At 44.7% G+C, this 57,671-nt stretch carries 48 protein-coding genes and 1 tRNA gene (1 of these 49 running past the window's edge); 22 read left to right on the top strand and 27 right to left on the bottom strand.

The genetic code is table 11. The features are described from left to right. The 6 genes from WC496_05130 to WC496_05105 all read right to left on the bottom strand — a co-directional run. Nucleotides 1-472 carry the 5' end (the start) of a hypothetical protein gene (locus WC496_05130; GenBank protein ID MFA5292402.1) on the bottom strand. Its footprint begins 1,013 nt before the window's first position, so 472 of the gene's 1,485 nt are visible here — the first part of the coding sequence; the start codon lies at nt 470-472; its stop codon lies off the left edge, out of view. A 25-nt stretch (nt 473-497) separates the two neighbouring features. Further along, complete coding sequence (locus WC496_05125; protein ID MFA5292401.1) at nt 498-1,199, bottom strand: 2-oxo acid dehydrogenase subunit E2; 702 nt, start codon at nt 1,197-1,199, stop codon at nt 498-500. Between the two features lie 10 nt (nt 1,200-1,209). Then, nucleotides 1,210-1,815, bottom strand: a complete 606-nt coding sequence (locus WC496_05120; protein ID MFA5292400.1) for a TlpA disulfide reductase family protein — start codon at nt 1,813-1,815, stop codon at nt 1,210-1,212. Nucleotides 1,816-1,828: 13 nt separating this feature from the next. Beyond that, nucleotides 1,829-3,256 carry a glycosyltransferase family 39 protein gene (locus WC496_05115; protein MFA5292399.1) on the bottom strand — a complete coding sequence of 476 codons (1,428 nt, stop codon included), beginning with the start codon at nt 3,254-3,256 and terminating at the stop codon, nt 1,829-1,831. Nucleotides 3,257-3,294: 38 nt separating this feature from the next. After that, entirely contained in the window at nt 3,295-4,641 is a 1,347-nt protein-coding gene (thrC, locus tag WC496_05110; protein ID MFA5292398.1) for a threonine synthase, read from the bottom strand. 355 nt (nt 4,642-4,996) lie between these two features. Further along, nucleotides 4,997-6,877: an ATP-binding protein gene (locus WC496_05105; protein MFA5292397.1), complete on the bottom strand. Its 1,881-nt coding sequence runs from the start codon at nt 6,875-6,877 to the stop codon at nt 4,997-4,999. A gap of 496 nt (nt 6,878-7,373) precedes the next feature. Here WC496_05105 and WC496_05100 point away from each other — a divergent pair, with 496 nt between their 5' ends. The 3 genes from WC496_05100 to WC496_05090 all read left to right on the top strand — a co-directional run bounded on the left by WC496_05100 (nt 7,374) and on the right by WC496_05090 (nt 10,262). Further along, complete coding sequence (locus WC496_05100) at nt 7,374-7,916, top strand: hypothetical protein (protein MFA5292396.1); 543 nt, start codon at nt 7,374-7,376, stop codon at nt 7,914-7,916. Between the two features lie 690 nt (nt 7,917-8,606). Continuing rightward, nucleotides 8,607-9,275, top strand: coding sequence for a site-2 protease family protein (locus tag WC496_05095; protein ID MFA5292395.1), 669 nt, complete (start codon nt 8,607-8,609; stop codon nt 9,273-9,275). Nucleotides 9,276-9,608: 333 nt separating this feature from the next. Next, nucleotides 9,609-10,262 carry a hypothetical protein gene (locus WC496_05090; GenBank protein ID MFA5292394.1) on the top strand — a complete coding sequence of 218 codons (654 nt, stop codon included), beginning with the start codon at nt 9,609-9,611 and terminating at the stop codon, nt 10,260-10,262. 221 nt (nt 10,263-10,483) lie between these two features. Here WC496_05090 and WC496_05085 read toward each other — a convergent pair whose 3' ends face one another. Next, nucleotides 10,484-10,666, bottom strand: a complete 183-nt coding sequence (locus WC496_05085) for a hypothetical protein (protein ID MFA5292393.1) — start codon at nt 10,664-10,666, stop codon at nt 10,484-10,486. A 97-nt stretch (nt 10,667-10,763) separates the two neighbouring features. Between WC496_05085 and WC496_05080 the strand changes: the two genes are divergently transcribed. Then, nucleotides 10,764-12,086: an IS4 family transposase gene (locus WC496_05080; GenBank protein MFA5292392.1), complete on the top strand. Its 1,323-nt coding sequence runs from the start codon at nt 10,764-10,766 to the stop codon at nt 12,084-12,086. A gap of 238 nt (nt 12,087-12,324) precedes the next feature. On the opposite strand, the gene WC496_05075 is transcribed toward WC496_05080, so the two are convergent. The 6 genes from WC496_05075 to WC496_05050 form a co-directional block, all read right to left on the bottom strand. Continuing rightward, a complete protein-coding gene (locus tag WC496_05075) occupies nt 12,325-13,077 on the bottom strand; it encodes an HAD family hydrolase (GenBank protein MFA5292391.1) in 753 nt (250 codons plus the stop codon). A gap of 72 nt (nt 13,078-13,149) precedes the next feature. Then, nucleotides 13,150-13,234, bottom strand: a tRNA-Leu gene (locus WC496_05070). A 230-nt stretch (nt 13,235-13,464) separates the two neighbouring features. Then, complete coding sequence (locus WC496_05065) at nt 13,465-15,465, bottom strand: response regulator (protein MFA5292390.1); 2,001 nt, start codon at nt 15,463-15,465, stop codon at nt 13,465-13,467. A gap of 422 nt (nt 15,466-15,887) precedes the next feature. Next, on the bottom strand, nt 15,888-16,484 hold the full coding sequence (locus WC496_05060) for a hypothetical protein (protein MFA5292389.1): 597 nt from the start codon (nt 16,482-16,484) through the stop codon (nt 15,888-15,890). Nucleotides 16,485-16,656: 172 nt separating this feature from the next. Next, nucleotides 16,657-17,214, bottom strand: a complete 558-nt coding sequence (locus tag WC496_05055; protein MFA5292388.1) for a BsuBI/PstI family type II restriction endonuclease — start codon at nt 17,212-17,214, stop codon at nt 16,657-16,659. A 228-nt stretch (nt 17,215-17,442) separates the two neighbouring features. Beyond that, nucleotides 17,443-17,604 (bottom strand): hypothetical protein, encoded by a 162-nt coding sequence (locus WC496_05050; GenBank protein MFA5292387.1) that lies wholly within the window; start codon nt 17,602-17,604, stop codon nt 17,443-17,445. Nucleotides 17,605-18,018: 414 nt separating this feature from the next. Between WC496_05050 and tkt the strand changes: the two genes are divergently transcribed. The 6 genes from tkt to mnmG all read left to right on the top strand — a co-directional run bounded on the left by tkt (nt 18,019) and on the right by mnmG (nt 28,556). Continuing rightward, nucleotides 18,019-20,019: a transketolase gene (gene tkt / locus WC496_05045; protein MFA5292386.1), complete on the top strand. Its 2,001-nt coding sequence runs from the start codon at nt 18,019-18,021 to the stop codon at nt 20,017-20,019. A 221-nt stretch (nt 20,020-20,240) separates the two neighbouring features. Then, nucleotides 20,241-21,338 carry an ATP-dependent 6-phosphofructokinase gene (locus WC496_05040; protein ID MFA5292385.1) on the top strand — a complete coding sequence of 366 codons (1,098 nt, stop codon included), beginning with the start codon at nt 20,241-20,243 and terminating at the stop codon, nt 21,336-21,338. Between the two features lie 197 nt (nt 21,339-21,535). Continuing rightward, the gene (gene mfd, locus WC496_05035) at nt 21,536-24,952 is read left to right on the top strand and encodes a transcription-repair coupling factor (protein MFA5292384.1); all 3,417 of its coding nucleotides are present in this window, start codon (nt 21,536-21,538) and stop codon (nt 24,950-24,952) included. Nucleotides 24,953-25,013: 61 nt separating this feature from the next. Continuing rightward, nucleotides 25,014-26,156 (top strand): peptidylprolyl isomerase, encoded by a 1,143-nt coding sequence (locus tag WC496_05030; GenBank protein MFA5292383.1) that lies wholly within the window; start codon nt 25,014-25,016, stop codon nt 26,154-26,156. Between the two features lie 56 nt (nt 26,157-26,212). Beyond that, on the top strand, nt 26,213-26,596 hold the full coding sequence (gene acpS / locus WC496_05025) for a holo-ACP synthase (GenBank protein ID MFA5292382.1): 384 nt from the start codon (nt 26,213-26,215) through the stop codon (nt 26,594-26,596). Nucleotides 26,597-26,729: 133 nt separating this feature from the next. Next, nucleotides 26,730-28,556 (top strand): tRNA uridine-5-carboxymethylaminomethyl(34) synthesis enzyme MnmG, encoded by a 1,827-nt coding sequence (gene mnmG / locus WC496_05020; GenBank protein MFA5292381.1) that lies wholly within the window; start codon nt 26,730-26,732, stop codon nt 28,554-28,556. 130 nt (nt 28,557-28,686) lie between these two features. Here mnmG and WC496_05015 read toward each other — a convergent pair whose 3' ends face one another. From WC496_05015 to WC496_04995, 5 genes are all read right to left on the bottom strand, one after another. Then, nucleotides 28,687-29,286, bottom strand: a complete 600-nt coding sequence (locus tag WC496_05015) for a C2H2-type zinc finger protein (protein MFA5292380.1) — start codon at nt 29,284-29,286, stop codon at nt 28,687-28,689. 113 nt (nt 29,287-29,399) lie between these two features. Beyond that, nucleotides 29,400-29,750 carry a tetratricopeptide repeat protein gene (locus WC496_05010; protein ID MFA5292379.1) on the bottom strand — a complete coding sequence of 117 codons (351 nt, stop codon included), beginning with the start codon at nt 29,748-29,750 and terminating at the stop codon, nt 29,400-29,402. Continuing rightward, nucleotides 29,751-30,389, bottom strand: coding sequence for a DUF2959 domain-containing protein (locus WC496_05005; GenBank protein ID MFA5292378.1), 639 nt, complete (start codon nt 30,387-30,389; stop codon nt 29,751-29,753). A gap of 101 nt (nt 30,390-30,490) precedes the next feature. Continuing rightward, the gene (locus WC496_05000; GenBank protein MFA5292377.1) at nt 30,491-31,123 is read right to left on the bottom strand and encodes a PilZ domain-containing protein; all 633 of its coding nucleotides are present in this window, start codon (nt 31,121-31,123) and stop codon (nt 30,491-30,493) included. A gap of 53 nt (nt 31,124-31,176) precedes the next feature. After that, nucleotides 31,177-32,367 (bottom strand): acetate kinase, encoded by a 1,191-nt coding sequence (locus WC496_04995; protein MFA5292376.1) that lies wholly within the window; start codon nt 32,365-32,367, stop codon nt 31,177-31,179. A 141-nt stretch (nt 32,368-32,508) separates the two neighbouring features. On the opposite strand from WC496_04995, the gene thiE reads away from it, so the two are divergent. From thiE to WC496_04980, 3 genes are all read left to right on the top strand, one after another. After that, nucleotides 32,509-33,561, top strand: coding sequence for a thiamine phosphate synthase (gene thiE, locus WC496_04990; protein ID MFA5292375.1), 1,053 nt, complete (start codon nt 32,509-32,511; stop codon nt 33,559-33,561). A gap of 529 nt (nt 33,562-34,090) precedes the next feature. After that, nucleotides 34,091-36,541, top strand: a complete 2,451-nt coding sequence (locus WC496_04985; GenBank protein ID MFA5292374.1) for a methylenetetrahydrofolate reductase C-terminal domain-containing protein — start codon at nt 34,091-34,093, stop codon at nt 36,539-36,541. Nucleotides 36,542-36,627: 86 nt separating this feature from the next. After that, nucleotides 36,628-38,052: a UTP--glucose-1-phosphate uridylyltransferase gene (locus WC496_04980; protein MFA5292373.1), complete on the top strand. Its 1,425-nt coding sequence runs from the start codon at nt 36,628-36,630 to the stop codon at nt 38,050-38,052. 7 nt (nt 38,053-38,059) lie between these two features. Here the strand turns inward: WC496_04980 and WC496_04975 are convergent, their stop codons facing one another. Genes WC496_04975 through WC496_04965 form a run of 3 tightly spaced genes read right to left on the bottom strand, consistent with a single transcriptional unit; the run spans nt 38,060 to nt 40,355 of the window. Further along, a complete protein-coding gene (locus WC496_04975) occupies nt 38,060-38,530 on the bottom strand; it encodes a hypothetical protein (protein MFA5292372.1) in 471 nt (156 codons plus the stop codon). A gap of 27 nt (nt 38,531-38,557) precedes the next feature. Further along, nucleotides 38,558-39,616: a phosphoribosylglycinamide formyltransferase gene (gene purN / locus WC496_04970; protein MFA5292371.1), complete on the bottom strand. Its 1,059-nt coding sequence runs from the start codon at nt 39,614-39,616 to the stop codon at nt 38,558-38,560. Between the two features lie 4 nt (nt 39,617-39,620). Continuing rightward, nucleotides 39,621-40,355: a C4-type zinc ribbon domain-containing protein gene (locus WC496_04965; protein MFA5292370.1), complete on the bottom strand. Its 735-nt coding sequence runs from the start codon at nt 40,353-40,355 to the stop codon at nt 39,621-39,623. 149 nt (nt 40,356-40,504) lie between these two features. Here WC496_04965 and WC496_04960 point away from each other — a divergent pair, with 149 nt between their 5' ends. The 4 genes from WC496_04960 to WC496_04945 all read left to right on the top strand — a co-directional run bounded on the left by WC496_04960 (nt 40,505) and on the right by WC496_04945 (nt 43,473). After that, the gene (locus WC496_04960) at nt 40,505-41,719 is read left to right on the top strand and encodes a U32 family peptidase (GenBank protein MFA5292369.1); all 1,215 of its coding nucleotides are present in this window, start codon (nt 40,505-40,507) and stop codon (nt 41,717-41,719) included. Nucleotides 41,720-41,732: 13 nt separating this feature from the next. Continuing rightward, nucleotides 41,733-42,437: a hypothetical protein gene (locus WC496_04955; protein MFA5292368.1), complete on the top strand. Its 705-nt coding sequence runs from the start codon at nt 41,733-41,735 to the stop codon at nt 42,435-42,437. 151 nt (nt 42,438-42,588) lie between these two features. Then, nucleotides 42,589-43,170 carry a hypothetical protein gene (locus tag WC496_04950; GenBank protein MFA5292367.1) on the top strand — a complete coding sequence of 194 codons (582 nt, stop codon included), beginning with the start codon at nt 42,589-42,591 and terminating at the stop codon, nt 43,168-43,170. 3 nt (nt 43,171-43,173) lie between these two features. Continuing rightward, complete coding sequence (locus tag WC496_04945; protein MFA5292366.1) at nt 43,174-43,473, top strand: transcriptional regulator; 300 nt, start codon at nt 43,174-43,176, stop codon at nt 43,471-43,473. Between the two features lie 86 nt (nt 43,474-43,559). Here WC496_04945 and WC496_04940 read toward each other — a convergent pair whose 3' ends face one another. From WC496_04940 to WC496_04925, 4 genes are read right to left on the bottom strand one after another with little or no spacing between them, the layout of a single operon-like run. Further along, nucleotides 43,560-45,458 (bottom strand): ATP-binding protein, encoded by a 1,899-nt coding sequence (locus tag WC496_04940; protein ID MFA5292365.1) that lies wholly within the window; start codon nt 45,456-45,458, stop codon nt 43,560-43,562. 15 nt (nt 45,459-45,473) lie between these two features. Further along, nucleotides 45,474-46,469, bottom strand: coding sequence for an ABC transporter substrate-binding protein (locus tag WC496_04935; protein ID MFA5292364.1), 996 nt, complete (start codon nt 46,467-46,469; stop codon nt 45,474-45,476). Nucleotides 46,470-46,483: 14 nt separating this feature from the next. After that, nucleotides 46,484-47,491, bottom strand: coding sequence for an ABC transporter substrate-binding protein (locus WC496_04930; protein ID MFA5292363.1), 1,008 nt, complete (start codon nt 47,489-47,491; stop codon nt 46,484-46,486). A 17-nt stretch (nt 47,492-47,508) separates the two neighbouring features. Further along, on the bottom strand, nt 47,509-48,522 hold the full coding sequence (locus WC496_04925) for an ABC transporter substrate-binding protein (protein ID MFA5292362.1): 1,014 nt from the start codon (nt 48,520-48,522) through the stop codon (nt 47,509-47,511). A gap of 336 nt (nt 48,523-48,858) precedes the next feature. Between WC496_04925 and hisA the strand changes: the two genes are divergently transcribed. The 4 genes from hisA (at nt 48,859) to WC496_04905 (ending at nt 53,601) form a co-directional block, all read left to right on the top strand. Continuing rightward, on the top strand, nt 48,859-49,587 hold the full coding sequence (gene hisA / locus WC496_04920; GenBank protein MFA5292361.1) for a 1-(5-phosphoribosyl)-5-[(5-phosphoribosylamino)methylideneamino]imidazole-4-carboxamide isomerase: 729 nt from the start codon (nt 48,859-48,861) through the stop codon (nt 49,585-49,587). 200 nt (nt 49,588-49,787) lie between these two features. Next, a complete protein-coding gene (gene guaB / locus WC496_04915; protein MFA5292360.1) occupies nt 49,788-51,257 on the top strand; it encodes an IMP dehydrogenase in 1,470 nt (489 codons plus the stop codon). Between the two features lie 11 nt (nt 51,258-51,268). Continuing rightward, nucleotides 51,269-52,810, top strand: coding sequence for a glutamine-hydrolyzing GMP synthase (gene guaA, locus WC496_04910; GenBank protein ID MFA5292359.1), 1,542 nt, complete (start codon nt 51,269-51,271; stop codon nt 52,808-52,810). A gap of 2 nt (nt 52,811-52,812) precedes the next feature. Beyond that, nucleotides 52,813-53,601 carry a phosphatase PAP2 family protein gene (locus WC496_04905; protein ID MFA5292358.1) on the top strand — a complete coding sequence of 263 codons (789 nt, stop codon included), beginning with the start codon at nt 52,813-52,815 and terminating at the stop codon, nt 53,599-53,601. Between the two features lie 33 nt (nt 53,602-53,634). Here the strand turns inward: WC496_04905 and WC496_04900 are convergent, their stop codons facing one another. Continuing rightward, nucleotides 53,635-54,192 carry an SAM-dependent methyltransferase gene (locus WC496_04900; GenBank protein ID MFA5292357.1) on the bottom strand — a complete coding sequence of 186 codons (558 nt, stop codon included), beginning with the start codon at nt 54,190-54,192 and terminating at the stop codon, nt 53,635-53,637. A 24-nt stretch (nt 54,193-54,216) separates the two neighbouring features. Continuing rightward, nucleotides 54,217-55,647 carry a radical SAM protein gene (locus WC496_04895; GenBank protein MFA5292356.1) on the bottom strand — a complete coding sequence of 477 codons (1,431 nt, stop codon included), beginning with the start codon at nt 55,645-55,647 and terminating at the stop codon, nt 54,217-54,219. A gap of 301 nt (nt 55,648-55,948) precedes the next feature. Here WC496_04895 and WC496_04890 point away from each other — a divergent pair, with 301 nt between their 5' ends. Then, nucleotides 55,949-57,433, top strand: a complete 1,485-nt coding sequence (locus WC496_04890) for a glycosyltransferase (protein ID MFA5292355.1) — start codon at nt 55,949-55,951, stop codon at nt 57,431-57,433. Nucleotides 57,434-57,671 lie beyond the last annotated feature (238 nt).

The following is a 57,671-nucleotide window of genomic DNA, read 5'->3' as shown; positions in this document are numbered from 1 at the left end:
GTCCGGCTTTATCGTCGATAGTAACAAACCACTTATCGTCTTTTTTTACGCCGCAGGCGACTTGTTTACTGTCTGGACTGAAAACAAGCGTCCCCTTGCCGATTCCGTTAACATCTGACCACGGCTGGCCGTCAACAACCACGAATTTTTTATCGTCCTTCTGTGCGCCGTAAGCTGTGCGCCTGCCGTCGGGACTGAAAACAACTGAACCAGGGAAAATTTTATCGAATTCAGGTCCCTCTTTACCGTCGACGATAAGAACCATATTTTTTTCTTTTGTTGTTATTATGGCCAGATGACAGCCGTCGCTGCTTGCTATTGTTTCGAGAACCTGGGATGGTACTGTTCCCAAAAGTTCCTGAACAACTGTCTGGTCGTCCAATTTGGGCATATTCGGCTCTGCTGCCGTGCAGTTAATCGCCGCAAACACAATTACCAATGCCGATACAACTATACTCATACGTCTGTTCATAATATTTCTCCTTTGTTTAGATGTTTTATTTTCTTTCGATATATCGCGGATTATCCGGATTTGCAACAAGATTTATTATTTCTATCAGGAATTGCGCGGCGTAATCTTCGCTGACGATTCTGTTGTCCGCCGCAAGTCCGAACTCCATAATCTTTTTTATTTCTATATTATTTTCGCATACAACGGGCCGTTCTGTTATTTTTCCGATGGAAAGAATGCTGCACTGCCCCGGCGACGGTATCGCCAGGAATGAATCTATTCCGAACATCCCCAGTGCCGTTAATGTTATGCATGCGCCCGAAAGGTCATCAAGATTTAATTTGTTGTTTTTTGCCTTTTCAATAAGTTCGCCGCTTGCCGCCGCGATATCCGTCAGGCTCTTCGCTTCTGCGTTTTTTATTACAGGCACAACCAGTCCTTTCGGAGCGGCTACCGCAAGACCTATATTTGCCGTCCCGGTCATTTCGATATGGTCGTCCCTGAAAATACCAGTCATCATCGGATATTTTTCTATCGCCATCGCCATTGCGCGGATGATAAAATCATTCATTGAAATTCTTATGCCGAGCCGTTTGCTCATCGGCCTGCGCATCTCAGTGATTTTGCCGACATCTGCCGTTGCCGTCATATAGAAACACGGCTGTGTTCGTTTGGATTCGAGCATACGCTGGCCGATGAGTTTTTGTATCCTCGTCAGCGGTATGCGTTTTGTGTCCGTCTCGGACATTAATGTTTCTCTATTCGGCAGTAATTATTGATTTCATTTCGCCAAGATACGAAAGGCCTTCGGTAACAAGTTTCAGCGTACCGTCCCGGTTTATATAAAACGTCGTGGGAATGCCTTTAATATTACCGAAAGGCTCGGGCAGATTTCCCTGATATGAAATGACTGTATAATTCATATCTTTGCTCTTGGCCATTGCCTTGACAGTTTCTACCGGTTCGCTGGAAATTGCCAGTATCGCAAGACTGTTACTATCCATTATATCACGCATCGCTTTAATATGCGGAACCTCCTGCAGACAGGGCTGGCACCAAGTTGCCCACATAACAATCATAACGTTTTTGCCTTTATAATCAGCAAGGTTGTGTACTTTGCCGGCTATATCGGTTACCTTGAAGTCAGGCATTTGTTTGCCGTAATAATTTTCCAATATCGGATTCCAGCTTGTTCTCCTGGCGATAATTTCACCGAGAGATTTCGACACAGCGGAAGTTTTGGTTTCAGCCGCCTTTTTCGGCTCCTCTGTCTCCTGCGGAGTGCTTTTTTTACAGCCGCTTATAACAATAAAACTTATCAAAATTGTCAGCAATGCTTTTTTAACTAATAATTTTTTTATCATAACTTTCTCCGTTTTATTTATTTACAAACAATCCTCGGCCGTCATCTATGCCCGTAATATCGAGCCGAAACCGACCGTCTTTTTTCAACCGCTCGAATTTTTCTCCTGTAGCGATAATTCCATCGCCGCCGCAGTAGCGGTCATAAATTTCGTTTATATCGCCGACAACAGGTACATTGCGGCTGAAATAGTATATAAATGATGGATTGACTTTGCAATAAGCAATTACCCCCTTGCCGGCGGTTTCTACACCGGCACGCATCGCAAAATCCCGAATTACATAATTTCCATCATCTTCATTGTCCTGATTTATTCCCGGTTTGGCTGGCAGCCATACGCCGATTCCGATAGCTACAAGGACCAGATATACCGCCAGAAAAATTTTAGCGAATTTTTTGTTATAGGATTTATGTACGAATAGCATATCGTCGAGAATAATTCCCGTCATCGCCGCCATTGCAGGCATCATCGGCAGAATATAATGCTGCCGTTTTCCGCCGCAAAAGCTCATCACCGCAACGCCCGCGAAGAACCAGAGCCACAGGTAAATAATCGCATCGCGTCTTTCTTCCCATATTTTGTAAAACGGCGCGGTAATCGCAAACGGTATGAACGCCGAAAACGGCAGAAAAAACAAAAACATCACCCCGAAATAATAATAAAACGGTTTCGAACCCGCCGCGTATTCGCCTGCCGCTCTGCCAAGAAATTCATTTTTCCAGATTTCCAGCGACGCAGGCTCTTTCATCAAAACCGCCGCAGGCCAGGGCATTACTATCAGCAGAAACAAAATCACGCCCGCGATGGGCAGTAATTTCGGGATGAGTTTCCATCGTTTGAAAATCAGAAAATATATGAATATCGCCGGAATTATCAATGGCAGCGGGGCGGGACCCTTCGCCAGCATCGCAAACGCGAAACTTATCCAGAAAATTAATATGAAGTAAATTTGCTTTCTGCGTTCCTGCGTTTTTATCGCCGAATAAAAACTAAGCATTGCGATTGTGACAAAAACCGCCAGTGCCATCTCCGGCCTGCCCGTATGACTGTATCTCATATAGCAAAGCGATGTAGACCATACAAGAGCCGAAAGTATTCCCGTGCGAAACCCCAGCCAATCTGAAACAAAATAAAAAATCGCAATCGCACAAACAACCGCCAGTACCGCGCTCGGCAGACGAACTATGAAATCATTTACCCGGCCCGCTGTTTTTCCCGCCGTCGCGACAAGCCAGTATGACAGCGGTGTTTTATTCAATCTCGCCTCGCCGTTAAACATCGGCACAATCCAGTTGCCGCTGGAAATCATATTCCTTGCCGTAACCCCGACGTATGCCTCATGATTGCCGATAGCTCTGCCGCCCAGTCCCCAGAAAGCTGTTAATGCGGAAACAGCAATAACAGCGAAAAGAACAATCCCTTTTATTTTTTTATTATCCATTATCTTAATTCTATACCCTGTCCCCTGTCCCCTATACCCTAACTCATCAGTTTTATTATCTGCTGCAAATCGTTTGGACATTCCACGGGTGGGTTGCTGTATTTGCCGCCTTTTTCTTTATGATAATTTACGGTTATATTAGGGTCTTTAAGACAATGTCCCGTCAGCACGCACGCGACCGTTTCGTCCGGCTTGATTGTCTTTTCGGCAAGCAGAACCTGCAAACCCGCTATCGTTGCCGCAGATGCCGGCTCGCAGCCGAGTCCGTATTTCCCTATCAGCGCCTTTGCGTCCGTTATCGCCTCGTCGCTTACCGCCAGCACGATTCCATTGCAGACGTCAATCGCCCGCAGGCATTTTTTCAGATTAACAGGCCGTGAAATCTCTATCGCCGATGCGCACGTATGAGGCGAAAACTTTTTCGCCGTAAGCTCCGCGTAAAAATCGCTGATAATTTTATTATCGATTTTGCCGCCGTTCCATTTCAGTTTTCTTTTATTCACAAGCTCGGTCAGCGTATCCGCTCCCGTCGCGTTGATAATCGCCAGTCTCGGCACTTTGTTTATAAGGCCGAGTTGTTTAAGTTCGCTGAACGCTTTTCCGAATGCGCTTGAGTTTCCCAGGTTTCCTCCCGGCACGACAATCCAGTCCGGCACATTCCACCCCAGTCCTTCGAGGATGCGGTACATTATCGTTTTCTGTCCTTCGAGCCGGAACGGATTAAGAGAATTGAGAAGATATAATTTCAATTCGATACAGACCGCCTGCACCTGTTTCATACAATCGTCGAAATCGCCGACTATCTGAATCGTCTTTGCGTCGTAATCCATCGCCTGGCTCAGTTTCCCGAATGCGATTCGGCCCGACCCGATGAACACGGTGCATTTCATTCCGCAGTGATGCGCGTAAAGCGCCACCGCCGCGCTTGTGTTTCCCGTCGAAGCGCACGCGCACGATTTCGCGTCAACCATTTTCGCGTGACTGAACGCCGCCGTCATACCGTTATCTTTGAACGAACCGGACGGATTAAGTCCTTCGTATTGAAGATGAAGACTTCCTTTCTTCATCCCGATAAATTCTGCCAGCATATCGTTCTGCTGTAATAGCGTTTGTCCTTCGCCGATGCTTACCCTGAATTTATCGTCGCAGAAATCCAGCAGTTCCCTGAACCGCCATACTCCGGAAAAATCGAGTCTTTCGTTTCGACTCGACCATCGCCTTGCGAAATCAGACAGCTTCGCCGGCACCTTGATTTTGTTCCAGTCGTACTGAATATCGAGCAAATCCCCGCACTGCGGGCATTTAAAGAATGATTCCCTGCACGAAAATTCCGCTCCGCAGGCCGGGTTTATACATTTCTGAATTGCTTTTTTATTTTCCGCCATTTCAAACTCCACATTTTTTAATTCATTGTCATTGTGAGGCCTGCCTTGCAGGCCGTGGCAATCTTTTACACACTACCCCAAATCCACCCAAAAATCAAACATTTCATTTATTGGTTCGTAGTTAGCCCTTGTCGGAGCCGAAGCACAAACCCCCGCATCTGAATTTTGCACCTCGAAGCAAAATTGCGGTGTGCAGACCCACGTAGGGGGCATATGGCAGGGTTCGTTGTCATTGTCGAAGACCCTTTTGGGGCGAGCGCACCGCGGCAATCTCAAACTTTCGAAATATCAGTTTTTCAGAGGTCTCAAAAGGAATTTATTATCTTGCTGTGTTTGAGTTTTGAAATTGAAAATATCAGGTCAAACAGGAAATAGACGCCGGGCAATTACAGTTTGCCATTGGCACCGTGAACCAAAATGTTGAACCTTTGTCTGGCCCGGATTCAACTCCTATCTGCCCGCCATGTCGTTCAGCTATCTTCTTGCAAACCGCAAGACCGATACCAGTGCCTTCGTATTCGCTTCTCGTATGCAGACGCTTAAACATCACAAATATGGCGCTCTGGTATTCAGGTTTAATGCCGATGCCGTTATCAGTCACCTCTATCCTTACCATGCCGTTAGCGGCGGGTTTTGATGTTATTGTAATATGAGGCCTGTTATCTTTCTTCTGATACTTTATGCCGTTTGCGATAAGGTTCTGTATCAGTTGTCGCATTTGAGCGGGGTCGGCTTCTACAAACGGAAGAGACTGCGGTATTTCTAAAATTACCTGACTTTCCCGCAATACTTCCGAAAGTTCTATTTGCTGCAGTTGTTTCATAATCTCATTAAGATCGATAAGTTGCGGAGGTTGTGTTTTCGAACTTACTCTCGAATAAACAAGCAGTCCCTCAATCATTTTGTTCAGACGCTGGGCGCCATCGACCATAAATTTAAGGTTTTCAGAATCATCGCCGGAAAGATTATTTTTAAGTGATTTTTCGAGCATTGCTCCGAAAGAAGTGATTTTTCGCAAAGGTTCGCGCAAATCATGCGACGCTATATATACGAAGTTCTTCATCTCCTGATTCGCCTCCTGGAGATTTTGATTTAGCTTTATCATTTCTTCCTCTGCTTTTTTGCGTTCGTCGATTTCCCTGTTGAGATTGTCAATTGAAGTGGTAGTTTTTTGAATGTCTTCGGCCATCTTGTTAAAAGAGTCGGCCAGACTTGAAAATTCATCACGGGTTTTTAACTCGATTTTAGTGTCGAATTCACCGTCCCCGAATTTTGAAATGCCTTTTATCAAACAGTTTATAGGCGTAAGAATCGTACATTTGTATATAGCGGTTACTGAAACAATCGCGATAGCGATAAAGAGCAGGGTAATTGCGACATTATTAATACACAGGTCCTTTACAGGAGCGAATATTTCTCTTGTCTCCGCCCCGGCCGCAAGCAGCCATCCTGAATTTTTAAGTTCTTCGAAAAATACAATTTTTTCAATTTCCTGCCGGCTGTACGCCAGGGAACCGGATCGTGTCTGCATTATTTTTTTGCCGAAGTCATAAGATTTAATATTTTCACCCGCAGCGCACTCCTTGTTCGAATATACGATTACAAAACCATCCGAATCAATTAAATATGCGTATCCTGTTTTGCATACGTTTATTGGCATAATAAATAAATTATTGAATACGTCCATATCTATAATGCCGTAGATTACGCCCGTTACGGCATTATCCTGCTCAATCGGAGCCGAGATTACAAAAACATCTCTTTGCGTTTCCGGACTTTTCATTATAGATGAAATATATATGCTTTTCTGAAGCGACTCATTGAAAAACAATTGATTGCGAACGTCGATTTTCCCGATAACCTTTTCACTCGAAGAGCATACGATTTGACCATTGATATTTGCCAGGTTAAGACTCTCGTAATATGGACAATTTCGTTTCATTTCCTTAAGTCTTAAATTTGAATCTTCTCGTGCTGTCCCGCTGAAAATTGAATCCTCAAGTGCAGTTTTATAAATGGCCAGTTGCCCCCAATTAATAAAATCCGTTTTCCTGTCGTTCATCCATAAGTCAATGGAAGTAGCCGTGGAAACGACAAGCTGGGTCAACTGCTTTGCGATTACACGATGAATGGCTTTCCTTGAGTTTGTGTAAGTAACTAACGTAGTTATACTCATCGCACAAACGATTAGCGTAGAAACATAAAGTAAAAATTTAGTCTTTAAAGTCAGTCTCATTCGGAATACCTAAAACTATACAATCGGCGGAAACGAACCGCCAAATTAGCAAAAACACTTTGCGCAAAGAAAATATTCGTTTCGCGCAAATAAGTGATGGGTATAGTCGCAGAACCAAAGATTATAGGACGTTTTAAGAGTTTTATTTTTATCAGAACTTCAATTGCAGGCTGATAAAACACATCCGCATCGCCGGCCCTTGTTCTGTCAGCACTGATATGAAATACCAGCAGATAAAAATTTAATGATTGGTTTAGCCCCCGCCGTTGGAGCGCAGTGAAAACCCCAGAGTTATTTAGAAAGTTTTTACCTCGGAAAAAACTTTAGAGGGGGCCGGGGTTCATCATTGCGCAGCAATGTCATTCTTCTATTCAAAACCAGGTTTTATCCGCCTCACATCGTTTTTTACCTTTTTCCCCTTTATACTTTTCATATTGTATTGCCAAAGAAACGGTGTATAATGTATCCATATTCAATTCTTTTATAGGAGAGCACTATGAAAAAGGTACTTTTTTGGGTTATTTTTGCCGCTCTGTTCAGCATCTGTCGAGGAGAAGATATAAAGGTTCTTAGCGTTTCGTCCACCGGCGATATAACAATAAGTGCGACTGCCGAACAGGCAAAACCACAAGGTTGTTGGCCGTTTCTTCAGGTCGTAAGATACGATATTTTCAAAACAATCGATGGCAGGGATTCCTTTGTCGCTCGAATCGTAATTACACAAACATTTCCAACGTACAGCATCGGCATAATAACGCCTCGCCTCGACGGCAGCGGCATGACACCCGGCCCGAATGAAATTTCAAAAGGTATGATTTGCCGCCGAACAGTCAAAGAAACCCTCCACTCCGAGCGCAAAGCCTATAAAGCAAGAAAAAAAGCACTCAAACGCCAGTATAAATTAGCAAAAATAAAAGCCAAGGCCGAAGTATTCGAATCTCTTGATAGAACCGTTCAGGACGCCAATGGTATCAAGTCAATCGAACATAAAGAAGTTGATGGCCTTAAATCCGAATCTATAAAAATAGAGAAAAAATAAACTAATTTATTTGTGTAACAGTAATGGGTTGTAAAAAAAAATATGGATAACGATATTCTATGGAAGAATTCTTTAAAAAATTAATACTTGTTCATAATCCTACAAAAGATAAACCTTGGGCGGAACTGGAATATGGAGACGCTAAAAGTTTAGACAAATTAGTAAACTTTATAAATGGAATTAATAATATTTCTCGGCTAAATCAATGAGAAAATTAAAGGGGCCAGACACCTTTTTTTAAATTTTTATCTGTGATTTTTACCCTGCACCCAGTTATTTAGCCCCGCCACCTGTGGGCGGGGGTCGTCGTTAAATCTTAAACACCCACGACTCAAAAAACTCCGGAAAAACATCTCCAAAAACAATCACATCCAAAACTCCAGCAAATAAAACATCTGCATCCTCCCAGGAGGTTGATTGACGAACGTCAATTAGTCGTTTTTGTTTCGAAAACAGTTTTTATATAGCCTCGAATGCATTATAAAACACCCACAACGCCCGAACTGTCCCAGAAAAAATCCCTACCGTAAAAACTCTCCACAAAAAAACTTTCAGGTATCTATACTCGTATGCAGTATACTGCATACGAGTATAGTAATAATATTTGATTTTTATTTTGTTTTATGAACCAAAATAGTTACTATTACAGCCATGGACAACAATACTATTTTATTGGGCCTCGCATGGTATTTGGCATTTATATTATCATTGAGTTTTCACGAAGCTGCCCACGCGTTTGTCGCGGCCAAACTCGGCGACAAAACCGCCTTTCACCACGGCCTTGTAACTCTCGACCCCTTGGCCCACATGCGGAGGGAGCCGATTGGAATGATTGTGCTTCCGATTATTTCGTATCTTTTTAATGGCTGGATGATTGGCTGGGCAAGCACGCCTTTCGACCCGGATTGGGCTCGGCGTCATCCGAAACGTGAGATAATGATGGCACTGGCCGGTCCTGCCGCGAATCTGCTTCTTGTTCTGCTCGCCGCCGTAATCATTCGTATTGGCATTTTGGCGGGCTGGTTTTCTCCGCCTGACAGCACCTCGTTTTCGCACGTAACAGATGCCGTCGATACCGGCTGGACAAACGGCCTGTCTGTTATGGTAAGTATACTTTTCACATTGAATCTCGTATTATTTGTTTTCAATCTTTTGCCTGTCCCGCCGTTGGATGGCAGCTCTCTCGTCCCGCTTTTTTTGAGCGATGAGAATGCTTACAAATACAAAGAGTTTATTCGCACCCCGACAAATTCGATTATTGGCCTTATTATTGTTTGGCAGGTGTTCGGCTATATATTTTCACCAATCCAGCTTTTCGCCATTAATCTTCTCTACCCCGGCATTCACTACGGCTTTTAATCTGTAGTGGTTAGCCCTGCCATTATATGGCAGGGTTCGTTGTCATTTACTCATTTCCGCCCAAATCATTCACAACACAACCGAGCCCCAAGCGTTGGAGCAAAGCGGAAACCATGCGCAAGGGTTAGCGCGGGGTATTTTAAATTGGTTAGCCCCGGCAATACTTTGCCGGGGTTTTGTCTAAAATTTAAAACTTATTTTTGCCAAAAAACAAAAATAATGCTATAATCCCAATAGTTACTCTTGAGGAGACGGCAACAGATTGACCAATAAATACGAACAGGTAAAACTATAATAATCAGATTTTTGTGTCATTAGAGAGAGTTGAAAACAATGGAAATCGAAAAAGCTGCTAAAAGAATTCATCAATTTGAAGGAGAATCTTTAACTGATAAGTTGTTTTCTTTAGAAGTGAAATTCCGGGGGTTAAATCGGAAAGAATCTGAGAAAATGTGTGAACAGTTTGAGTTAAATTCAAATTTAATAGCCTCTGCCTTTGAGGTTAAAAAACTTGCTGCTCAAATCCATATTGTAATACATACGATAGGTATTCTTGCTGCATTGCCTTCTATTCTTGATGACGATGAGCATATCGAATATCTTTCGCTGGGCGCAGGAAATACCGGTCGCAAGTTTGATCTTGAAACCAATAAAAGAATTGCTGAATTCAAATTTATTAATTGGCGAGGTGGTGCGGATGCTATACGCCAAAATTCGCTATTTAAAGATTTTTATGAATTAGCAGAATATGAAAGCAGTAAAAAGCGTTATTTATATACTCTTGGAGTTGATATTCCTTTTAAGTTTTTTAACGGATATAGATCGTTAGAAAGTGTTCTAAGTCATAACAATAAACTGTTTCGAGAATTTAGTGAGAAATATGTGAGTCGTTTTAAAAATGTAAATGATTATTACCAATACCGAAAAAATTTAGTGGAAATAGTTGATATTTCAAGAATTATTCCGGAATTAATTGAATCTGTATAGGGTGCGATTGAAAGGGGCTTAATGGGGGGAATTAAAAGGCCTCAGCCACCGTTTTTAAATTTTTATCTGTAATCTTTACCCTGCACCCAGTTATTTAGCCCTGTCGGAGCGAAGCGTCGGAGGAGCAGAGCGTAGACCCCAGCGCTTAGTTTTGCCCGTAGCAAAACTGCAGGGATAGACCCTGTAGGGCATACGCGTCAAGTTAAGGTGTGTAATTGTTTTCACACAAAAGATTTAGCTTTCTTTTTACGCTTTAGCACAAACGTATTTCTGTCCTGAACAAGCCACTCCATCTCTTCACCTTTTACGATCTCACACGAATCGGCGATAGACGATGGAAAATTTATATAATACGACTTGTTTGTCGGACGTTCAACCTTCTGCATTTTAACATTATAACCCATTGAAATCTCCTATAAAAAAGTTTGTGGTTTTCCTATATATAGTATATATACTATATATACTCAAATCATAATGTCAAGCAAAAAAAAGGAGTTTGCAATGAAAAATAATGTGCTTATCAAACTGTTTGAAAAAGCCGGACTAACTCTTGAAAAAATTAACATACTCTCCGTTCAGACAGGTTTCATAAAGCGTTGTCGACAAATAAAAGCCGTGGAGTTTTTAGTGTATATGATTACCGAAGCAATTCGCGGATGTGTAAGCTGCAATGATTTAGCTGCCGTTATTGAAGCCAAAACCGGTACAACTGCCAGCCGTCAGGCATATCACCAAAAAATGAATCGCGTCTGTCTGCTGTTTTTTGAGGCGATAGCGGCAATTATAATGAACTCCAAAGCATCCGCTTCGGTTCATTCAAAATTCAGACGCTTCAAACGAATTCTTGTCCAGGATAGTACGGTAATTAAACTGCCTTCCAGATTAATGGATGTTTTTTCAGGTGTGAGAAATGCACATATAAAGGTTTGCAATGCCAGAATACAGTCTGTTTTCGATTTGCTCTGCGGCTCTTTTACGCAATGGTCAATAGATACCTACAGCAAAAACGATCAGGCCGCCGCTTCTGAACTCATGATAAAAGTTGATGATTTAATTCTGCGAGACAGGGGCTATTTTATAGTCGCTGAATTTGGACGAATTATCAAGGCCGGAGCAGATTTTATCAGTCGCTACAGACATAAAACAACTCTCTGTGATCCGCAAACCGGTCAGGAGATTAATTTATTAAGACTGCTCGATACGCAAAGAACAGTAGATCAGAGAGTGTTGATTGGAAAAGACAGCAAAATAGAGGTACGCCTGATTGCGATGGAAGTCTCGCAGGAAACTGCCGGCCGCAGAAGGCAAAAGGCCAAAGAAGAATGGAAAGGGCATAATCCTGGTCAGGAGATTTTGTTCCTGATGGGCTGGACGATTTTCATAACAAGTCTGACTAATAGTGAAATTACCGTTGACGATTTTGTGGAATTGTATGGCCTTCGCTGGAAAATCGAAACAATTTTTAAAACATGGAAGAGTCATATGAGTTTCGACAAAATACACATTGTCAGCGAGATTCAACTACGGCTGATACTTATCTCCCGGTTCATAGCAATCATGCTATTCTATGAAAAAATCTATAGCCCGTTGCTGCAAAGGGTTTGTCGGGAAAGCAAAAAAATAGTCAGCTTGATGAAACTGATGCGTTATATCAGCAGGAATTTTAAGGCAATACCCCACTTGCTTAACGCTGTCAGTGGTTCGGTAAAATGTTTAAGGAGCATAGAGCGATATTGCACATATGACACACGAAAACGACTGAATTTTATAGAAAAAGAGATCGGAATTCTGACAGTAATTGAAGTAACAACACTCTTAACTTGACGCGTATGATGGCAGGGGGTCGTCGTTAAATCTTAAACACCCACAACGCCCGAACTGTCCCCGAAAAAATCCCTACCGTAAAAAATCTCCACAAAAAAATTTTCAGGTATCTATGCTCGTATGCAGTATATCGTCGGGAGATGGCTTACGCCACTGCATACAAACATAGCGAATAAACAATGATAAATCTGTGAAATCCGTATAATCCGTGGTTTAAAAAACTTCGTGTCTTGGTGCCTTAGTGGCTATGGCTGTTAATTTTTTCCACTATCCCCGGCAGTTCTGCCAATCGTTCGATTTTTATTACATTTTCGGGTATTTGTTGTGTTGTATTTAGATAGGTTTTTTTTATCACGGCGAGCATATTTACTCCTAATGCGCCGGCAGCGTCTGTATCGAGTCTATCGCCGACGAAGAGTATATTTTCCGGCTCGGTTTGCATTCTTTTTGCTCCTTCGAGAAAGATTCTGCCGTCTGGTTTTCTGAATTTGAATTGGTAGGAGTAGATTCTGACTGGGAAGAAATCCAGTATTTCCAGTTGTGCCAGGTGTTTTTCGAGTGTTACGGCGTTTAAAAATGTATTTGAAAGTATACCGAGTTTTATTCCCGCTTGTTTTAGTTTATCCAGTGTTTGTTTTATATCGGATTCGATTTGTGCCAGTTTGCTTAATGGTTCGTACCAGCACCATGCGAAGTCCTGCCATTGCTGCGGCGTTAGTTTGACTCCTTTTTTCTGTTCGATTTTTTTTAGGACTTCGAATGAATCGAAATCTCTTTTTACGATATTTGACCATACATTAAAGGCGTGGATTATTATCAGATGTTTTAGGAGGAACATTCGGACTGAGCCTGTTGGCTGGCCCAGTTTTTCGAGGAAGTTGTGTGCGAGCTTCCCGCCCTCTTTAAAGAGAGCTGCGACATCGACTTTCCCGAAATTTAGCAGGGTTTCGCCGATATCGAATAGTACTGCTTTGATTTTTTGTTCTGCCAAGGATTCTCCCGTCAGCTCAAAGGTCTTGTCTGCCTGATACAGTCGTTGCCGCACCGCACCGGACAAAATATTTGGCCGAGGTGGGATTCGAACCCACACGCCCAATTACGGGCAGAGGATTTTAAGTCCTCAGCGTCTGCCATTCCGCCACTCGGCCAAAGATTTGCCTATGGTAGTCGGTAGAAAGGCAAAAGTCAATATAAAGACCGGCCGGAGAGATGCTTAATAATGGTGAAACGATAAAGAACAATCCATCACAAGGCGGTACCGCCGAGCAGGCAATTATCCTGAAAGGTAAACGTGGAATATGAAGATAATATATTCCACTAAATCTGGTTTTGACGCAATTTCTCCTCTGCCGCGGATAGACAGGACAGACAGGGGCGCTCAGGACAGATGATGACTGCCTGCGTAATCCTTTACAACCTGCTTCCAGTCGCTTTTGGCCAGAAGAGCAGAGAGGTTGTCGAAACGAGTCTTAATCTGCTCAAAAAGCGGGGCATATTGTTCTGTCTGCTGATTCCGGCCGGCAGATTCGAGAATCTTCGCGAGGTCGGAGATTTTCGATGCACCAATTGTGCCGGAAGCGCCTTTTAGCGAATGGGCATAAAAATTAACTTCCCGAGAATCGTTCTTTCTTACCGCCTCAGCGAGCAGTTGCATCCTTTCAGTATTGTCCTTCAGGAAGACAGGTATTATTTCGTCGATAAGCTCCTCATCGCCTATGCGTTCCGTCAGAAGGTTCCAGTCTATTTCAATTTCGCCGGTTTCTGCTGGTGCTGGTTCGTTGTTCTGCATAATGTTCTCCTGTGGTTTGTCCTGTATATCAAGTGGTTTTGTTTGCATGACTTCCGGAGCTTGTGTTTGCTCAGGAAGATATTTAGCCAGAGTTTCAACAAGTTTTTTTCTGTCAATCGGTTTTGCGAGATAGTCGCTGCAGCCAGCGGCGAAACATTTCTGGTCGTCGCCTTTCATCGCACAGGCAGTAAGAGCTATTACGGGAATTGTCAGGCCGAGTTTTTTGATTTGCCTTGTCGCCTCGTAGCCGTTCATTACCGGCATTTGAATATCCATCAGGATAACATCAAATTTTTTCGTGGATGCACTTTGGACGGCCTGCATACCATTTTCAACTATTGTAACGCCCAGCCCGAGCTTCTTGAGTAAAAGCTCAATCAGCGTCTGGTTGGTGGGGCTGTCTTCCGCGACAAGAACATTTCCTGTGAGTTTATTCGCAGCACCACCGGTTTTTGCAGGGGCAGTTTTGAGTATCGAGACATTTCTATCGCTTTCAAAAGTTTTGGTTTCGACGACCGCCGGAACGTACAGTGAAAATGTCGAACCTTTGGCGATGGCGCTTTGGACGGTTATTTTTCCGTCAAGCAGTTCGGCGATATGCCGTGTGATAGCCAGTCCCAGTCCTGTATTTCCGAACTGACGATCCGTAGTGCTTTCATTTTCAATCTGCGCAAACGGCTCAAATACATAGTCGAGCTTCTCAGCGGCTATGCCGACGCCTGTATCTTCGATGTCGAATCTGACAAAGGTTTTGTCGCCCTGTTTTTCGCCTGAAACATTGACATAAACGTGGCCTTTTTCAGTGAATTTTATCGCGTTGCTGACAAGATTCGTCAGGCATTGCTTTATCCTCGACGGGTCGGTATGAATGGAATACGGCAGAGGCTGAATACGTTTGATTTCAAATTCCAGTTCTTTTTCGGTTGCCGCCGGCCTCATAAGCGATTCTATCGCCGCAAGAATATTTTCAACGGGAACATCCACGACGTCCACATCGAGCCGGCCGGTCTCGATTTTTGAAAAGTCCAGTATGTCATTAATAAGCTGCAGCAGATTTCTGCCGCTGTCGCGAATTATCTTTATCTGGTTTTTCTGGTCCTGACTGAGATTTTCCTCGGAGAGCATTTCGCTGAAACCTATTATCGCGTTCATAGGCGTGCGAATCTGATGACTCATATTTGCGAGAAACTCGCCCTTGGCCCTGCCGGCCTCCATCGCCTGCTGCGCTATTTTATCAGCGTGACTGACGGAAAGCTGAAGCTGCCTGTTTATCTGCTCGGTCTGGAACTGCGCGGCTTCTGCACGGGCTTTTTCGGTCTCAATCTCAGCGTTGCGCTGCTGAACGTCCTGTTCAAGCTGAAACTGGCGCAGATGTGATTCTTTCAGTTCCGATATATACCGCGACAAAATGAAAAATATTCCGATGCAAATGGAAACCGGAATAATCAGCATCGTCAGATTGAATGTTTTTAAACTGTTCCCCGGATTGTCAGAGCTGGAGTAAAACCAGAGCGTGGTTATGGCAGCGGAACTTAACGCAATCGTAAGAACCGTTATAATCATCGGCGACAGTTTTTTTGCCTTGTGCATTTTTTATACTCCGTAAGCCTTCTGAACTGACAAAGTTCGTTCCTGAACGTTTTATCGTCAAAATATAAAAGCGACTTTTTATGAGAAACAGAAACAAAAGCAGATAAAATCGGTGCTTGTAACTCTATTGTTTTAAAGGGGTTAATTTGCTGCAAAAAAATAGTTTTCAGTGCCCGAACAACCACGGCCCGATTATAGGACGTTGTCAATTGAAATAAGACTGCGTTCCTGGTTCAAACATTTGAGCTTGAGTCAAAACATGGGACAGATGAAAGGCAGCCTTTGAAAAATCGTTTTGGGTTTCGGTATTGGTAAGGTTATGTTAATCGTTATCGTTGTGGTGTCCTGTTTTTCAATACCGCCATACTATGCCGAAACACGCGACGTTACCGTTACCAATACCCAAAACGCCTGCTAAATCCTCACGGCCGAAATCTGTTTTTCGAACTAATTGCCTGCTTGTACTCATTTAAGTCGCTCCTTAATAAAATAGTTTTAAAAGGGTCGTTTTTAAATAACGGGAAATTCAACGGAGTGTAATCCTCGTCGCCGCTTTCGAGGACGAATCTATCTCTTACCAGGGCGGCGAGAATCAGGCCTTTAGGCGTAAGAGGCGCACAGAATGTTTTTCTTTTGCCGGCTTTGGGCTGGAAATAAGCCTCGTAATAATGCTTATTATCTCTTTTGGTGCGTTTTGTTTTTGAAACTCCGATGCGGCCGGTATTGGATTTGAGCCTGCGATTGAGCGCACTCTGTCTTGCATTAACGATTCGGAGATTACATCTGCGATTGTCGAGAGTGTTCCTGTTTATGTGGTCAACAATCTGGTTCTTCTTTGCTTTGAGTATAAATCTCGGAAGCGAGAAATATTTTTTATGTTTGTAATCGCAAACAGTAACACGACGACCGCCAACAATCATCAAACTGGAATTGAGGATTCTCGGATTATAAAAAACATCCACATCTAGTTTGACAGGTTTGCCGGCGACTTTTCTGATTTTGTATTTTGGATTTTTCATAATGCGCAGCATCTAACAATTGGTTCTGAGAATTAATTTTTTAAGACTTGCTAACTACTAACTGCTACTCTTATTTCCGCCTCTTTTGTGCCCGTATATATGTATATATAAAGCGTCCCTACCTTTTTTCCGGCACACTTTCCTAATCGCAACGGCCTATCTTTTGGTAACTTTATTCATCGTAAGGCCCCAAAAATCTCTCGCCGTCGAAATGGATTAAATGTGTTGGGTTTTCGGCAACCCAAACCTCTGTTTCCCAAGATATTTCAGAAACATACTTTGCCAAATCTGATTTTTTAAGAAAACAAGTCACATAAATCAACTTAGATTTAATTTCTTTAAAAAGTTTTGATAATTCTAATCGACGTTTTCCGTCAACGGGACCATGACTTGTTACGGCTTCGACTAATACAACCCAATCTTTTTCTTTATAATTTATAACCACATCCGGCATCTTGCCATGAGTATCAATTTTTAATCCCATCTCTTCAAAAGCTTTGTCGTCACAGTAACCAAATTTCAGGCCGGTGTCTCCTACATACAAAATAATACCACTTGGAGTATATGTTCCACAAAAATCTTCAATAATTTTTTTTATCAATATATTATGCTCTCCAGGTGTCAGAGTAATTTTTTTACCTTTACCTATTTTCACCGGAACCCTATTTTTCTTACGGTTTTTATCATATTTATCCTTTAAGGTAGTAATTTTTGAAAGATATACTTCCAACTGTTTCCCCCATTTTTTAGTCTGAAAAGTTCTAATCAGGGACAAGGCATCTTCGTGTATTTGATAACCTGTTAACGTCTATAGCTTCAGTAATCATCATAATATTCTAATCTTTTATTTCCTCTGTCTTTTTCAATATATAAATCTCAGAAATATTTCTGCTATCTTAATCTATAAAATCACCAAACACAACCACAGTCTCACCATAGGCGGTCATTAGTCGCTTTTTTATAAATATAACAGCCAAACCCATTTTGCCGTAATAAAAACATTCAAAATACCGATTTGCAGCTCACGTTTTCGGAGCGAAGCGCAGACCCCCACGCTTAGTTTTCTTGCCACAGCGAAGGAAACTGTGGGGGTGGATACCGCTATCTTTATCCACTTCATTTTTTTCTCCTTATCTCTTTATTTCTATATTTCTGTGTCATCTGCGTTAATCCGCGGTTAATTTTCAAAGTTAACCGGCAGAAACAAGACTCTTAAAATGTAGTTTTAATCTGTTCTGCCGGTTATTTATTAACTATTCATTTAACAAGGGTGTATTTTAACATATTTCATTAATAAATCAAGGAAATTTTGTGTAAATTTTACAGATTTTTAAATAATTTCACTAATTATATAACAAATAACGACTTATATCCGTTTTTTTCTTTCACCCTATCCCCTATACCCTACACCCTATACCCTTCAATAATTGACAACCTTTTCTATATGCCTTAATATGCCGGTCTTTCAAACCCCCCACCGCAGGGGTGGGGGCTAACCTAAACCATTTTTTTGGACAGAACAAAAGGACCAGTTATGCAGAAGAATCCGGGTTTGAACGAACTTGACGAAAAATGTATTCAGACAATCAGATTTTTATCGATGGACGGCGTGCAGAAAGCCAAGTCCGGCCATCCGGGAATGCCGATGGGAATGGCGCCGGCGGCATATACGCTATGGACGAAATATATGAAGCATAATCCCGCCAACCCGAAATGGCTCGGCAGGGACAGGTTCGTATTGAGTGCAGGTCATGGAAGTATGCTGCTGTATTCGCTTTTGTATCTGACCGGTTATGATTTGGGCCTTGAGGATTTGAAAAATTTCAGACAGTGGGGCAGCAAGACGCCGGGCCATCCGGAGTACGGTCATACGGCAGGGGTCGAAGCGACGACAGGCCCGCTGGGTCAGGGAATCAGCAACGCGGTTGGTATGGCGCTGGCGCAAAAATACCTTGCGGCATATTTCGATAAAGACGGCTCGAATCTTTTCGATTACAACATTTACGTTGTCGCCGGCGACGGCTGCCTGCAGGAAGGCGTATCATCTGAAGCCTGCTCACTGGCAGGACATCTCGGTTTGAATAAATTAATTGTGATTTACGATGACAACCATATTTCAATCGATGGGAATACAAGCCTTTCGTTCAGCGAAGACAGGGCAAAGAGATTCGAGGCGTATAACTGGTACGTGCAGGTTGTAGGAGGAGATGGTAACGATATGGTGTCGTTCGAGAAGGCGCTGAAGAACGCACAGGCGGAAAAGAACCGGCCGTGCATAATCAATCTTCGGACGCATATCGGATATGGGAGTCCTAATTTTCAGGATACGCACACAGCACACGGAGCGCCGCTGGGCGAGGATGAGATTAAACTGATAAAGAAAAACTTCGGCTGGGACCCTGAAAAGACATTCGTTGTACCGGCGGAAGTGCTCGAACATACGCAGAAGGAAAGAGTAAAAGGCGCACAACTGGAAAAACAATGGAACGAACAATTTAAAAACTATTCCAAAAAATATCCTGAACTTGCGAAACTGATTACCAATCCATATCCGGAAATTACGAATCTGCCGACGTTCCCGGCCGAGCCAATGGCGACAAGAACGGCATCTGGCAAGACACTGGACGCGCTAATGCCGAATATGCCGCTGATACTTGGCGGGTCTGCTGATTTGACGCCATCGAATAATACGAAGTTCAAAGGCGTTGAGGATTTCCAGAAAGATAAACCGACAGGACGATATATCCGCTACGGAGTTCGCGAACACGCGATGGCGGCAATTATGAACGGTATCGGCACAAGCGATTTGCTTCGCGCATATGGCGGGACGTTCTTCTGCTTCTTCGATTATATGAAGCCGGCGGTGAGAATGGCGGCGATGAGCGGCTATAAAACTATATTCGTATTCACACACGATACAATCGGTCTTGGCGAAGACGGGCCGACACATCAGCCGATCGAACATATCGCCGTGCTGCGCGCGATACCGAAGATGCTTGTGCTGCGGCCGGCGGACGCGAACGAAACTGCATACTGCTGGAAAATCGCGCTGGAACATACGAGCGGGCCGGTGGCACTGTTGCTAACGAGACAGAATTTGCAAACGCTGGACAGGACTAAATACCCGGCGGCGTCGAATATCGCAAAAGGCGGTTATGTTGTTGTGAAACAGGATAAGCCTGATGTGATACTTATCGGTGTCGGGTCGGAACTGGAAATCGCAATGAAGGCCGCGGAGAAACTTGCGGCTGAAAATATCAAGGCACAAGTTGTAAATCTTGCGAGCTGGGAACTGTTCGAGGCGCAGGATAAAGCATATAAAGATTCAGTGCTTCCACCGAGCGTTAAGGCGAGAGTGGCGGTCGAGGCCGGTATTAAGATGGGATGGGAAAGATATATCGGCGATAACGGCGAATTTATCGGTATGAGCGGATTCGGCGTTTCGGCACCGTATAAAGTATGCTACGAGAAATTCGGCATTACGGCGGACGCGACTGCGGCAGCGGCTAAAAAATCAATCGCTGCGGCGAAATAGTAGCCACTAAGGCACTAAGGCGCGAAAATACGGAATGTTTAATCGCTGATCCGCCGTCGTCCCACCTATGGTGCCATGGCTAACCCTCCGTCGCACTATGTGCTATGTAGGGCAGGCGGACTATAGCGGACAGGTTGCGCTGATTTTGTTGATTTTTAAATGACGACAAATATATATGGATGACCTCGCCATAGTAATGACGTGGCTAACCAAGGATAATTATGACACACAAAATCAAGACTATAGCAGTGATGACGGGCGGGGGGGATTGTCCGGGCCTTAACGCAGTTATACGCGCAGTAACAAAAACAGCAATCTCGAAACACGGGATGAAAGTCTGGGGAATCGAAGACGGATATCTCGGCCTTATTGAAAAAAGGATACATCCGCTAAGCTATGAAGATGTAAGCAATATTCTCGAAATGGGCGGGACGATACTTGGCTCCAATAATACGACAAATCCATCACGGTATCCGGTTACTAATAAAGCAGGAAAAATAGTATATAAAGATTTGTCCGGCGAATGCATAAAGACACTGAAGCAGAAAAAAATCGATGCACTAATCTGCATCGGCGGCGATGGGACGATGACCAGCGCAGCAATACTTGCTAAAAAGGGACTGACGATTATAGGCGTTCCGAAAACAATCGATAATGACCTTTGGGGTACTGACGTAACTTTCGGATTCGATACGGCGGTAACAACGGCGACGGAAGCGATAGATAAACTGCGAACCACGGCAAGCTCACATCATCGCGTTATGGTAGTCGAGGTGATGGGCAGATACGCAGGATGGATTGCACTACACGCGGGAGTGGCAAGTGGAAGCGATGTGATTCTTATTCCGGAAATTCCATATAAAATAAACAGCATCTGCCGATTCGTTCAGCAGCGGAACAGCAAAGGCAAAAGCTACAGCATTATAGTTGTCGCCGAAGGTGCGAAAGAACTGGGCGGAGAAATGGTCGTCAGTAAAACGGTCGCTTACAGTCCTGAGCCGATACGGCTGGGCGGAATAGCAAATAAAATTGCCGAGCAAATAGAACAATTAACAAAACTTGAAACCCGCAGCGTAACTTTAGGTTATATCCAGCGCGGAGGCACACCTACGCCTTGGGACAGGATACTGGCAACAAGTTTCGGTTATCAGGCGATGGAATTATTAGTGAGCGGCGCGAAAAACCAATTGGTTGTACTGAAAAATAACAAGCTTTCGAGCGTTCCGCTTTCACAGGTCGCGGGCAAGACGAGAACTGTGCCGAAAGACAGCCCGTTGATAAAGGCAGCAAGGGCAGTTAATACGTGCTTTGGCGATTAATACAAATTTAAGATTGAAGATTTAAGAATCCAGGTGTCGGTAATGGTATCGGTAACGTCGCGTTAGTCGTTATTGTTATTATGTTTCGGTAACATCAAACCAATCACGAAACCGAAACACATGACATTACCGTTATCCAAACCAAAAACGAATTCTCATTCCCGCCATAGGCGGGTAAACTTCAATTTTTAATAATAGTGGATTTAGGACAACTAAAGAGCGTTCAAGAGGTAATCTCGCAATTAAAGGCCGATGATAAAGGGGCGGTTCGACAAGCTCACCACAGGGCGGTAAAAATTGCCGGGACGTGGGGATCCTTTGCGCCTTTATTGGCAGGACATATTCACCAGCAATTAAAAAAGCCAATCCTATATATAAGCCCACATCTGGACGACAGCGACGATGTCGTCGATGACCTTATGGCATTCCATCCTTCGTCTTCCTCTGCTAAAGCTTCTATTTCCTGTGAGGCTTTCGGCCCTGATAAAGTCGCAGCAAATAAAAGAGAGGACTACGGAGGACAGGTCAGCGGCAGGAATATTGAAACGCTGCCGGGCCGGGCGGGCGAAGAACTCATAGACGCTACCGATGAAATTAGTTCGGCAAGGGCAAGATTAGTTTTGAAAATGGCATTGAAACAACCCCCACCACAGGGGTGGGGGCTAAACAATAACCAGGGAATTATTTCGACGTCGATACAGGCGCTGATGCAGCCGGTGCCGAGGCCGGAAAAACTTATCGAAAAAGGACTGGCACTGCAAAAAGGCCAAACGGTCGAAATGGATAAGGCGTGCCAGTGGCTGGTCGATAACGGGTTCGAAGCGGTCGCGCAGATTGATTTGCCGGGACAGTTCGTCAGAAGAGGCGGCATAATCGATATCTATACCCCTGTCTCGGCACAGTCTAATCAGCCGATAGCTATAAGAGTTGAATTTTTCGGCGATGAAATCGAAAGCATACGAACAATCGACCTTGATTCGCAGAGGTCATCGGGACATATCGACAGCATTACAATTACATCGGCGATTCTTGATAATGACAGAGACAACCAGACGATGTTTTTGAATATTATCGACCCGGAGACGATTATCTTTATCCAGGAGCCGAGCGAAGTTCAGGAAGTGGCGGATGTTTTTATCCAGAGAGTCGAAAGGCCGGAAGGTCTTTATACGTGGAACGAGATATACAAAAAGATTTCCACGTTTAAGCAGGTTTCAATCAGCAGGTTCGGCGACGACCCTGAAAATATCGAGCTGCGCATAAAAAGTACGCAGCAGTTCGAACATAAAAGCGGGCCGGTATGGGCCGGACACAGAGAAGCACTGCAGGAGTTGACCAGGCTCGCAGAAGACGGCTGGGATGTTTGTCTTTATTGCGAAACGGGAGCCGAGGTAAAGCGAATAGAAGAAATAATTAATGAAGATAAACGAACCCCCACCGCAGGGGTGGGGGCTAAACAAAATATTCATTTGCCGGTCGGGTTTGTTCATCGGGGATTTATAATTGAAGAGCTGAAAACAATTATAGCAACACATCACGAATTGTTCGGTCAGGCGATAATCCGGCGAACTACACGGCCGATAGGCGCAGCGGTCGGAATTGATTCGGCAGCGGAACTAAAAAAAGGAGATTATGTCGTTCATATAAATTACGGCATAGGAAAATTCAAGGGCGGTGAGGTAATAGACAAAGCGGGGCAAAAGTGCGAGTTCCTGACGCTTCAATACGCAGACGAAGTTAAGATTCATGTGCCGGTTCAGAATATCGGTTTTGTTCAGAAATATATCGGCACAACCGCTGTCAGGCCCAAGCTTAGTAAAATCGGGACGAAGAAATGGGAGCGGCAGAAAAATAAAGTCGCCGCGGCGGTAAATGATTTGGCGGCGGAACTGCTTGAAATACAGGCGAAACGCCAAAGTATGCAGGGCATTACTTACGGGGCGGATTCGAACTGGCAGAGAGAATTCGAAGAATCGTTCCTGTATCAGGAGACGCCGGACCAGATAATCGCAGTCGAACAAATAAAAACCGATATGCAAAAACCAATGCCGATGGACAGGTTGTTGTGCGGCGACGTAGGTTATGGAAAAACAGAACTTGCGATGCGGGCAGCGTTCAAGGCGATAGAAGCGGGCAAACAGGTCGCCGTTCTTGTGCCGACGACGGTTTTGTGCATTCAGCACGAAAGAACGTTTACGCAGAGGTTCGCGGATTTTCCGATATCGGTGGAATCGGTCAACCGTTTCAAGACAAAGGCGCAGGCTACGGAAATAATCAAGCGTACCAAACAGGGAAGGGTAGATATTCTTATCGGGACGCACAGGCTGCTCAGTAGCGATGTCGGATTTAAAGATTTGGGGCTGTTGATAATTGACGAAGAGCAGAGGTTCGGGGTCGAGCATAAGGAAAAGCTGAAAAAGATGCGGGTCAACGTCGATATTCTGACGATGACGGCGACACCGATACCGAGAACGCTTCATATGGCGATGCTGGGGCTGCGGGATATAAGTTCGCTGGCGACTCCGCCGCTGGACAGGCGGGCTGTTGTTACACAGGTGAAAAAATTCGACGCGGAAATTATAAAAAGAGCGATAGTTTTCGAGCTTAACCGGCAGGGGCAGATATTTCTCGTTCATAACAGGGTGCAGACGATAAAAAAATTCGCCGATGAGATTCAGAAACTTCTGCCCGGCATAAAAACAACAATTGCGCACGGACAAATGCCCAAACATCAGCTTGAAAAAGCGATGATTGAATTTGTGCTGGGCAAAATAGATGTGCTTATCTGCTCGGCGATAATCGAATCGGGTATCGATATTCCGAACGCCAATACGATTATTATAAATGACGCAGACAGGTTCGGGCTGGCGCAGCTTCATCAGCTTCGCGGCAGAGTCGGCAGGTTCAAGCACAGGGCTTACGCGTATTTTATGCTTCCGCGGGGCAGGAGCATCAGTCCAGTAGCGGTAAAGAGACTCAAGGCGATAGAGGAATATTCGCAGCTCGGGGCTGGATTTAAAATTGCGCTGCGCGACCTTGAAATCCGCGGGGCGGGAAATATACTGGGGCCGGAACAGTCGGGGCATATAAATACCGTCGGGTACGAACTTTTCTGCAGGCTGCTGGCCGAGGCGGTGAGAAGATTGAAGAAAGAGCCGCCGGCGAAAGAACCCGCTACGGTTATAGATTTGGGCTTTTCAATTTATATACCGAGAAATTATATACAATCGGATTCGCAGCGGATGAATGTTTATCGGCGAATCGCGGCGGCAAGGACATCGCAGGATTTGGCTCAACTGGAAGAGGAACTCGGGGACCTGTTCGGAAAGATTTGTCCGGAAGTACAAAAACTGCTGGAACTTGCCGAGATAAGAACCCTTGCCTCGGCGGCCGGGGTACGGGCGATTACAACCGACGGCAGCGATGTGATTTTCTCGTTCGAGAAGGATTTTGCCGGAAAGATAGGCGTCTTGTTCGCCAAAGCACCGGGGAAAGTGAGGATTCCCGACCCGCTGACCGTACATATACGGCTCGAAGACAATTATTTCCAGCCGGATACCATTTGCGCAGTTTTAAGAAAAATTCTTCGCAAAAAGGCGCAATCCAAACTATAATCATTTTCTAACGCCCCCCACCGCAGGAGTGAGGGCTAACCAGAATTAACAGGAAATTTGTATGAACGCAAAGACAATGATTAAATTGCTGGTGTTATGCTGTATGCTGACGTGGTTTTACGGCTGCGAAGGTGAAACGAAAAAAAGCGATGTTGACGAAAAACGGCTGGCTGCGATAACGCCGCCTGATGAAATGCCCACAATGCCGAAGCCGTCCGGCGGACTCGTGCTGTCGATAGACTCATCCGCGATAACGGCAGATGAAATAATAGAGCCGGTGCAGGAACATCTGAAAAAACTTGCGCAGCAGATGGATTATCCGAAGTTCAACGCGGCAGCAAAGCCGCTGCTGGGAAGCGTTCTCGTACAAAAAATAGCCGATATCAGGCTTTATGAAAAGGCCAAGGAGGCGCTGCCTGAAAATGTAGACCAGGCCGTCATCGATAAAATAGTCGAAGAAGAGGTGCAGAAGTTTATCGCGAAATGCGGCGGGGATTACGCTACGGTCGAAAAAATGCTGAAAAGTATGGGCACTAACTGGCGGGATTTTTATCAGCAGCAGAGAAGGGCAATTCTTGTGCAGTCGTTCGTATCGCAGGAAATAAAAATAGAAAAGCCGGTGACTCATTCCGAACTGGTGGAATATTACAATAAGATAAAAGACGAATTCTATGCCAAAAAGGCCCAAATAGCGTTCAGGCTTATAGACCTTGAAATTGGAAATTTTATCGACGCCAACACCACGAATGAAATGGCGGAACAGAAGACGAAGGAACTTGCTTGGGAGATTTCTGGAAAGATTAAGAACGGCGAGGATTTCGCGGAACTTGTGAAGAAATATTCGAATGGCTCGGAGAGACAAGATGGCGGCCTGTGGCCCCCGATTACGCCGGGTTCGCTTGCGCCACCTTATAATGCGATTGAAAAAGCTGTGGAAAATATGAGCGCAGGACAGATTTCCGAGCCTGTGGTTACTAAAGGTCATATTTTTATTATAAAACTTGAAAGCAGACAGGCGGCGACCTGCGAACCTTTCGAAAAGGTTCAGGAAGAAGTCGAAGCGAGAATGATGTACGAAAAACACAAAAAAATAGTCGACGATATGATGAATAAAATAATAGAGCAGGTTGATTTGTCTTACGCCGAAGGCTTTATCGAGTACTGCGCAGAAAACGCATGGCAGAACCTGCAGGCAAAGAAATAGAAGGAATAAAAGCCACAGAGAACACGGAGAATTTAAAAAAATAAAGAAACAGGAAAATGCAAAAGATATTTCACGGCATAGATTTGGTTGACTGTCCGCGAATCGAGCAGATGCTTAAGCGGCACGACAGTCATTTTCTCGACAGGGTTTTCACGCAGACCGAACAGGAGCAGGCGCTGAAGGTGAAAAACCGAATTGAGAGACTTTCGGGCAGATTCGCGGCGAAAGAAGCGATACTTAAAATGCTCGGCACAGGCTGGCGGGGCAAAATCGCCTGGACGGATATCGAAATAATAAATAATCCGCTCGGCCAGCCGGAGGTAACGCTTAGCGGGGAAGTGAAAAAAATCGCGTCGAAAATGAATATCGGTGATATAAGCCTGACTATCAGTCATACGGCGAATTTTGTTATGGCTTCGGCCGTTGCGATATCGAAATAGCCACCAAGGCATCCGCCGTCGCTAAAAGCTATGGCGGGACAGGCGAAGACACAAAAAAGGGAATTAACCACGAATGAACACGAATATACACAGTTTTTTAATCGCTGATTACGCAGATTAAAAATGATTTAATATGTATAATAAGGCGGATACGAATAAATTTGATTGTATAGTAATCGGCGGAGGACACGGCGGGGCCGAGGCGGCACACGCGGCGGCGAAAATCGGGTGCAAAACGGCGCTGGTAACCATCAGCAAAGACACAATCGCAAAGGCAAGCTGCAATCCTGCTATCGGCGGAATCGCAAAAGGACAAATCGTAAAAGAAATAGACGCACTGGGCGGCCTTATGGGTCTCGCCACAGACGCTACAGGAATACAATTCAGACTCCTGAACCGTTCAAAAGGCGCAGCAGTTCAATCGCCTCGGGCACAAATAGATAAATACAAATATTCGGCGTGCATTTGCAATCTGCTCGAACAAACGCCTAACCTTACAATCGTCGAAGCATTGGTCGCGGAAATTTTAGTCGAAAATAATCAGGTCAAAGGTGTCCTTTGCACTGACGGCAGAATTTTCAATTGCCGGGCGGTAATTATCGCAACGGGGACATTCCTTAAAGGGATAATGCATACGGGCACAAAACAATGGCCGGGCGGAAGACTCGATGAGCTGCCGGCAAATGAATTGTCAGATTGTCTGGCTAAACTCGGATTAGAAGTAAAACGATTGAAAACCGGTACGCCGCCAAGACTCGACGCGAAAACAATCGATTACGATAAAACACAAATTCAGTGCGGAGACGACAAGCCTTCGCCGTTTTCTTTTATGACCGATTCGATAACGAAAAGACAGGTTCCGTGCTGGATAACATATACGAATGAAAAAATTCATAAACTGCTGATGGATAATCTTGGGCGTGCGCCGCTTTATACGGGGCAGATAAAAACTACCGGGCCGAGATACTGCCCGAGCATCGAAACGAAAATTATGCGGTTCGCCGATAAGACCAAACACCAGGTATTTCTCGAACCCGAAGACGAAGAGGTAAGAACAATCTACTGCAACGGGATAAGCACATCCGTGCCGGAAGATGTTCAGGAGCAGATGATAAAACTTATGGCGGGAACTGAAAACGCAAAAATTGTTCATTACGCATACGCAATCGAATACGACTATTGTCCGGCGATACAATTAAAGCCGAGCCTTGAGACGAGAAAAATCAAAGGGTTGTTTCTTGCGGGACAAATCAACGGCACAAGCGGATACGAAGAAGCGGCCGGTCAGGGAATTATGGCTGGGATTAACGCGGCAAGGATGCTCGATAATAAAGAACCGTTGGTTCTGCGGCGCGACCAGGCGTATATCGGCGTGATGATTGACGATTTACTGACAAGAGAAATCGATGAGCCTTACAGGATGTTCACATCGAGGGCGGAATGGAGAATGTGTCTGCGAAGCGATAACGCAGACAGGAGACTTACGCAAATCGGCAGAGATATAGGTCTCGTCGGAGACCGGCGCTGGGAAAGATTTCAGCAGACGCTTGAGCAGGTTAATGCCTTTAGTGATTTTTTGAAGAATACTCGCAAAGATGGAAAGTCACTTTGGGAACTGCTTAAACGGCCTGACGAAGCGGGCGGCAAAAAGATTTCAGAAATGCCGGAAGTTGCGGCGTTGGGCCTTCGGGGCGATATTATCGAAAGCGTAATGACGGACGCTAAGTACGAAGGGTACCTCGTAAAAGAACAAAAGTCGGTTGCGCAGTTTCAAAAGAGCGAAAAATTAAAACTGCCCGATACGCTTGACTATGACAAAATAGAACATCTTCGAGCCGAGGCGAGAGAGAAATTAAAAAAGTTCAAGCCTGCGACATTGGGCCAGGCAGGCAGAATCGGCGGAATCACGCCTGCGGATATTATGATTATTCAAATTCACTTGAGAAAACACGGCAAATAGCCACGAAGTCACTAAGACACAAAGATAATTTTAAATTCTTAATTTTTAATTAAGGTCATCAAAGGTGGAATTTTTTCAACAGCCCCAATGACCTTGTTATTTCCTCTTAAAAGTTTGTAATTTCTATATGTCACTTGGCAATATAAAACATTTTTGGACAGCATCTGCGAACCAAAGCTTTTCCAGAAGGTGTAAATGGTGTGTACCACCCAATAGTTTCAAAGTTGCTCCCAAGATAAGCAACTACCTCATTAATCATGGTTTGCCCCAAGTGGGAACCACGATAACGCTGAAGAATCCAAATAAAGCAAATACTCCAAATAGGAGGATGTGCCAATAGTTCCTTTGGTTTTTTACCAGCATCCCAATCAGCCCAAGAGGTTTGACATATATGATCACGTTTTTCCATGATTAGTAAACCGATGGCGCGATTTTGTCTGTGCAACAAAAAAACATGAGTTTCTAATTCACTTTCACCAAAAAGTACTTCCGCGCCGTACTGTGTATCTTTCCTTGCAAGTATAGCAATCTCTTCTGCTTGCCGACGTTGTTCTAGTGGTGATAGCCCGTTTACAACAATTATTCGCATATCATCCTGTGACCAGATAACACAATCGCTTTTCGAAGGAAGCGCAAGACCATTAACTACCTTGTCGTGATATTCCTGATGCGCCTGGACATCCTCTGGATTTTCCAGAACGTATGACATTTTACAAAGTTCACATTTCACAAAAGATTTCTTCTATTCAGTTCTGATTCGTGATATATCGATACATACTTGCTTTTCTTAACAAAGCCAAGCTACCGAAGCAAGCAGTAAAAGTGTAGCGGGTTCGGGAACACTTACTTATTAATCAAGTTAAACAATTTGTTTGCCAGTTCCGCGTCCAAAGTTTTTAAGATTTTATACTCTTCTAAAGCTGCACCATTATCGCCAATTGCAAAATACGTAACGCCAAGCATATTATGTGCCTTGGCATAATCCGGCTTGATTCTTATGGCCTGCTTATAGGCTTCTATGGCATCCTGATAGCGGCCAAGACTGCCGTATGTAACCCCAAGATTATAGTATGCCTCGGCATCATCTGGATTCTCCTCTGTTGCCTTTTGGAAATAAGCAAGTGCAGCAGGCCAGTTTTCCTGCCGCAATTCTTTTAAGCCTTTGTCAATTAGCATTTGGGAGGATTCTCTCATTTATTCCTGCATAGTTTTGATGAAGCTGTCTGCTTCGGCGATTGATTTTTCCATCTCCGCTATCAATTTGCTTATATCAGCTTCCATCGTAGTTACTTCGCTTTGAAGCGAAGCGACGGCCTGCGCGTTTAAGTTATGCTTTAAGAATAATACCTGGTCGCGAAACGCCGAAAGAACCGGCTCGATTTTAGTCTCGGCTTTTTTCATCGCGCCAATCAATTGCGTATATCTCTGTTGGGTCTGGTCGAGCTTCTTTTTGCTTTCCGCTCTCAAGTCGGCATTGCTATACTGGTCAAGCTCCTTTGTCCATTCGTCAAACAATGCCTTTGCGACATCTTCAACATCGGCAATGCGTTTTTTAACGGCTGAGGCTTTGGATTCGCTCTTATCGAGTTCGCTTTTAAGCGTATCGTATTTTTCCTGCAACCGGCCGGTGGGTACGTTTACAACGCTTTTAAACTGTTCCAGCGCCGAGGTGAATTGTACCTTTGTTTCCTCCTGCGCATCGCGGGCATTTTTTACACGGTCAACGAGAATATCCCTCTTGTACTTGCCGAATTTTTCCATTGTGCCGTAATAAACGCTTTGACAGCCTGCCGCAAATAATAATATAACTGATACTAACGCCGTTTTTTTCATTTTTTCGTTCCTTCAATACGCACAACATTGCGGATATATTGTACAGGAAGGCGGCGCTAAAGCAAGAGTGCAGAAAGATGAATTAAAGGGGGAAATCGGGTTTATACCGGTTCGAGGATGGTTACGTCGGCGTCGTTGGGCAGTTTCTGCTCTGCTGGTTTGAACGGCAGAGACTCGGCAAACTGTACCGCTATTCGTTTTAGAAAACTGTTCTCGTTGTTTATGCGGCATATTTTCGCGGTTCGTGTAAATTTTCGATTTTGAATATTGCCGTCAGGGGTAAACCATGGAAGAGTGAAATGGGCGGTAATCGATTGGCCGACATCCGGGCAGGAACGTCTGTTATAACAGGTAAAGGCCATTCCGCCGCTGCTGATGTCGAGCATCTGGCCCTGCCATGTTTTGCTGCCGTTGGCGGGACTGAACCAGATTCCGCTTCGGTATTGAAGTCTCTGTTCTCTGCGCCGCTGTTTGAAATCGCAGGGTTCGCTGTTTCTGTCTTTTAAAATCCAGAAGGTTTTTTCGACGATGAGCTTCCATTCGTTTTCGCTGAAACCTGCGGCTATGGCATCGGCCCCGATGTGAGCGATGAATCTTGCGTTGGCGGGCATAACGGCTCTTGCGCCACAGACGATTTTGCCGTTGTAAACGTAGAGATTGAGCGAGGCATTTGTGGCACTGGGCCTGTTCTCAACCGCCTCGGATAATAAACGTTCTATTTCGGGGACGTCCATGCCGGTTATATCGGCATAAATAAATGCGGATTTAACCTTAAAGGGACAGGGCGTTATTTCGCGAGCGTGAAAGTGTCCTGCGCTATCGCTAATTCCTCATTTGTAGGGATTACGAAGACTTTTACCCTGCTGTCGGCAGATGTTATGAGACCTTCGAAGCGAATTGTTTTTTGATTTTCGGCATGGTCGATTTTGACGCCAATCTGGTCAAGACCGCTGCAGGCCTGCTCCCGTGCTTTGGCGCCATTTTCGCCGATTCCGCCGGTAAAGACAATCGCGTCCAGTTTGCCCAGCGCGGCGGTATATGAGCCGATGTATTTCTTTATCCTGTAACAGAAGATATCGAAAGCGAGTTTGGCTTTTTCGTTGCCGGCGTCGGCCTGAGCGAGAAGATTGCGCATATCGTTCGATACGCCTGAGATACCGAGCAGGCCGCTTTGTTTGTTGCACATATTATTAAGGGCTTCGACGCTGTAACCTTTTTCAGCGAGGTAAAAGAGAATGGCCGGGTCGAAATCGCCGCTGCGTGTTCCCATGACAAGACCTTCGAGCGGAGTAAGGCCCATCGAAGTGTCGATGCTTTTGCCTGCTTTTACAGCAGTCATCGAACAGCCGTTACCGAGATGGCAGGTGATAATATTAACTTCATCTAATTTTTTGCCCATCATCGCGGCGGCTCTGCCGGCGACATATTTATGACTTGTGCCGTGGAAGCCGTATCTTCTTACGCGGAATTTTTCGTAAATATCGTAAGGCAGCGCATAGATGTAAGCCGTCTTTGGGATTGAGGTGTGAAAAGCTGTATCGAAACAGGCGACCTGCGCAACATCGGGTAATACCTTTTGCGCGGCCTTTATGCCGGTCAGGTTCGGCGGATTATGAAGCGGGGCAAGGTCGGCAAATTTCTCGATTGACGCGATAACGTTGTCATTAATGATGACAGAATCTGTAAATTCCTCTCCGCCGTGGACAACTCTATGGCCGACAGCGTGGATTTCGGAAATATCCTTTATTACGCCGATTTGGCTGTTTACGAGAGTTTCGAGAATTAGCTGCATACCTGCGGCGTGGTCTTTAGCCTTTGCCTGATTTTTAAATTTTTTGGAGTCGAATTCGTGAGTAAGCTGCGAGGTTTCCTCGCCGATTTTTTCCAAAATACCTTTTGCAAGTACTGTTTCGGAAGGCATTTCGAATAATTGATACTTAATCGAACTGCTGCCTGCGTTGATAACGAGAATTTTCATTTATGTATTGTCCTTTACAGCCTTTATATCCCGCCGGAAGCGGGTAATTTGAAACATTTATTTATAACTATAAAGGCCTGCAAGTCAATTATCAAATTTTTCCTTGTACTTAAAAGAAATGGCATTTAGATTTGATATGTTATGAACCGAACAATTTACCGGGTAATAGACGCCAATTTCAACCGCGGCCGCGAAGGACTGCGGATAGCGGAAGAATTCTGCCGGTTCGCGCTCGATAATGAATCGCTGGCCGGACGGTGCAAACAAATCAGACATCAGTTAAGCTCGGCAATCGGCAAACTCGATACGCAAAAGCTTATCGGCGCCCGTGATACCGAAAACGATGTCGGATGCGGAATGGAAGTAGCCGGTCAAATGAAGCGGGACAGCCTTGAAGATTGCGTAACTGCCGGTTTCGCAAGGACTACCGAAGCATTAAGAGCGATTGCGGAAGCGACGGCGACTGTCGATAGTAAATTCAGCGGCGAGTTCGAAAAACTCAGATACGACTGCTATATTCTTGAAAAGGATATAGCATTATATGGTTATCCGGCGTTAAAGTTCAAAAAGACAAGACTTTACTGCATAATTACCACGGGGGACAATATTGATGCGCTGAAAATCGCCGGTGCATGCGCCAAAAACGGCGCCGATTGTATTCAGTTAAGGGCAAAAAATATTTCAGACTCCGATTTTTTGTCACTCGGACGTGAATTTGTTGATTTATGTAAACAAAATAATGTCGTAAGCATAATAAATGACAGAGCCGATATCGCTGTTGCCGCTGATGCGGATGGTGTTCATCTTGGGCAAGATGATTTACAGGTCAGCGAGGTGCGCAAATTACAACTTAAGCCATTGATTATGGGAATCAGTACGCACTCGATGGCGGAATTGAAGGAAGCAATCAAGCAAAAACCACACTATGTAGGGTTAGGTTCTGTATTTTCTACAAATACCAAACAACAGGTAGAAGTTTGCGGGCTTGAATATATATCCAAAGCGATTGAATTTTTGAAAGATAAATCTATTGAGGCAGTTGCTATCGGCGGAATTAATCCGGAAAATGTGGAAAAAGTTCTTCAGGCAGGGGCAAAAATAATCGCGGTGTCAGGCTGTGTCTGTCAGAGCAAAAATCCTGCCGATGTGTGCAAAAAATTAAAAGAAATTATAGTTAAATATTCCAAGGATTGATTTCACAGCCAAGGTCCGAATATAAGTTCTTTATATAAAAAGGGCTATAACTCAATTCGAAATAAAAAGTTTTCCACTTGCTTATTAACAAGCCGGATTTATATCTTTCGATTCCAATTTAAAGCAAAAAGCTGTGCCATGCGAGCCAATGGTTATAAGACGTTTTTATAGTCTGGTTTTTAACTAATTTAACTTCTTATCCTGCAAGGACTTAATCAGACTATTTTGCAAAAGACCATAGAGTTGTTTTTATCAGGCAGCAAATAGCTGTTATTGAGGCTAATTCCCCTTAGTTGTGTAGAGTGTTTATTTTAACATTGTCTTTGTGTTATCAACACCTTATCCACAGCATAAAAGACTGTTTTTTTCTTTAATATCAGTTCCTATGTCAGCAGTATAGTGTTATAAAAGCCCTGTAAATAATATAGCCGTAAGGCGTATTTTTTTATATCATTCAGCATACCTTTTTAATGGCGTTAGTTACCCGCTAAAAGATTGGCGGTTCTGGAAATGATTAAAGGAAAGATAAATGCAAACAACAGGCAGAAAGAGACTTAGTCAGGCACTTCAAAAAAGAGATGGGTTCGTTATCGTTGCAGAACTTGTCGGCGGGCCCGGCTTTAAATTCGCCCCGATACAAAAATTTTTGACGGCTTTCCAGGCAAGCGGCGGCAAAGATATACCGGCAGGTTTTAATTTTGTCGGTATAACCAATCCGCAAAGCCCCGGCGGAGTTGCGAATATCGAGCCTTCTGATGTTCATCGGTATATCGTCAGCAAAAATCTGCTCGGCGAGCTCGATTTTATTCCTCATATAAGCTGTAAAGATATGAACGCCGACGCAATCACAAGTCTTTTAGCTGCGCATAAATCAGCGGGCATTGAAAGCGTTCTGGCTCTTACGGGCGACAAGCCGGTTTCGGCAAGGGGAGTCTTCGAACTCGAATCAATCGGTTTGCTTGAAAAGATAACACGTCTGAATAACGAAGCCTATATATCTGCGAAAGCGGAGAACCTTGCGGCGACGAAACAATTTTTCGCAGGGGCGGCGGTATCGCCTTTCAAATATAACGAAGAATCACAGATGCAGCAGTATTTCAAGATGGAGAAAAAAATCGCCTGCGGAGCGAAGTTCCTTATTACGCAGGTCGGCTGGGACTGGAAAAAGAGTGTTGAACTTGTGCGCTATCTGAAAGAGATAAATATAGATATACCGGTGCTTGGAAACGTTTATCTTCTAAGCACCATTACTCCGGCACCGAGACTGATGCACGATATAAAACTGCCGGGCTGTTTCGTCAGTGATGAACTTCTTGAAAAAGTTTATTCCGAAACGGTTGACCAGCATATTGAACGTGCCGCCCAGCAAATTGCCATGTATAAATCAATCGGCGCGGCGGGCGTCGATGTCGGCGGAGTGCACGATTATGAAATGTTTGTAAATATTCTGAAACGTGCCGCTGAAATCGGTGATAGCTGGGAGCAGTACAAAGATAATCTCTGCTGGCCGGCGAAAAAAGCGTTTTATCTTTACGACGACGCTGGCAGCAGGGCGAAACTGTCAAAAACAAACAAAACATTCGGGCATTTTGTGTTCAATTGTTTTCACGCAGCAATTCTCGACCCGAAGTACAAGGGTTTTCACTGGCTCAAAAAGATTATGAAATTTTTCGGTACGGACAAAGGCAAAGGGTTCTGCTACAAGTCGTTTAATACTTTCGAGAAATCGGCCAAGTACCTTATGTTCGACTGCGAAGAGTGCGGCGATTGCTATCTGCCGGAGAATTTCGGATTGTGCACCATCGGCGGATGTGAAAAAGGAATGGACAACGCGCCTTGCGGCGACTCGACCGCTGAGGGCAAGTGCGGAAACAATCTCGACAGAATCTGTATCGGCGACAGGATTTATAAAGCCGCGGCTGCGGAAAAAGACGGACTTGAAAAACTCAGGAAGATTATAAACAAGCCGAGAATACCCGCGCTCGAACATACGGCTTCGATAATTAATTATCTTTTCGGCAGGGACCATACAATGAAAAATCCGCTTATCGGAATCGCTGAATCAATACATGCATCAATACCAAAGACCGGGCAGATAATGAAACAACTGCTTGCGCTCGGAGACGATTGTTTCACGAGGACAAGTCCGGAACTGAATTATATAAAGGCGCTGGTTGAATCGCAGGCGGCGGACGGGGCGGACTATATCGCGGTTAATATCGACCAGTTCGGCGAATCCGACCCGGCACTGGCTGTTAAACTTATGAAAGAGTATGTAAAGCTTGTGCGGAAATACGGCAGGGGCGTGCCGGTTTGCGTTGACAGCAGCGACGATAATGTTCTTGTGGCCGGGCTGAAGGAATGGTACGACACAAACGAAAAAGTTGCGCCGCCTTTGATTAACTCTCTAAAGGTTTATACGATGGATAATATGATGCCGCTTAAAAAGCACTTCGACTATAAATTTATCGGTCTGCTTATCAGCGAAGCCAAAGCGGCGACGGACGGTATCGAAGACCTTTATAACCTGGCGAAAACTCTTTATGATGCGGCGATGAAAAACGGATTCAAACCTGAAGAGATATTTTTCGATTCGACCGTTTTTCCTCTGGCGATAGATATGCCGATGACGCCGGGTGTGCCGGGCTTTACATATAGAACTTTCAATACAATCAAACGCATAAAGACCGACCCGCTGCTGAAGAAGTGTCATTTCTCGCTTGGCGTTACCAACAGTGTTCGTGATTTGCCGGCAAGAAAAATCGGAGTTACGAGAGCGTATGTCGAAGTGGCGATGAGATATGGTCTTGACGCCGGTATTGTAAATGTCTCGCATCAGCTCGGACTGAAACCTGCCGACCCGGACCTGGTAAAACTTGTCGAAGCTTATGCGAATTTGGACGGCTCGAATGAACGGCTCAACGAAGCGATGCAGCTTATGGGTGAATTCTGTTCCAAGAACAGAAAGCCTTCCGTTTGACGCAGTTATAATATCTTTGTCTGAAAAGGGTTGCAGTGTAAATTAAAATTTGTTGCAAAATAGAATTCAATTTCTATAATGCGAAAATGATTCAGAAAAGATACGAAACAGCTTTAAGTTTATTGAAACAACATAATCAGCAGCAGCTCCTGGCATTCTGGGGCGAGCTTGATAAGGGCGGCAGAGAAAAACTGCTTTGTCAGATAGAGGAGCTGGATCTCGAAACGCTTGACGAGAAAATAAGACTCTACGTAAAAAATTCTGTTCCGACGGAATTACCGACAGAAATCGAACCTGCCCCTGTGTATCCCGCTTTACCGAAAACCGCTGAGCAGAAGGCTAAATACATCAAGGCGAAACAACTCGGCGAAGAGCTTCTCTCGAAGGGCAAAGTCGCGGCGTTTGTCGTTGCGGGCGGCCAGGGAACGAGACTCGGCTTTGACGGGCCGAAAGGCAATTATGCAATCAGCCCCATAAAAAATAAAACTTTGTTTCAACTGGCGGCAGAGACAATAAAAGCCACGGGTAAAAAATACGGTTTTAAGCCGCGATGGTACATAATGACAAGTCCGCTGAATTACACCCAGACTATGGAGATTTTCAGGCGGGATAAGTTTTATGGTCTTGAATCGTCAAGTGTATTCATCTTCCAGCAGGGCACCGAGGTTAATTTTTCGTCCGAAGGTAGAGTTCTGCTTACGGCCAAAGACACATTGGCGACATCTCCTGACGGTCACGGCGGAAGCCTTAAAGCTCTTTATATGAGCGGCGCTATCGCGGATATGAAAACTCACGGCGCAGAATACATCAGCTATTATCAGGTCGATAATCCGCTGATAAATATTTTCAATCCGATGTTTGTCGGTCTGCACGCGATGGACAACGCCGAGATGTCGTCAAAGGCTTTGATAAAATCGGGGCCGTTCGAAAAGGTCGGAAACTTTTGCCTGGTTGGCGACAGGGTAACAGTGATTGAATACAGCGATTTGCCTGACGAACTTGCGGAAAAGAAAAATTCCGACGGTTCACTTGTTTTTTCGCTCGGCAGTATTGCGATTCACATTATTAACCGTTCTTTCGTCGAGCATCTTAACGCCAAGGGTTTTGCCCTGCCTTATCATCGGGCAGTTAAAAAGATACCACACATTGATACTCAAACCGGCGCCAAAGTTGAGCCTGAGAAACCCAACGGCATTAAGCTCGAGACGTTTGTTTTCGATGCTTTGCCGCTTGCAAAGAAGTCAATTATATACGAGACAATCCGCAGCGAGGAATTCGCGCCTGTGAAAAACAAAACAGGTGTGGACAGCGCGCCGGTTACAAGACAGATGATGATTGACCGTGCGGCGGCGTGGCTTGAGCAGGCCGGCGTAAAAATTCCGAGAAAATCTGACGGCTCGCCGGATTGCACAATTGAAATCTCGCCATCCTTTGCGATATGCCCGGAAGATATTTCTGCAAAAAAGCTGAAGATAAAAATTGAGCCCGGGAAATCGGCTTATTTGAGTTGATAAGTTATCAGGGGTTAATTTGCTTTTGCAGGTGTTCTTTGAGCCATTGAAGCTCCTGCTGTTTCTGCTGGGTCATAAGGATTTGTTCAAACTGTTTTTTGCTCATCCATTCGACTCTGCCGTCAAGCCACAGTACGATATAACCAGCTTTTACAAGCCCATAGTAGTTTTTTTTGGCATAGGCAAGAATTGTTTTATCAGGCTGTGCACCAAATTCTATCCACGGTGCTCTATATTGGAAAATTCCAATTCTGACGGCACCAATTTTTTCTATGAACTGTTTTGCATAAGATTCATTTGGCAGTGAACCATATTGTTTGCGGTATTGAAGGAGATCCTTTCCGAGAAGCTCCATTGCCCGCATGGCTTCGGAGCGGTTAATGAAGTTCTTGATGTTTGAGAAGCCGGCAATCATTGCTATTGTAAAAACAACAACAATTACGACGTTGGCAACAAGTTGTTTCTGCTGACGATTCATTAAAAACTTCGCCCTAAAACAGTTTTTTTATTTTATCAGCACACGGTTGTCTTTGACAACCAGTTTTTCGGCTGCGAAAAGCTTTATCGCTTCAGGATATGCGATACATTCCTGTTCAAATACCCTTGCCGCGAGTATGTCGGGAGTATCATCGTTCATAACGGGACAAGTCCGTTGCACGATGATTGGACCTTTGTCATACTCATTCGTACAGAAATGTACTGTGCAGCCGCTGATTTTGCAGCCTGCGTTTAAAACAGCTTCGTGAACGTAATGGCCCCACATGCCCTGTCCGCCAAAAGCAGGCAGAAGGGCCGGGTGAATATTCATTACACGATTCTCGAATTCCGTGGGTATTTTCCAAAGGCACAGCCAACCGGCCTGAATGACAAGGTCAACTCTCGCGGCGAGAAGATTTTTTCTTATCTGCCGGCTGAAGCTGTCGAGGTCGGGAAAATCTTTTTTTCTTATTATTTCCAGCGGCAATTTTGCGGCTTTGGCTTTTTCGACTCCTGCGGTATCCGACCTTGACGAAATAACGGTTACAATCTCGGCGTTCAGCAGTTTCTGCTTAATCAGCTCCTGGATATTAATCATAGTTCTGCCGGAGCCGCTGATAAGAAAACCGAGCCGCAGGTGTTTTGTTTTTTTGTTTTGTGGAGAGCTTTTTTCTTCGATATCCGCCTGGGCATCCATGGCACGGTTTGCCAGCTCATCGGCAATTTTATTTTTTTCACGCGGAACATGTTTCATCTGCCAGCTTGTCAAATCCGCGAGCATATCGACGCATTGACTGTGAAGCTGTCTTATATTTTCGTTCTTGACTTTGTAATCGCCGTTGATTTGCTTGACCATCAGTTCGCTGTCGCTGAAGATTTTTATATTTTTGGCGCCGATAGATATCACTTTTTGCAGGGCCGTAAGCAGGGCGGTGTATTCGGCGATATTATTGGTGGCAAAGGGTAAAAATTTTGCGTGCGCACAGAGCTGTTTGCCGGTCTTATCGGTGATGACAAACGCGCCGGCGGCAGGGCCGGGGTTGCCTCTGCTTCCGCCGTCAGTGTAGATGGTTATGGTATCAACCAAAACTTCAGTTCTCCGTCTCCCTGAAGACTAGAATTCGAGTACAGTTCGGACAGCGAATTATCTCGTCACGGCTCATCAGGGTGTTTGCGGTCTCGGTCGTAAGGGTCATAAAGCATCCGCCGCAGGTATAAATACCGCTTCTGTGGTCGTGCACCTCGATTTCCGCGATGGCTTCGCCGTCATAAGTATCGGCGACTCTTTTAAAGATTTCCAGCGAATCAGCGGAAATATCACGAGCGGCATTCTGCCACTGCCGTTCGATATCAGCGATTTCAGCTTCATATTTTTTGGCCTGCTCTTCGGTTAGTTTGCGAATTTCATTAAGTTCGTTCTTGGCCAGTTCAATCTGCTGTTTTATCTGGTCGCACTGAACCTGATCGGCGTCAATACCTTTCATCAGTTCAAGAGCCTGAGTTTCTATTTTGCTGTTATCGGCTTTTGTGGTATTAAGTTCGGTCAATATTGCCGCATATTCCTTGTTGCTCTTGGCGATGTTAAGCGCAGCCCTGTACTTGGCAAGAGTTTCGTCCACACTTTTAAGCTCAAGTTCAAGCCGGTCGGCCTGAATTCTGGTGAACTGAATCTCTTCCTGCTTGGCCTGGAGAGAATTTTGGAGTGTACGGAGTTGGTTTTCTTTTATGATAACATTCCTACGACAGCGGGTAAGTTTAGCCTTTGCCGCCCTTAAACTGTTTTCAACGCTTTGAAGTTTTACCAGAGCATCGAGTACTGTTCCCATGAACGCTCCTTAAATTGATAAAGACGAAAATACTGAACCCATTATTATTGGTAAAAATCTCATAAATTCAACAAAAAATTTTGTTTTTTTCTGCCAATTTCCGCAATATACTTTAAATTTCTGTAGTAAAAAGGTTAATGGAGCAAGTATTGAAGCCGGAAATAGCAGCGCCAGCAGGAACTTACGAAAAACTCGTCTGGGCCGTTCAGTACGGGGCCGATGCGGTCTATTTTGGTACGGAATTCGGGTCGCTGCGGGCTTATGCGGGCAATTTGACTCTCGATGAAGCGGCGAAAGGCCTTGAATTTCTGCATAAAAACGGCAAAAAAGGCTTCGTAACACTTAATGTTTATCCGTTCAGCGATGAATACGATAAGCTGCTGAATATCGCCGGCAGACTCGAAGAGATGAAGGCCGATGCCCTGATTGTGGCCGATATCGGGCTGATTTTTGAACTCAAAAAAGCAGGCATAAAAACCCCGATTCATATCAGCACTCAGGCAAATACCACAAGCAGCCAGGCGGTCCTTGCCTACAGACAGCTCGGTGCGGCAAGGGTAAACCTTGCGAGAGAACTCAGCTTCGAGCAGATAAAACAGATATATAAAGACACTTCGCAGAGCGGTGTCGAGCTTGAAGTTTTTATACACGGCGCGGTGTGTTTTTCGTATTCAGGCAGATGCGCGATAAGCGATTATCTTACCGGCCGAAAAGCAAACAAAGGCGAATGTACCCATCCGTGCAGGTGGGGATATTCTCTGGTCGAGGAAAAAAGGCCGGATGAATATTTTCCTGTTTTCGAAGATGGGCGCGGGCAATATCTTTTCAACAGCAAAGACCTTGCGCTGTTCGAATTTATCGAGCCGCTTAAAAATATCGGCATAACCTCGTTCAAAATCGAAGGCAGAATGAAATCCGTTCATTATATCGCATCGGTTGTTTCGCTTTACAGGCAGCTTGTCGACGGCAAAAAAATCAGTAAAGAAGATTGCTTGTCGCTTTTGAGCAGACCGAAGAACAGAGGTTATTCGGCAGGCTTTATGAAAGGCTCAATTGAGCCTGATGATTACAGCTATGAAAAGAGCCAGTCAAAATCAAGGTCGGTCTTTGTTGGCGATATTGTTGACGAAAAATCCGAAACCGGCAGCATTTGTCATGTAAGAAATAAAATTTTCGCGGGCGAAAAACTCGAAATGCTTACACCGGCAGGCGATATTTCTGAAATAACGATGCCGAATCCCTTAAAAACTATCGACGGCGAATCGGTGGAATTTATCAATAATCCGCAAAAGATTTTACTTGAGCAGAAATTGCCCGCTTATTCGATACTCAGGAGAGTCGCCGGAATTTCCGGTCTTATTTGAAAGGAGACGATAAATGGAATTGAAAAGGCCGGATGAAGTCTCTTGGCGGTATCCTTACACCGTTTTCAGAAGTTCTATTTTATACAATTTAATTCCATTCGCAATTTTCGTGTCGATAGCCGGTTTACTGGTTTTTCTTTATTTGAAAAAAGGCTTTCCTGTTGCGATGTTAATCGTCAGTGAAGCTGTAATACTGCTGTTCGGATTAATTTTTCTTGGTCCGCTGAGAAAATCGTTTACTTCCGTAAACTGGCTGATGAGAACAGAGATTGAAAATGTTTTTATAAAAATACGCTCTTATTTAAATTCGCATCTTCCGGCCGAAGACAAACAGATTATAGAATTAGAATACAGCGAGATAAAATGGGTGCGCCAAACAAGGGTTAAAATGATATCGTCAAACCGAAAAGGAGGGCAAACTATTTCATTTCAAAAGTATATCGATATATGTTTTAACGAGGAGATTCCAGAAGAAATTAAAGAGGCTGTAGAAAAAGAAAAAACTGTCGAGGATTCCGCCAAAAATAAAATACGTTCGAAATGGCATGATTATCCCGTCTCAATGAAAGACGGCAATATGCTGCGGATTAGATTTACGGGTATCACTCCATCAGCGGCAAAAGCGGTAGAGTTATTTGGCGAGAGGGGAGTTTTGGTACAGCAGAAGAATTACGAAATTAAAGATACCACGGGAAGCCGGCTGCTGCCTCATTGTTAATTTTTACGAAGGACTCATCAAAAAGAGTCTATTTTTCGCTTAAAAACAAGGTTTTTCCATTTAACATTATTTTTTAAAGATTTATATTGACAAAATGCACTCTGTGATATAGAGTACTCTGTATGAATAATAGATTTTTGAAAGGACAGTTATGGAAACAGTAAATAACGAAAATGCTCAGGAATCATTGGCGGTAATTGAGAATACAATGACCAAGACCCGCAAGGCTGTGGCTGCCGGTTACAGCAGTCCGCTTATGATTCTTTGGGGTCTGCTTTTGATGGCCGCTTATACTGCCGCGTATTTTTATATCAAATATGCGGCCATAATATTCTGGACAATGGCGGCAGTTGGGACAGCAGGAGGTTTTCTGGTCTGGTTCCTGCTTTTGCGCAAGATCCCTTTCAAGGAATCATCTGGGGAAAAGATGAATTTGCGGATAGGTGGACTTTGGTGGTTACTGTTCCTTTATATTTTTATCTGGCTCGGTCTTCTTTCGCCATTCAATGGAATGCAGATGAATGCCTTTATCATCACAGCGATAATGTTTGGATATATAATTCTGGGACTTTGGTTTACCGCGTATTATATGATATGGACAGGATTGTTTGTAACAGCGATGACCCTGACAGGCTTTTATCTTCTTCCTCATTACTATTGCCTGTGGATGGCGTTTATGTGCGGCGGCGTGATTTTCTGTATCGGCTTATATATAAAATTGCGGTGGATATAAAATATGTTTGAACTTGATAATATAATACACCAGTCTGTTCGCCTGCAAATAATGGCAGCGCTAGCCGCCCTTGACCCGGGAGAACAGATGGATTTCGTTTACCTGCGAAACCTGTTAAAGGTAACCGACGGAAACCTCGGCGCTCATTTGAGCAAACTTGAAGAGGCAGGTTACATCAAGATTGAAAAGACCTTCGTTGCTCGTAAGCCTCGCACTTTTGTTATCGCTACAGGGAAAGGCCGCGACGCTTTTAACAATCACGTAACAGCCCTTAAGCAAATAATCAAAGATACAAATAAATGAAAGAATATTTTCTTTTGTTGAGATTTAGCCTTGATAGTTTTTGGGATTTTTCCGCCAATTTGGCAAACTTGTTGTAGATTCTAAAATCAGGCCACTTCGACAGGAACAGCGGATTTTGCGGCCGGTACCGTAAACCAGAAAGTGGAACCTCTGCCGAATTTTGATTCGAGGCCTATTTGTCCGCCGTGACGTTCTACTATTTTTTTGCAGACGGCAAGGCCTATGCCTGTGCCCTCGTACTCATCGCGGGAATGCAGCCGCTTAAACATCGTAAACAGCAGACCCAGGCTTTCAGCTTTTATGCCTATGCCGTTATCGCTAACCTTAATTCGCACCATTTCATCGGGAAGAGTTTCTGCCGTAATTGTGATTTCAGGTATATTGCCTCTGGTCTGGTATTTAATACCGTTGGCTATCAGATTCTGAAGCAACTGGCGCATCTGAACAGAGTCGGCTTTAATGGACGGCAGAGGTTCGGGAACGTTCAGAATAGCGTGCGTTTCCTCTAACAAGACAGAAAGTTCGAATTTCTCAAGTTCATGTATGACTGTGTCAAGCCGGACAGTTTCAAATTCCCTGGTTTTTGTGCTGACACGGGAATAACTGAGCAGACCGTCTATCATCTGCGTCATTCTTGTTGCGCCGTCTATCATAAACTTTAGATTTTCCGAGTCATTATCATCCAGTTTGTCGGCAAGGGACCTTTCTAAAAGCTGGGCAAATGCCGATATCTTGCGCAGCGGTTCTCGCAGGTCATGAGAAGCAACATAAACGAAATTCTTAAGTTCCTGATTAACCTGTTCGAGTTTGTCGGCGGTTTCCTTGAGGGCCTGTTCGGCATGTTTGCGTTCGGCTACTTCTTCCATTAAAGCATCACGTGAGACGGTTGTTCTGTTTAAATCTTCAACCATTTGATTAAGACTTTCAGTCAACTGTCCTATTTCGTTCTGTGATTGGGTTTCTATCTTTATGTTCATCCGGCCCTGACCGATTTTTTCGGCAGCGTCTCTCAAATGTATTATTGGTTTTGTAATTCTTTTTGACAGATAGATGCCGGCCATTATAGCCAGGGCAAAACTAAGAAGTACGGTCCATAATGTCAGTTTAAACGATGCAAGGATGGATCCGTATGCTTCAAGGATTGGCGATTCAACCACGACCGCCCAGTCGGGTGTGCCGAGCGGCACATGGGTGGCGGCGATATAAGTATTCCTGATGCCTTTTGACAGTCTGGCGCTGTTCCTGTCAAAAGAATCCTCGTTCGCTATAAATTCAGCTACTTCTGCAAGATAAAGCAGATTTTCACCTTTTAATACTCGGCTGATGTCGCCGAAAGCTATCAAGTTGCCCTGCCTGTCCACCACATAAGCAAGGCCGTTATCGCCGACTTTCATTGAGGCTACCAGGTCCCACATAAATTTCAGATTTACCTCGGCAATCAATACCATTTTGAAATCGCCGAAGACGTCTATAATCGGAGCAGCCATTATTATCAGCGGTTCGCTCGTTACTTTATCAATATATACCTGGCTGATATATGTTTTTCTCTGAACTGCCTGAGGCAATATTTCATTTTTATTTTTATTTATCTGTTCGGTCAGTTGGCCTGACAGTAAATTGGATAATCTGGACTCTCTGAGCAGCTCCTCTTCTTTTGTGTTGAGCAAGACCAGCTGGCGAAAAGCCGGCTCAAAACCCAGCAGCTTTTCCATAACCAGCTTCTGTTCCGCCTCGGTTGAATTCGTCAGACTTCCAAGTCCTGCGGCCGTTTTCAACAGGTCGGATTTTTTCTGAATAAAAGCCCTTACCGTATTGGCCGCTTCCTGAGCAATTAGTTTTTGCTGGCCGGCGACCATATTGCGCTGGGTCCCGAGGTTAAAATAGATTTGTAAACTGTTGGAGATTAACAGAACCACAGCGCTTAAAGCGAGGAAAGCAATCGCCAGCGTAACAGTCAAACTACGGAATTTTTTTATTTTTTCCATTTCAGGTTTCAATATTTAACGAATTATTTCATCTGCCCTGTTTAATAAACCTTCCGGTATCTTCAGCCCCAGCTCCTGAGCCTTTTTGTAATTAATTCGGAGTTGTGACGGCGGGGTGACGACCATAATCGTACCGGCCTGAGTGCCTTTGAATATTTTGTCGGCAAGAGGAGCAGCCAGTTTGCCGGTTTCAAAATTATCAGGAATATAGCTGAAGACTGCGCCGGTATCAGCTTCAAAGCCGGCACTGCCGCCAACTGGAATTTTGTGTTCGGACGCGAATTTAGCAATCATCTGCCAGCAAACGGGCGATTGTGTAAGAATCTCAGGCATTATAAGGATTGCGTCAATGCCGATATTGCCTGATGCCGCCAGTGCCTGCAAAGAAGAGTCGACTTTTTCTGTACTGTTTACAGGAACTTCCACCAATGTTACGCCTAAAGACGAGACCACGGAATATAATTCCTTAAGTGAATGAGGTATCATGGGATAATTTGGGTCATACATTATCAAAACACGTTTTGCCTGTGGAGCCAATTCGCACAGAATTTCGAGACGTTTTACCGTTAATTCCGGCCCGGGATAGCGACATCCGGTGGTATTTCCACCCGGCTTGAATATGTTCCCTACGAGGTTATTTTCCTCTATGCCGGCACTGGCAAAAAGCACAGGAATATTCGTTCCCTTTACGGCGGCCCTGGCAGCCAGGGCCGGCTCGGTTGGAAACGCGAAAATCAGATCAACTTTATCAGCCACAAATTTCTTAACAGCCAGTTCTACTGCGGCCTGGTCGGCGTTTGTTTTATGCAAATCATATACAATGTTCCTGCCCTCGACATAACCCAATCTGCTCATTTCGTTCCTGAAGCCGTCTGCAATGCCGATGAAAACATCTACACCGGATATAATACCTACCCGATATGTTTTTGGTTCCTGTGTTTTTTTGCCGCAACCGCTCAATGCGAGTATCAGAATGCAAATTCCAATAAAATATTTATTGATAGGTCTCATTTTTTATTCCTTTTTCAACGAATTATCTCATCCGCCCTGTTCAATAAGCCATCAGGCACATCCAGCCCCAGTTTCCGTATCACTTTATAATTAAGTCGTAAGCGTAACTCAGGCGTAACCACAGGGATAGTGCCGGCCGAGGTGCCTTTGAAAATTTTGTCGGCTAAATCTGCCGCCAGTCTGCCCTGTTCAAAATTGCTTGGAACAAAACTAAACATAGCGCCTCCATCGGCTGAAATATCCATTCCGCCGCCAACAGGCAAATTGTATTCGTTGGCAAATTTGACAATTACTGCCAGACCCTCAGGTGAGGCGTTCATAAAATCAGGCATAAGGAACACAGCATCTACGCCAATATGTTTCATTGCTGCCCTTTTTTTCAGGGCGAGTTTATATTCTTCTATGTTTTTGACAAAGTCTTCTACGAATGTTATCCCTAATGGTGCGGCCGCTGCATGCAGTGCTTCCATGGCGAAAGGTGCATTAGGGAAGGTTGGATCGTAGATAAGATAAATCCGTTTTGCATTTGGAACCAGCTCGTGTAAAAACTCCAAACGTTTAGCTGTGGATTCCTTGTTGGGAAATCGCACGCCGGTGATATTTCCGCCCGGCTGGCGAACACTTTCAACAAGGTTATTTCCTTCTATCCCTGCCATAGCGAAGACCACTGGGATAGCCGTTTTACAGGTTGCCGATTTTGCCGCGAATGCCGCCTCGGTAGGAAATGCAAAAATCAGGTCAACTTTATCAGCCACAAATTTTTTTGCAACTTGCTGTTCTTGTGCGGGGTCAACATTTGATTTATGTATATCATAAACAATGTTCTTGCCCTCGATATAGCCTAATTCGGACATTTTTGCCTTGAACCCATCAACTATATTGACAAAGGATTCTGCTCCGGACAAAATACCCACCCGATACACTTTTGGCGGTTTTTTCCCGCAGCCGCTCAAAAGCATACAAAACAAAGCGAAAAAAGCCGTCAGAGATATTATCGATTTTATATTAAATTTTTTAGTCATATTGGTTTTCATCTGTATTAATGGATTATTTCATTAGCCCTTCTTAATAAGCCTTCCGACACATTCAGGCCCAGTTTCTGAGTCGCCTTGTAATTAAACTGGAAAAAGCCTTCGGCCGAAAGAACCGGCAGAGTACCGGCCGGAATCCCTCTGAGAATCTTGTCGGCCAGAACAGCCGACTGCTTGCCTGCGCTGACGATGTCAACATTTATACCGAAAACAGACTCGTAATCTTCCACTGACATTAAGGCGCCGCCGATGGGAATTTTATGTTCATCGGCAAATTTACCGAACACCGCAAAAACATCAGCCGTCACGCCAAGAGGTTCGGAAATTATCAGGATCGCATCTATGCCGATATCCGCCGATTTAGCTCTTGCCTGCAAATCGGCCTGAATCTCTGCCGCATTTGAAGCGGGACATTCCACCAAAGTTACACCTGCGGCCTCGGCCGCGGGATACAATACTTTCAACTGGCTGGCTACAATAGGATAACCTCGCTGATATGGTATCCATATTCTTTTTGCATGGGGCACTAACTCACGCATAATCTCAAATCGTTTTACCGCCAAGTCCGGCCCGGGGTAGCGAACGCCGGTGATATTGCCGCCCGGCAGGCGAACACTCTCAACCAGATTAGTATCCTCTATGTTGGCAAAAGTGAAAAGCACAGGGATGTTTGTTCCCTGCGTAGCCTTCTTGGCAGCCATTGATACTTCGGTGGGAAACGTAAAAATAAGGTCAACTTTATCTTTCACAAATTGTTTAAGGATTTGTTCTTCCTTGGCAGGTTCGAAGTTTGTTCTCTGTATGTCATAAACTATATTTTTCCCCTCGATGTAGCCCAACTCGGTCATTTTGGCTTTGAAACTGTCCGATATAGCGGCGATATAATCCAGACCGCACAGGATACCGATCCTATACACTTTCGGTTCCTGTGTTTTTTTTCCGCAGCCGCTCAGGAGAATACAAAAAGCGACAAGCAGGATTAGTATTAGTGTGTGCCGGACAGTTTTAATTCTACTGTTCATGATTATTACCTTGCCCAAAATCAGACAATATCAGTCTTTATGAATTATCGTCATAAAAATTAAGGTGCGTAATCAGATATTAGTTTGGGCTTGTTTATCGTTTAATTCATACCTGTTTTATGGAAAGTTAAAGATTATCGGTCCCTGGCTTCCTGATTTTCGGGTTTAAATTAACCCTTGAAAGCCCGACGGTATTGCCCTAAAATCCAGTCTGACTAAATTTTAACGGGATGTACCCCGTTAGACCTGTTTGTCTATGATGTAAATATGTTAAAATATACAAAAAACAGGTAAATTTTATAACAGCAGCATAAATTTGATTGGAGGTCTAACGGGGTGTATACGATACCGGCGATTGATTTACTCGGCGGCAGATGCGTAAGACTTGTTCAGGGCGAATATAACCGTTACATAAATTACGAAGATAATCCCGGAAAAAAAGCGATTGATTTCCGAGCCGCAGGCGCCGAATGGCTGCATATCATCGACCTCGATGGTGCCAAAATAGGCAAGTGCGTAAATATAGACGCTATTCGCGACATTGTTCAGCAGGCGAAAGATTTAAAAATTCAGGTCGGAGGCGGCATCCGCGACAGAGACTCCATCACCAAAATACTCGATATGGGCGTAACAAGGGTTATCCTCGGCACAAAGGCCGTAAGCGATTTTGAATGGTTCAGCAACGTTGCGAAAGAATTTTCCGGCAAAATCGTGTTAAGTCTTGATGCGAGAGGCAGTAAAATCGCCACCAACGGCTGGGAAAAAGACAGCTCAGAGGAAGTAATTGGCCTTGCGCAAAAAGCCGCACAGCTTCCGCTGGCAGCGATTATTTATACGGATATTAATAAGGATGGAATGCTCTCCGGCCCGAATATCGAGAGAACAAAACAATTGGCCGAGGCCGTAAATCTTCCAATTATCGCCGCCGGGGGCGTTACTACAATCGAAGATATCCAAAAACTTGCCGAAACAAAGGTGATTTCAGCCGCTATTGTCGGCAGGGCACTCTATGAAGGTACTTTAAACCTTGCAGAAGCGATAAAATTATGCAGTAAAAACGCTTAGAAGACCATCTAAATTTTCTTTGACTGTTTAGATAACACCATTATACTAATCCCGTTAGAGACAAAGCTTTACAGCTTAGTGATTGTCCTGTTGGGAGCAAGGTATTTATGATGCCTGAATTTGCTAATCCTGACCGAAGTATAAGGTCTCTAACGGGACTAATCAACTTAAACAATCCACTGATTTTCACGGAGGCAGCAATGCATAAAGACAAAATTGTTTCAGAGGGGATTACATTCGACGATGTGCTGCTGATACCAGCCAAAAGCGATTTTGTGCCCTCGCAAGCTGATACCTCGACAAGACTTACGAACAATATAAAGATTAATATCCCGATAGTTTCCGCCGCGATGGATACCGTTACAGAATCTGCCCTTGCAATCGCTCTGGCTCAGGAAGGCGGAATCGGCATTATTCACAAAAACCTGACCGTTGAGGCCCAGTGCCGGGAGGTTGTCAAAGTAAAACGCAGCGAAAACGGCGTTGTTCTCGACCCGGTCATATTAAGTCCGAGCCAGACAGTCCAGCAAGCTCGGCAGGTAATGACAGAACAAAACGTCTCCGGCATTCCAATCATCGACGGCAAAAGACTCGTCGGAATACTTACGCACCGCGACCTGAAATTTCTCAGGGACGACAGCGTTAAAATCAGCGAGGTTATGACAAAAGATATTATCAAGGCACCCGCCGATACCACTCTCGAACAGGCCAAGGATATTCTGCAAAAACACAGAGTAGAAAAACTTCTGCTCGTAAACAACAAAGGTGAACTTGCAGGTCTGATTACGATGCGTGATATCGACCGATACCAGAAATATCCCAACGCCGTCAGAGATTCCCGCGGCAGATTAAGAGTCGGAGCCGCTGTCGGCGTAAAAGATTTCGAAAGAATCGAAGCACTGATAAAAGCTGAAGTCGATGTAGTGGTGGTTGATACGGCTCACGGCCATTCACAAAATGTTATCGATACGGTAAAAGAGATAAAGAAAAAACACGACATAGATGTAATCGCCGGCAATGTCGCTACTGCCCAGGCGGCCGAAGACCTGATTAAGGCCGGAGTAAATGCCGTCAAAGTCGGCATCGGACCCGGTGCGATTTGTACGACAAGAGTCGTCAGCGGCGTCGGTGTGCCGCAGATTTCGGCGATTATGGATTGTGCAGAAGTTGCGGAAAAACATGGAATACCAATCATCGCTGATGGCGGGATAAGATTTTCAGGAGATATTTCAAAGGCCATTGCCGCAGGTGCTTCGAGCGTAATGCTCGGCTCACTGCTTGCGGGTCTTGCCGAAAGTCCCGGAATGCTTGTTCTTTACAAAGGCAGACAATTCAAGGAGTATCGCGGAATGGGTTCGCTCGGTGCGATGGTAAAAGGTTCCGCCGACAGATACGGCCAAAAAGGCGTTACGCAAAAGGAAAAACTTGTTCCCGAAGGCGTCGAAGGCAGAGTGCCTTATCGCGGCCTGCTGAGCGATTTTGTTTATCAGCTTGTCGGCGGTTTGCGTGCAGGTATGGGATATTGCGGGACGCCGACCGTTGAGCAGCTTCGCACGAAGGCACAGTTCGTAAGAATCAGCGCTGCCGGCGTAAACGAATCGCATCCGCACGATATTATGATTACGAAAGAAGCGCCTAACTATTCTATGAGAGAAATGATAGAAGACTGATTTAAAATTTTATGAGCGAAACGATAGCCATCATTGATTTTGGGAGCCAGTACGGCCAGCTAATAGCGCGGCGGGTTCGTGAACATAAGGTATATTCGATAATTTATCAGCCCGGCGTTTCAGCCAAAGAGCTTTCGCAGATAAAAAATTTAAAAGGTATAATCCTTTCCGGCGGACCTGCGAGCGTCTATGCCGCCAATGCACCAACCTGTGACGAGAAAATTTTCGACCTCGGCGTTCCAGTCCTCGGCATCTGTTACGGAATGCAGTTGGGCTGTAAAATCCTCGGCGCAAAAATTCATCGCGCAAAAAGCAGAGAATACGGCAGAGCGGTAATATCTATAACCGATTCGAAGGATTTATTCGCCAATGTCGGCGACAGCGCCACTGTCTGGATGAGCCACGGCGACCAGGCCGAAAGTCTTGGTAATGATTTTGAAATTCTGGCGAAAACCAATACCTGTCCTTACGCCGCGGTCAGGAATAAAAATAAAAAATTCTATGGCCTGCAGTTTCATCCGGAAGTAAGTCATACGCCGAAAGGCAATGTGATGATGCAGAATTTCCTGTACGACATCTGCAAATGCTCCGGCGACTGGCAGATGAAGGATTTCGCTCAGCAGACAATCGAAAAAGTCTGTTCACAGGCGAAGACCGGCACGGTAATTTGCGGCCTCAGCGGCGGAGTCGATTCGGCTGTTACAGCGGCGCTGGTGCATAAAGCCATCGGCGACAGGCTCAAATGTATATTCGTTGACAACGGCTTACTGCGGAAAAACGAGCGTCAGCAGGTCGAAAGCACTTTCAGAGACCATTTTCATATCGACCTGCACGTTGTCGACTGGAGCAGACAATTCCTCGACAAACTAAAAGGCGTAACCGACCCGCAGAAAAAAAGAATAATCATCGGTCACGAATTTATCGAGGCGTTTAAATCGGAAGCGAAAAAAATTCCTGACGCCAAATTTCTCGCCCAGGGTACGCTTTATCCCGATGTAATAGAGTCCGGCAATAAAGACGGCAATCTCGCCGCGAATATAAAATTGCATCACAATGTCGGCGGTCTGCCGAAAGAGCTTGGTTTCGAATTAATTGAGCCTTTGCGTGATTTATTCAAGGACGAGGTGAGACTTGTCGGCGAATATCTTGGCCTGCCGGAAGATATGGTCTGGCGGCATCCGTTTCCCGGTCCCGGCCTTGCCGTGCGGATCATCGGCGATATTACCGAAGAAAGACTCAGGGTTTTAAGAGATGCTGATGAAATTCTGATTGATGAGATTAAAGCCGCTGATTTGTACAGAAAATTTTCGCAGACTCTCGCGGTTCTCGTGCCGGTTGCTACAGTCGGCGTTATGGGCGACGAAAGGAGTTATGACAATGTTATCGCGATTCGCTCCGTCGATACGACCGATTTTATGACGGCCGATTTTTCAAGAATACCTTACGATGTGCTTGGCCTTATTGCCAGCCGTATAATAAACGAAGTTCGTGGAATCAACCGTGTTGTTTATGACATAAGTTCGAAACCGCCGGCAACAATTGAATGGGAATAAAAATGAAAGCTGAATTTGTTTTTTTCTTGTTACTTGTTTTTAGTTGTTCTGCTTTTGCGATTGAAGTAAACGATGTAAATGTCCTGACTCCCGCGACAGGTGTTTTTAAGCAGGACGCCAAAGCTTATTTGAAAGTTTCTTTTAATGATGCGGGGAAAACTTATTTTGACAGCGGCAATTTAATTCTTTTGCTTATGGCCGGCGGCGGAAGTATCGCGCTGCACGACAAGGCCGACGATACGATTGCCGGGCATTTCGACAGGCACAGGTCAATCCCGCGGGATTTGGACAACTTCACGGATATTGCCGGCAATCCCGGCACTCATTTCGCCGCCACGGGCATTTGGTACTTAATGGCCGCAAAAAACAAAGACAATGTAAATGTCCAGCGAAGCTGGGTAATGATGAGAGCCCTGGGCGTTACGAACGCTACGACATTACTACTCAAAGGCATAGTCCATAATGACACTCCTAACGGCAAAGCATGGGCCTGGCCCAGCGGCCATACGGCAAGTTCGTTCACAGTTGCCGCGGTGCTCGACGAATTTTACGGTCATAAAATCGGTATTCCCGCTTATCTTGCGGCAGGTTTTGTCGGCTATCGAATGATGGATTCAGGCGACCACTGGGCCAGCGATGTTTTATTCGGCAGTGTTCTCGGTTATGTTGTCGGTCATGCAATCGCAGGTGAAAATAAAGAACTTGAGCTGGCAGGATTCTCGATTAGGCCGCTTGTTACGACTCTGCACGACAGTCCCGCGGCGGGAATCGCTCTGGCAAAAGAATTTTAAAATATTAGAAAGTTGCTTTGTGACTTCGATATTTTATTTGTTGTTAAATTCGCAGCGTTCAGCTTCGCTTCTTGGATTTTTGGAAATATACACAAACGCCGGGGGAATGTTCAGCGGAACGAATTTTACCTTTACATCTTTGAAATACCGTTTCAGTTTCGGCCGCAGGAATGGATTGTATTGAAACTGAATATAGGTTTGGGATTTACTTGTTAAAGCAAAAATCTTTTCCTTTTCTGAGTTATTGAAGTTGGCAAGAGGAAGGCCGGACAAAATACAATCAGGCCGCTCTACATACCGGCTGCAGTTTTGGATATCGTCGTTAACAATTTTCAGCCGGGAATCCTTTATTTTTCTCAGGCGTTCGCAAAAATTCGGATTTATCTCAAGGCAGGTCAGTCGGCTGTTTTTAGGCATATGCCGCAGGATTTCCGTTGTTACAGAGCCTGTTCCCGGCCCGAATTCAACGATATTTATTGCCTGGCCTATATGCTGTGCCATCTTCCTTGCAAGGAACGGGGAACTTTCCGCCACTGCCCCGACCTCTTTTGGATTTTTTAAGAATTCTCTTATAAATTTAATGAATTTCATAGGCGGTATTATATCCAATCGGGTTTACATTGCACGTTTTATTTGCTGCAGGATGTCCCAATATGCTCCGCGATCGCCGTTTTTGATTGCCTCGAACAACTGTGGGTTGTCGTTATAGTTATGGTCTTTTATGTCGGTAGCCGCCTGGGGCGTGGGCGGGAAAAATGTTTTATCGTCGCCGATTAAATCACGGACAAGTTCTGCCGGTCTTTCGCCGAGTAAATGACTTATATAAAAAGTCGGCCAGAAAAAATCGACCTTCCCATCGTATTTTCTTTTTATGTTCGGATTTTCTTCCGGCCTGCCTTGTGAGAGAACTGCTTTTTCCATCTCGGTGCCGGGATAAATTTTAATGCCGAGGGAAGCACCCGCGCAGTCCGGATTGACGGATTTGATAAAGTCGATTGTCTCTTTGGCGGTCTCGACAGTTTCTCCCGGCCCGCCGAGCAGGAGGTCTATCATCACTTTAATATTGTTTTGTTTACAATATTTTACAGCCAGGGCGATATCGCTTTTCAGATGCATCTGCCGATATACCTTCAGCATTTTCGTACTGGCAGAATCTCCCGTAAAGTTTATTCCGACGCAGCCGGCCCTTTGCATAATTTCAGCAAGGGCCTCGCTGAACGGCACTGTCGAAAGATATACGTACCATTTTATTTTTTTATTTAACCCTGTGCGTATGAATTCCTCGCATACCGCAAAGGCGTGTTCCGGCGGAATATTGAACTCGCTGTCGCAGATATGGAGCACGTCTATACCCTTTTCCGCAAGCGTAGCCGCTTCGGAAGCGATTTCTTTCGGATTCCTGACTCTTGCGGTTCTTCCTTTTGCAAGAGGGTCTGCGCAATAAAGACAATTCCTGTTGCAGCCGCGTTTTGTTTCGATGCCGATTTGTCCGCCAAGTTTAAAATAAGTTGCGTTGTCGATTACGTCCCGTTTTGTTTTTATCGAAACCTGCGCCGGCCATGCGGGTGGATTAACGATGAGTTTTTTGCCGCTGCGCCATAATAAACCCGGCACCCGGTCGAATTTTTTGTCGCCTGTTATCTGCTGGTAAAGAAAGGCCGTCGCGTATTCGCCATCGCCGCGGATGCCGAAATCGGCGCCGCAATATTGCAGAATTCTTTCGGCCAGTATCGAAAACCCCACGCCCCCGATAACTATCGAAGCATCAGTAACGGCTTTTATTTTTTCTATACGGTTTTTCAACTCCGGCAGAAAAGTTTTTGCGCTCGGCCAGAAGCAATCGTCAATATTGCGAAAGGAAAGTCCCACAAGCGAAGGACTTTTATCTCCGAAGAATTTTTCGATGCCGGCCTGTTTGTCCTGATGGAGACACAAATCAAGAATTTCCATTTCAATGCCAAAAAATTTTGCCGCGGAGGCTACATAATCGAGCCCTATAGGAGCTATCGGCGGTGTCATCATATTGGTATTTATAAGTGCCAGCATAGTCCTATATTATACCGTATTAACAGAGATATGATACTTCATTTTAACCCTGAAAATATGGTTTTTCCCCTTTTTTGAGCTTAAAATGGGCATAATTGCACAATGAATTTCATCTTGTATGTCTATAAATATTGGATGCTTATGAGCCGGATTTGCTTTGACAAAGCATACATATTTATGATACAATGTTACTTTCGTATATATATGATAAACAGCAGAAAGAACATCAATTCAATCTGCCAAGGAGCATATACTACAATTCATTTCATGACCGGCCGGCTGGCTGGAGGAAGTTTTTTTTATGTTTGATATTAAGAAGATTTTGCAGGGTTACGGTACAGTTACAGATCCGATGGGCAGGCTTGCCATTTATTCGCCGCGGTTTGGCGGAGCGTATCGCAGCAGTTTAACTCTGCCGACGATAACTGATTTTCCGGCGAAGATGTGTATACTGCTGATAACGGCGATGATTTTATACAGCGGCTTTCAGACCATCGCGGATTTCAGGGCTATGCTCGATGAACTGCGTTCGAGCCGGACCGGCTGGGTGTTTTTCTATGCCTTTCGTGCGCTTGTCGTATCAAATGTCATAGTGTTCCTCTGGCGCGTTCTGCTCGTGTTGGGCTATAGACCTGTGCGCAGCTGTTCTGATGAGCAACTGCCAAAATGCACGATAATCATACCGGCCTACAACGAAGGCAGGCACGTATTGAAAACACTGCGAAGCGTTTTGAAAAGCAATTATCCATTCGATAAGCTTCAAATTATAGCTGTCAATGACGGTAGCGCAGACGATACTCTCGTCTGGATGGAAAAGGCCTGCAACGAATCTGACGGCAGGATTGAAATGATAAACTTTAAAAAGAACCGCGGCAAACGCGCAGCGTTATACGAAGGCATCACCCGCAGCAGCGGAGAAATTATCGTAACAATAGACAGCGATTCGCTTGTCGACCGCCAGACTATTCGCAGACTGGTCAGTCCGTTTGCCGATTCTCAGGTTGGAGCTGTCGCCGGCAGTGTTCGTGTACTGAACCGCAAAGATGGAATCATACCGAGAATGCTCGAGGTGTCTTTTGCTTATAGTTTTGATTTCATTCGGGCAAGCCAGAGCATGGTTAATACTGTTTTCTGCACGCCGGGAGCATTAAGTGCTTATCGGAAGAAGGCTATAATAAAGGACCTTAAACAGTGGCTTCATCAGACATTTTTCGGTCAGCCGGCCACTATCGGCGAAGACAGGGCCATAACAAATATTGTTCTGCGAAACGGTTACGATGTAAAATTTCAGTCGGACGCGATAGTTTATACTATGGTACCTACCGAATATAGTCAATTGACCAAGATGTTCCTTCGCTGGGCCAGAAGCAATGTGCGTGAAACATGGGTAATGGTTAAATATATATTTAAAAAATTCCGCACCGGCTCAACGAGCGGAGCCAGGGTTAACTTCGTAATATCTTTTATTAATCCGCTTTTGTCGCGGATACTGGTTTTCTCGGTTGCAGGCTGGATGCTCGTACATCCGCAGATTTATCTGTCGCAGCTTTTATTCGGCGGCGCGATTGCCGCGACGGCTCCGGCGATTTTTTATGTGCTGCGACGCAAAAGCTCGGAAGCGATTTGGGCCTATGCTTACGGCCTGTTCTGGCTGGCGGGATTGTGGTGGATAAGTATCTGGGCGGTTTTGACAATGCGTAACGGAAAATGGCTGACCCGTGATTTGCCGAACAGCAGGCCGACTTTCAGTAGATTGCTGCAGATGTTCCGCCTCCGCGCTGCGTAATTAGAAAATATTTAGCCCCCGCCGCCATATCCATCAGTAGTTTTAACGAAGGCGGATTGAGGCGGGGTTTTTCCTTGTATCTTTATTTCCTTACTTCTTTACTTCCATATTCCTGCGTAATCAGCGTAATCCTATGAACCGGAGCCAATCAAGGCAATTTTTTGTTTTTCTTCATATTTTATTTTTTCCATCATTATTTACTTTCAAGCATTCCCGTCCGCAGCCCCCTTCGCAGGAA

This window comes from Phycisphaerae bacterium (assembly GCA_041652575.1).
In the GTDB taxonomy this organism is placed as follows: domain Bacteria; phylum Planctomycetota; class Phycisphaerae; order Sedimentisphaerales; family UBA12454; genus UBA12454.
This window is presented reverse-complemented; position numbering and strand designations above follow the sequence as displayed.

What these genes read in the sequence shown, in the direction of transcription:
- WC496_05010 (MFA5292379.1), bottom strand. Translation starts at nt 29,750, where the DNA reads ATGAGAGAATCCTCCCAAATGCTAATTGACAAAGGCTTAAAAGAATTG.
- WC496_04965 (MFA5292370.1), bottom strand. Translation starts at nt 40,355, where the DNA reads ATGGGAACAGTACTCGATGCTCTGGTAAAACTTCAAAGCGTTGAAAAC.
- WC496_05120 (MFA5292400.1), bottom strand. Translation starts at nt 1,815, where the DNA reads ATGATAAAAAAATTATTAGTTAAAAAAGCATTGCTGACAATTTTGATA.
- WC496_05000 (MFA5292377.1), bottom strand. Translation starts at nt 31,123, where the DNA reads ATGGACGTCCCCGAAATAGAACGTTTATTATCCGAGGCGGTTGAGAAC.
- WC496_05085 (MFA5292393.1), bottom strand. Translation starts at nt 10,666, where the DNA reads ATGGGTTATAATGTTAAAATGCAGAAGGTTGAACGTCCGACAAACAAG.
- tkt (MFA5292386.1), top strand. Translation starts at nt 18,019, where the DNA reads ATGCAGAAGAATCCGGGTTTGAACGAACTTGACGAAAAATGTATTCAG.
- WC496_04945 (MFA5292366.1), top strand. Translation starts at nt 43,174, where the DNA reads ATGTTTGAACTTGATAATATAATACACCAGTCTGTTCGCCTGCAAATA.
- WC496_05065 (MFA5292390.1), bottom strand. Translation starts at nt 15,465, where the DNA reads ATGCACAAGGCAAAAAAACTGTCGCCGATGATTATAACGGTTCTTACG.
- WC496_05115 (MFA5292399.1), bottom strand. Translation starts at nt 3,256, where the DNA reads ATGGATAATAAAAAAATAAAAGGGATTGTTCTTTTCGCTGTTATTGCT.
- WC496_04940 (MFA5292365.1), bottom strand. Translation starts at nt 45,458, where the DNA reads ATGGAAAAAATAAAAAAATTCCGTAGTTTGACTGTTACGCTGGCGATT.
- WC496_04930 (MFA5292363.1), bottom strand. Translation starts at nt 47,491, where the DNA reads ATGACTAAAAAATTTAATATAAAATCGATAATATCTCTGACGGCTTTT.
- WC496_04900 (MFA5292357.1), bottom strand. Translation starts at nt 54,192, where the DNA reads ATGAAATTCATTAAATTTATAAGAGAATTCTTAAAAAATCCAAAAGAG.
- WC496_05030 (MFA5292383.1), top strand. Translation starts at nt 25,014, where the DNA reads ATGAACGCAAAGACAATGATTAAATTGCTGGTGTTATGCTGTATGCTG.
- WC496_05050 (MFA5292387.1), bottom strand. Translation starts at nt 17,604, where the DNA reads ATGAAGTGGATAAAGATAGCGGTATCCACCCCCACAGTTTCCTTCGCT.
- mnmG (MFA5292381.1), top strand. Translation starts at nt 26,730, where the DNA reads ATGTATAATAAGGCGGATACGAATAAATTTGATTGTATAGTAATCGGC.
- WC496_05040 (MFA5292385.1), top strand. Translation starts at nt 20,241, where the DNA reads ATGACACACAAAATCAAGACTATAGCAGTGATGACGGGCGGGGGGGAT.
- thiE (MFA5292375.1), top strand. Translation starts at nt 32,509, where the DNA reads ATGAACCGAACAATTTACCGGGTAATAGACGCCAATTTCAACCGCGGC.
- guaB (MFA5292360.1), top strand. Translation starts at nt 49,788, where the DNA reads ATGCATAAAGACAAAATTGTTTCAGAGGGGATTACATTCGACGATGTG.
- WC496_04905 (MFA5292358.1), top strand. Translation starts at nt 52,813, where the DNA reads ATGAAAGCTGAATTTGTTTTTTTCTTGTTACTTGTTTTTAGTTGTTCT.
- WC496_04995 (MFA5292376.1), bottom strand. Translation starts at nt 32,367, where the DNA reads ATGAAAATTCTCGTTATCAACGCAGGCAGCAGTTCGATTAAGTATCAA.
- WC496_04955 (MFA5292368.1), top strand. Translation starts at nt 41,733, where the DNA reads ATGGAATTGAAAAGGCCGGATGAAGTCTCTTGGCGGTATCCTTACACC.
- acpS (MFA5292382.1), top strand. Translation starts at nt 26,213, where the DNA reads ATGCAAAAGATATTTCACGGCATAGATTTGGTTGACTGTCCGCGAATC.
- WC496_04925 (MFA5292362.1), bottom strand. Translation starts at nt 48,522, where the DNA reads ATGAACAGTAGAATTAAAACTGTCCGGCACACACTAATACTAATCCTG.
- WC496_05060 (MFA5292389.1), bottom strand. Translation starts at nt 16,484, where the DNA reads ATGAAAAATCCAAAATACAAAATCAGAAAAGTCGCCGGCAAACCTGTC.
- WC496_04975 (MFA5292372.1), bottom strand. Translation starts at nt 38,530, where the DNA reads ATGAATCGTCAGCAGAAACAACTTGTTGCCAACGTCGTAATTGTTGTT.
- WC496_05080 (MFA5292392.1), top strand. Translation starts at nt 10,764, where the DNA reads ATGAAAAATAATGTGCTTATCAAACTGTTTGAAAAAGCCGGACTAACT.
- WC496_04950 (MFA5292367.1), top strand. Translation starts at nt 42,589, where the DNA reads ATGGAAACAGTAAATAACGAAAATGCTCAGGAATCATTGGCGGTAATT.
- thrC (MFA5292398.1), bottom strand. Translation starts at nt 4,641, where the DNA reads ATGGCGGAAAATAAAAAAGCAATTCAGAAATGTATAAACCCGGCCTGC.
- WC496_04935 (MFA5292364.1), bottom strand. Translation starts at nt 46,469, where the DNA reads ATGAGACCTATCAATAAATATTTTATTGGAATTTGCATTCTGATACTC.
- WC496_04980 (MFA5292373.1), top strand. Translation starts at nt 36,628, where the DNA reads ATGATTCAGAAAAGATACGAAACAGCTTTAAGTTTATTGAAACAACAT.
- WC496_04895 (MFA5292356.1), bottom strand. Translation starts at nt 55,647, where the DNA reads ATGCTGGCACTTATAAATACCAATATGATGACACCGCCGATAGCTCCT.
- guaA (MFA5292359.1), top strand. Translation starts at nt 51,269, where the DNA reads ATGAGCGAAACGATAGCCATCATTGATTTTGGGAGCCAGTACGGCCAG.
- WC496_05125 (MFA5292401.1), bottom strand. Translation starts at nt 1,199, where the DNA reads ATGTCCGAGACGGACACAAAACGCATACCGCTGACGAGGATACAAAAA.
- WC496_05100 (MFA5292396.1), top strand. Translation starts at nt 7,374, where the DNA reads ATGAAAAAGGTACTTTTTTGGGTTATTTTTGCCGCTCTGTTCAGCATC.
- WC496_05005 (MFA5292378.1), bottom strand. Translation starts at nt 30,389, where the DNA reads ATGAAAAAAACGGCGTTAGTATCAGTTATATTATTATTTGCGGCAGGC.
- WC496_04890 (MFA5292355.1), top strand. Translation starts at nt 55,949, where the DNA reads ATGTTTGATATTAAGAAGATTTTGCAGGGTTACGGTACAGTTACAGAT.
- WC496_05105 (MFA5292397.1), bottom strand. Translation starts at nt 6,877, where the DNA reads ATGAGACTGACTTTAAAGACTAAATTTTTACTTTATGTTTCTACGCTA.
- WC496_04985 (MFA5292374.1), top strand. Translation starts at nt 34,091, where the DNA reads ATGCAAACAACAGGCAGAAAGAGACTTAGTCAGGCACTTCAAAAAAGA.
- WC496_05090 (MFA5292394.1), top strand. Translation starts at nt 9,609, where the DNA reads ATGGAAATCGAAAAAGCTGCTAAAAGAATTCATCAATTTGAAGGAGAA.